This is a genomic window from Leisingera methylohalidivorans DSM 14336 (assembly GCF_000511355.1).
GTDB classification, from domain to species: Bacteria; Pseudomonadota; Alphaproteobacteria; order Rhodobacterales; family Rhodobacteraceae; genus Leisingera; species Leisingera methylohalidivorans.
Genome location: NC_023135.1, coordinates 1 through 57200, shown reverse-complemented (window position 1 = coordinate 57200; position 57200 = coordinate 1). Strand labels below are relative to the sequence as shown.

The following is a 57200-nucleotide window of genomic DNA, read 5'->3' as shown; positions in this document are numbered from 1 at the left end:
TGAGGCTGGCGGAGCTTTTGCTAGACCCGTTCAAACCACCGGCCTATATGTTTCCGCATCTTGAATTTCAGGGGGGCGCATGCAGTCGAGAGCTTTCCGCGCTCCGGGGGAACAGAGCTTATGAACCGGTTGCCGGTAACAATTATCAGCGGCTATCTTGGCGCGGGCAAGACCACCTTGATCAACCGGCTTTTAGCCGAGGATCACGGGCTGAAGCTGACCGTGATCGTGAATGATTTCGGTGCAATCAACATTGATGACGCACTGATTCAGGAAACCGCTGGCAGCACGATTGCTCTCACCAATGGCTGCGCCTGCTGCACGATGGGTGATGACCTGTCCGCCGCGTTGCGCGAAGTCCTGAACCGGGCGGACCGGCCGGATCATCTGGTCATCGAGGCCAGCGGTATTTCCGACCCGGTCGCAATTGCCAATTCGGTACTGAATGAAAACGAGCTGAGCTATGGCGGCATCATCACTTTGGTGGATGCTGAAAATGCCGGAACCCTGCTGAGCGACCCACTGATTGCACCGCAGGCCGAGCAGCAAATCCGAGCCGCTGATCTGGTGATCGTCTCCAAATGCGATGACATGAACGAGGCGGTCTCCGCCCTGCTGACAAAGGCCGGCGCCCGCACGCCTACCGTGCTGAACGGATCGCCCGTGGCCGAGCTGCTGTTCGACGTGGTTCCGTTGCCCAAGGGCCGCGCCGTGACCGCACATCCTGCCTATACCACTTGGCAGCACCGCAGCAACGATGTACTGGACCGCCGCGCACTGGGGGACAAGCTGGCAGGCAGGCCCGCAGGGCTTTACCGGATGAAGGGTTTTGTGCTGACAACCGGCGGCGCCTATGAGCTGCATGTGGTGGGCCGCCAAGTCGAAGCCAAGCGCTGCGAAGCTGAGGAAACCCTGCTGGTGGGCCTGGGTCCGGCAGACCGGATATCCCGCGAGGAGGTCGAGGCCTGGTGGGTGGCCTAAGCGCTCCGGACCACAAAAACTCAATTTTTTGTTGCGGCTAGCGCTGCCGCCCCACCTGGCGGCAGATCAGAATCACCGGCAGCAGCCCGACCGCCATGATTACCAGCGAGGGCACCGCGGCGCCCTCCAGCCGCTCATCCGCCGCCAGCCGGTGCGCCTGCACTGCCAAAGTGTCAAAGTTGAACGGCCGCATGATCAGCGTAGCCGGCAGTTCCTTCATCACGTCGACAAAGACAATCAGCAGTGCCGTCAGCAGGCTGGGTGTCAGGATTGGCAGATGCACCCGGCGCAGCATCCCCAAGGGTCCCTGCCCCAAGGAACGCGCTGCCGCATCCATGTTGGCATGCATGGTGGCTTGCCCGCCTTCATAAGCCCCCAATGCAGCGGCCATGAACCGCACACCGTAAGCTGCGACCAGCAACCAGATCGACCCGGTCACCAAAAGCCCCGTGCGGATGCCAAACATCTCCCGCATCCAGGCGTCCAGCGCATTGTCAAAGGCGGCGAAGGGCACGATCAGCCCCACCGCAATCACCCCGCCCGGCACCGCATAGCCCAACCGTGCCAAATAGGCCGCGACAGAAGAAACCCGGCCGGGCCGCAAGCGCTGATAGAACCCGAGGCACACCGCAGCGGCCACTGTCAGCACAGCCGCCGCTGCCGCCAAAGTGATTGAATTTGTGGTAAAATCGATATAGCGGCGGCTGAACAAGTTCTGCTCGGAATCAAAGCTCATCAGGAACAGCACTGCCACCGGCAGCAAGAATCCCAGAATCACCGGCACCGCGCAGAAGAAGACAGCCACTGCCGACTTGATGCCCCCCAGCTCGGCCGGCGGCATCTGATTGTGGTGCTTGCCCGCGTGGTGGTATTTTGCCCGTCCGCGTGTCGACCGCTCTACCACCGCCAGCGTCAGCGCAAACCCCAACAGGCACAGCGCCAGCTGCGCCGCGCCGCCGCGGTCGCCTAGCGAAAACCAGCTGGTGTAGATTCCAGTAGCAAAGGTCTGCACTCCGAAGTAGGACACGGTTCCGAAATCCGCGATGGTCTCCATCACTGCCAGCAGCACGCCTGAGGCTATTGCCGGCCGCGCCATGGGCAGACTGACCATCCAGAATGCCGCCCAGGCGTTTTTCCCTAGCGCCCGGGCCGCCAGGAAGGCACCGGAGCTTTGCTGCAGGAAAGCTGCCCGCGCCAGCAGGTAGACATACGGGTAGAGCACCAGAACAAGCATCGCCGCCGCACCAGCGGTAGAGCGGATCTCCGGAAACCAATAGTCGCGCGGCCCCCATCCGGTTACCTCGCGCAGGGCGGACTGCACGATGCCGGGATGGTCCAGAATATGAGTGTAGGCATAGGCCAGCACATAAGCCGGAAACGCCAGCGGCAGCACCAGCGCCACCTCCAGAAACCGCACACCTGGAAACCGGGTCATCGTCACCAGCCAGGCTGCCCCCGTACCGATTGCAAAGGTCCCCAGCGCCACCAGCGTCACCAATGCCAGCGTGGTCAGAGAGTACCCCGGCAGAACAGTGCTGGCGAGATGGCTGATGGTTTCGGTGCCGCCGAACGCCGCTGCCAGCGCCACCGCCAGCATCGGCAAGACACAGGACAGCGCCACCGCCCAGGCCAGAACAGCGAACAGCCCGCCGCCGGACTTACCGCCGCGGCGGCGTCCCTTGGGGGAGTAATCTATGGAGTCATTTGCGGCAGTCATGGATCCGGCAGAATGTTGCACCGCCCTATTACGACTATTCCAGTCAGAAATTCCAGCCGGAAAGCACCCTGCGGCTCTACGGTTCTCAGAACAACANGCNNNCNCCNNNCTTCGGCGCCCCGCCCCGCCGCGACGGCAGGTTCAGTCGTAGGTCCGCTGATCCTCGATCACCAGCCCGTCCTTGGGCAGCGTGCCTGGTGCCACCACCTCAACCTTGCCTTTGAGCTTCAGCACCTCGATCACCGAGCGGGAAAAGGCCGCCTCGTCGCCGTCCGCAGCCTCGATCTGCACGGTCATCGCGTCCATTTCACCATCGCGGCTGGCAATGACCCGGGCCTTGACGATCTCGTCATGCTTTTCGACCAGCGCCGCCACCTGCTCGGGGCGCACAAACATCCCCTTGATCTTGGTGGTCTGATCAGCCCGGCCCATCCAGCCCTTGATCCGCGTATTGGTGCGCCCGCAAGGCGAGACACCCGGCATCACTGCTGAAAGGTCGCCGGTGGCAAAGCGGATCAGCGGATAATCCGGGTTCAGCGTGGTCACCACCACCTCGCCCACCTCGCCCGGTGCCACCGGGTTGCCGGTGCCTGGGGTGACGATCTCAACGATCACATGCTCGTCGGTGATCAGACCCTCCATCGCGGGGCTTTCATAGGCGATGTTCCCCAGATCGGCGGTGGCGTAGCATTGCAGGCAGCTGATCCCGCGGTCGGCATATTCCTGGCGCAGGCTGGGAAACAGTGCACCGCCTCCCACCGCCGCTTTGGAAAACATCAGCTCCACCCCCATAGCATCGGCCTTGTCGAGGATCACCTTCAGGTAATCCGGCGTCCCGGCATAGGCCGTGGCGCCGACATCCCGCGCAGCGGTCACCTGCAGCTCGGTCTGGCCGGTACCGGCAGGCAGCACCGCCGCACCCACCGCCCGGGCACCGTTCTCGAAGATCATACCGGCAGGCGTCAGATGGTAGCCAAAACAGTTCTGCACCACATCGCCCTGGCCGATTCCAGCTGCATTCAGGAACCGCCCCATACGCCACCAGTCGCCATCCACCCCGCCCGGCTCATAAATCGGGCCGGGGCTTTGGAAAATATGACCGAACCCTGTGGCAGGCTTCACGGTGAAGCCGCCAAAAGGCGGGTTGGCCGCCTGCGCCCGGCTCAGCTCCGACTTGCGCAGCACCGGCAGCGCCGCCAGCGCCTCTGCCGAGTTCACCGCTGCCGGGTCCACCCCGTCCAGCAATTTAGCATATCCAGCGGTGGATTTGGCGCGGGCAATCTGCTCCGGCAGCGTCTTGGCTAGGTCTGCGGCGCGTTCGTCGGCACTGCGGGTTTCAAGCATGTCAAAAAAGCTCATCACGTCATCTCCCCGCATCAGCTCAGCCACCTTTTGCGGCGGCGGTAGGACCGCACGTCGCGGAAACTCTTGCGTCCCTCATCCGACATGCCGAGGTAAAATTCCTTCACATCCGGGTTCTCGCGCAGCTCAGCCGCGGGCCCGTCCATCACCACCCGGCCCGACTCAAGGATATAGCCGTAATGGGCATAGCGCAGGGCGACGTTGGTGTTCTGTTCCGCCAGAAGGAAGGTCACGCCTTCCTTCTCGTTGATCGACTTCACGATCTCAAATATCTGCTCCACCAGCTGCGGTGCCAGCCCCATCGAGGGTTCGTCCAGCAAAATGGTCTCCGGCCGGGACATCAGCGCCCGGCCCATCGCCACCATCTGCTGCTCGCCGCCCGAGGTATAGCCGGCTTGGCTCTTCCGCCGCTCCTTCAGGCGCGGGAAATAGTGATAGACCATCTCCAAATCGTCCTGAATCTTCGCCCCGCTGTCTGAACGGGTATAGGCGCCTGTCAGCAGGTTTTCCTCCACCGTCAGATGCTCAAAGCAATGACGGCCTTCCATCACCTGAATGACGCCCTTCTTCACCAGCTCCGCCGGGTCCTGCTCATGCACATGCGCGCCGCGGTACTTGATAGAGCCTTTGGTCACCTCGCCGCGCTCTGAATGCAGCAGGTTCGACACCGCTTTCAGCGTCGTGGTCTTGCCCGCCCCGTTGCCGCCCAGCAGCGCGGTGATGCCGCCCTTCGGTACATTCAGGCTCACGCCTTTCAGAACGAGGATCACGTGATTGTAGATCACCTCGATATTGTTGACCTCCAGCAGGGTCTCGGCCTGCACCTCGGCGGTGTTCGCTGCATCCAGCATCAAAGCGTGTCCTCATGCCTGTCCCGGACCTGAACCGGGACCCTGTTGAGTGGCGCGGCGGATCTCCGCCGCGCCGGTTGTTCCCAGCCCCTTTAAAGACAGGGCCGGCCAAAGCCCTTAGTTACAGCGGGGCTCGATCTTGTTTTCAGCCGCGTAGGCGCCTGAGTCCTCTTCAACCAGCTTGCCGATTACTTCGGTATCGGATGGTTTAAAGTCCGAGATCAGTGACCAGGTTTTGCTCTCCGCATCCCACTGGGTCACCCCCACCAGGCCGGGGCCGCCGTGGTTGTCGCAAGACACGCTGAAGGTCGGGCCAAAGTTCGGCATCCCCAGCGATTCCATCTTCGCTTCGTCGATCACCAGCGCTTCCATGCCGTCGCGCATCATTGCCGCGGTGATCTCCTTGGTGCCGTGGATCTCCTGCGCGGTTTTGGCAGCCTCGGCAGCCAGCATCGCCGCATACATGCCGCGGTTGTACAGCACGTTGCCCACCTGATCGCCTGCACCAGCGGCCTTGCCAGCGTCCACGACATATTTCTGGATGTCGTCAAACACCGGGAAGTCGCGGCCGACGTTGTGGAAGGTCACGGCCTTGTAGCCGTCGGCCTTGGCACCCGCGGGCATCACGTCATGTTCTGCACCGGACCACCACACTCCAATGAAGTTCTCCATCGGAAAGCGGATGTTGGCCGCTTCCTGGATCGCCACCTGGTTCATCACGCCCCAGCCCCACATCACGACAGTGTCGGGACGCTCACGGCGGATTTGCAGCCACTGCGACTTCTGCTCCTGACCCGGATGATCGACCGGCAGGGCAACCAGTTCGAACCCGTGTTTCTCCGACAGCTCCTCCAGGGTGCGGATCGGCTCCTTGCCATAGGCGGAGTTGTGATAGATCAGCGCAATCTTCTTGCCCTTCAGATCACCACCGTTCTCCTCCAGCAGATAGTTGATCACGCCGGAGGCACCGTTCCAGTAGTTGGCCGGATAGTTGAACACATGGCTGAACACTTCGCCATTTGCGGCAGAGGTCCGGCCATAGCCCATGGTGTGCAGCGGAATGTTGTCAGCCGTCACCTTGGGGATCAGCTGATAGGTAATGCCCGTGGACAGCGGTTGATAGACCAGCGCGCCTTGTCCCTTGGTGGATTCATAGCATTCCACACCTTTTTCGGTGTTATAGCCGGTCTCGCATTCGATCACCTTGGCCGTCACGCCACCGATACCGCCATCACGCTCGTTCAGCAGAGTGAAATAGTCGTTGTAGCCATCCGAAAACGGGATGCCGCCAGCGGCATAGGGGCCCGTGCGGTAGCTGAGATCGGGGAATACCAGATCCGCCATTGCCGGACCGGCGGCCATCGCGGTGCCCAGCACCAGTGTTGTCAGTGTCTTCTTCATCGGCTTGTCTCCTCCCATGGTTTTATCCGATGTACGCATGCTGCGGGGGTGGTCTTGCTTTTCTCCCCGCAGCGCATTGGCCACTGCCCGCATCAATGCGGGAAGGGCCACAGTCTCAGTTTCTCCTTGGCGACACGCCACAGCTGCGCCATCCCGTGCGGCTCTGCAATCAGGAACACGATGATCAGCGCCCCCACGATCACCAGCTGGAAATGCGCGACAATGTCAGTGGGCCAATTCAGCAGATCCACGCCCACCACCTTCAGGATCACCGGCAACAGCACCAGGAAGGCCGCGCCTGCAAAAGAGCCGAAGATCGAGCCCAGCCCCCCAATGATCACCATGAACAGCACCAAAAATGACTTGCTGATGCCGAACGCCTCGCCGACCTCGACCGCGCCCAGGTACACTGCAAAGAACAAGGCGCCAGAGATGCCGATGAAGAAGCCGGAGACGGCAAAGGCGGTCAGCTTGGCTTTCAGCGGATTCACCCCGATGATCTCCGCCGCGATATCCATGTCCCGGATTGCCATCCAGCTTCGGCCGACGGTGCCGCGGGTCAGGTTGCGGGCAACCAGCGCGCAGAACGCCAGGAAGATCAGGCAGAAAAGATATGTGGCCCAGGCCGGTGCGTTGGGGCCGGTGATCAAAATGCCAAAGGTATCCCGCTCCGGCGCGTTAATCTGCCCCGAGGCCGAATAGTTGTAGAACCAAGGCACCCGGTTGAACAGCCAGACCAGAAAGAACTGCGCCGCCAGCGTCGCCACCGCCAGATAGAAGCCTTTGATGCGCAATGACGGCAGGCCGAAGGCAACACAGACCACTGCAGTAATGCCGCCCGCCAGCAGCACATGGATGAACATGCTGACCTCGGGAAAGGCGGTCATCAGCTTGTAGCAGGCGTAAGCCCCCACTGCCATGAAACCGCCGGTGCCCAAGGAGACCTGCCCGCAGTAGCCCACCAGGATGTTCAGCCCGATCGCTGCGATCGAATAGATCAGGAATGGCAGCAGGATCGCATTGGCCCAGTAATCGTTGATCAGGAAGGGGATGATGCCAAAGGCCACCGCCAGCACCGCGTAATAACGGACACGGTCGAATTTGATCGGGAAGGTCTGGCTGTCATCGGCATAGGAGGTTTTGAAATCTCCGGCTTCACGGTAGAACATGTCTCAGATGCTCCCTTTCTGTTGCAAACGGGGCCCGGTCCGGGTGTTTGTCTTGAATGTTTCAGCAGGGGCAGTCATTCGATCTGCCCCCATTGTGCCTGCGCCGCATCGCGCTGCGCGCGGCTCATCCGGTTCGACGGTTTGGCATAACCGCTCTGCTCGCTGCCGCGCACCAGCCGCAAGTAGGCGATGATCCCGGTGATCAGCCCCGCCGAAGCCAGCAGCGCAGCGGTCACGATCTGGGTTTCTGTGAACCCCTCCGCAGTCAGCGCCAGATAACCAAAAGCCCAAAATCCCGCCCAGGCTATCACGTTGATTATGGCAACCGCCTTGCTCATGCCGCACCGCCGGCGTTAACCAGTTTGTCAGAAATCCGTGCTTGGCCACATTTTGCCCATGTCTTTCTGCCACCCTTTGCTTGGGTAAAGTGAGTGGGATCAATGACCGCGATTTTCGAGGAAATCCGGCGGCTGGAGGCCGCGCGGAAGAAGGGTGATATAACTGCTGCCGCATTTGCAGAGGCCAAGGGCCGGCTGCTGGCAACAGTGGAAGACGCAACCGTGCTGCCGCCGTTCGAGCCGGCACCGCAACCGCGGCGGACCGACAGTGCCGCTCCGGGTCCTTGGGGGCTGATGCTGATGGGCCTTTGCGGCGCGGGGCTGCTGACATTTCTGGCCGGGCGATTGATCGGCGACCTGACAATTGCCTTCACGCTGGTTGCCACAGTATTCGCCGCCATCGTCATCGCCGCCTTCCGCAAGCTGGAAGGCTGAGCAGGCTGGCAGCAGGTCATATGAGCGTCAAACCCGTTCAATGATCTTCTCCCCGAACAGGCCCTGCGGGCGGAACACCAGGAAGATCAGAGCCAGCACATAGGCGAACCAGTTCTCGGTGGCACCGCCGACCATCGGACCGATGGCGAATTCGAACAGCTTCTCGCCTACACCGATGATCAACCCGCCAACAATGGCGCCCGGGATCGAGGTGAAGCCGCCCAGCATCAGAACCGGCAGCGCCTTCAGTGCGATCAGCGACAGTGAGAACTGAACGCCGGACTTGGTGCCCCAGACGATGCCTGCTACCAGTGCCACGAAACCGGCGATCGACCAAACCAGCACCCAGATGAAGTTCAGTGAAATGCCGACCGACAGCGCCGCTTGGTGGTCATCCGCCACCGCGCGCATCGCCCGGCCCTGCTTGGTGTATTGGGCAAAGCAGACCAGCCCGGCCACCAGCAGCGCAGCAATCACCGTCGCAACAATGTCCAGATTGTCGATAAAGAAGCCGTAGCCGAAGATGTTGAAGGTGATCTCGTCGAGCCACAGGTTGATCCCCTGCGGCAGGCCCACGTCCAGCGCCTTGATCTCGGAGCCCCACATCAGGTCGGCAACTCCTTCGAGGAAATAGGCAAGCCCAATAGTGGCCATGAACAGGATGATCGGTTCCTGCCCGACCAGATGCTTCATCACCAACACCTGCACCAGCCAGGCCAGCAGCACCATCACCCCGACAGTCAGCGCAATCGCCAGCACGCCTGGCACATTCCAACCAAAATGGGTGATATGGCCGCCAAAGACCGCATTGATGACATGCGAAAAGGGCACCTGCCCCTGCATGATCCCAACCAGCGTCATCGCTGCAAACAGCGCCATGACCCCTTGCGCATAGTTAAAAATGCCTGAGGCCTTGTAGATCAGCACAAAGCCCAGCGCGACCAGCGCATAAAGCACGCCCGCCATCAGGCCGTTGAGCGTGACCTCCATCGCAAAGATGAGTTGTTCAGGCATTGCGCTCTCCTCCCGCAAGTTCCTTCGAAAGAATTTGCCAAAAATTTTCGAAAATTTTTGACCGCACCGTCAGCTCAGTCATGGCTGACCCCCAGATAGGCGTCGATCACATCCTGATTGTTGCGCACCTCATCCGGGGTGCCGTCTCCGATCTTCTTGCCGTAGTCCATCACCACGACCCGATCGCTGAGATCCATCACCACGCCCATGTCATGTTCGATCAGGGCGATGGTGGTGCCGAATTCGTCGTTCACGTCCAGGATGAAGCGGGACATGTCCTCCTTCTCCTCGACGTTCATGCCGGCCATCGGTTCATCCAGCAGCAACAGCTTCGGCTCTGCCGCCAGCGCACGGGCCAGCTCGACCCGCTTCTTCAGACCATAGGGCAACCGCGCGACCGGCGTCTTGCGGATATGCTGGATCTCCAGGAAGTCGATCACCCGCTCCACAACTTCGCGGTTTTCGGTCTCTTCCCGCTCGGCCTTCCCCTTCCACAGCGCCTGTGAAAAAAGCCCTGTTTTCATATAGTTAAGCCGACCCGTCATAACGTTATCCAAAACACTCATGCCTTCAAACAGCGCGATGTTCTGAAAGGTGCGGGCGATGCCCTGACGGGCCACCTCATAAGGGCGCATCGGCGGGCGCTTCTTGCCATGAAACAGCACCTCGCCTTCCTGCGGCACGTAAAAGCCCGAAATCACGTTCAGCATAGAGGACTTGCCAGCGCCATTTGGGCCGATAATTGCGCGGATTTCGCCCTCGCGGATGTCAAAGGAGATATCCTTGATCGCCACCACGCCGCCAAAGCGCAGGGTGATGTTTTTCATTTCCATCACCACACCGCCGATGGTGCGGCCGTCTTCGGTGACATAGCTTGAGGAATTGTCAAGCATAACAACGGCCTCCCTTTTTTTGCCACATAGAACTTTTAAGATAACCGTGCGATACTTGAAGAAAACGAGCAGCAAGGAGATCGAAGTTATGTTTGGCGAACTTGAGCATTCCTGCCTTTTGACCATGGCCATTGAATGCAAGCAGATGGGCCTGTCGCAATCCGAAAGCCTGGCCTCCATTCTCAAGCAGACCCACGGGTTCAGCTCCACTTTCAAAATTCAGCAGGTGGTCCACACGGCCTTCAACCCTGGGCTCAATCCTGACCTGATCTGAGACCACCCGGTCCTGCTGGGCACCGGGCGGGGAACTTCTATGGCGCATGTGCATCATTCCGCGGCCACCTGGTGAAATGCCGCCGGCTTTACATCCGCATCGACTATTTTCAGTGTCGCGCTGATGGAACCCTTGCGGCCATCCTCATAGGTCACTTCTGTAACTGTTGAGACCTGTTCCGAGCCGTCGTACAGCGCGGTAATTATATCTTCGAACTTCTCCTCAACGATGCGGCGGCGCACTTTGCGGGTGCGGGTCATTTCGCCGTCATCCGCATCCAGTTCCTTGTGCAGAACCACAAAGCGGTGGATCTGACAGCCGGACAGCATCGGGTCCTCAGCCACCGACTGGTTCACCGCCCCCACATGTCCGCGGATGCTTTCCAGAACCTTCGGATGACCAGCCAGTTCCTGATAGGAAGCATAGGCGATATTGTTGCGTTCCGCCCAGTTGCCCACTGCCGTCAGGTCGATATTGATAAAGGCAACGCAGCGGTCTCTGCCGTTGCCGAACAGCACGGCTTCCAAAATGTCCGGATAGAATTTCAGCTTGTTTTCCACATACTTCGGCGCAAACATCGCGCCGTCGGCCATTTTGCCAACGTCCTTGGCACGGTCGATGATTCGCAGATGCCCTGACCCTTCCTCGAAGAAACCGGCATCACCCGTGGCCACCCAGCCTTCGGCATCCTTGGTCGAGGCGGTGGACTCCGGGTTATTGAAATACTCCACAAAGGTGCCCGGCGAACGGTAGTAGATCTCGCCGTTGTCGCCGATCTTGATCTCGACTTCCGGGGCCGGCACACCCACGGTATCGGCCCGCACCTCACCATCCGGCTGCACGGTGATGAACACGGTGGCTTCGGTCTGGCCGTAAAGCTGTTTCAGATTGATACCCAGCGAGCGGTAGAAATCAAAGATCTCCGGCCCGATCGCCTCCCCCGCCGTGTACCCCACGCGGATACGGCCATAGCCCAGTGTATCCTTCAGCGGCCCGTAAACCAGCAGATCGCCCAGCGCGTATTTCAGCCGGTCCATCAGACCCACCGGTTTGCCGTCTAGAATGTCGCCGCCGACCTTCTTCGCGTGGGCCAGGAAATGGTGGAACATCTTGCGCTTCAGAGCGCTTGCATCCTCCATCCGGATCATCACATTGGTCAGCTGGCCCTCAAAAACCCGCGGCGGGGCAAAGAAATAGGTAGGACCGATCTCGCGCAGGTCGGTCATCATGGTGTCGGCGCTTTCCGGGCAATTAACGCAGAAGCCGCACCAATAGGCCTGGCCGATCGAAAAGATAAAATCGCCAACCCAGGCCATCGGCAGGTAGGACAGGATGTTCTCACCCTGGGTCAGACCGTCGAACTCGGCGGAGTTCTTGGCGCTTTGGATCACGTTGCGGTTCGACAGGACCACGCCTTTGGGCTTGCCGGTGGTGCCGGAGGTGTACAGCATCACACAAGTGCTGTCGTACGTCAGCTTGGCCTGGCGAGCCTGCAGTTCGCTGGCCAGTTCGTCGCGCGCCGCACGGCCCTGATCCTGAATATGGCTGAACTGATGCAACTGCGTGTGGTCGTATTTCCGCATCCCGCGCGGATCGAGATAGATCATATGCTCAAACTGTTGCAGCTGATCCTGGATCTCGATCACCTTGTCTGCCTGCTCCTGGTCACCCACAATCACAAAGCGCGCACCGCAGTGACCCAGCACATAGGCCATCTCCTCGGCCACCGCATCCTGATAGAGCGGCACCGGAACAGCTCCGACCGCTTGCGCGGCGACCATCGACCAGTAGAGATAGGGGCGGTTTCGACCGATGATGGCAACGAAATCGCCCTCGTTCACGCCAAGGTTGATGAAGCCCAGCGCCAGTGCCTCGATTTCCTTTGCCGCCTCGGCCCAGGTCCAGCACTGCCAAATGCCGAATTCCTTTTCCCGATAGGCCGGTGCATTTGCGAATTGCGCCGCATTGCGTTGAAGCAGCGCCGGCAGGGATAGTTTCCCTTCGGCGCCCATCTGCATCTGAGCCAACTTTCTTTCCTCCCTTTCCGGCTTTGCTGCCGGACCGACCGCTGCCCGCGGTTCTAGCCCCGATTAGGGTCGACGGCATGCTAGCCAGTCAACTTTTTCCTGAAGTTTTCCCAAATCTTACGAATTGTAACAGCCATCTTTCCCGTATTTCACGAACCGTTGCACAAGGTGCCGTGGATCCGGGCACAGAAAATCCTGCAGCATTTGCAGCGACGCCAGTGCAATGCCCGCCGGATGCGCACGAATTGGCCGGAATCCGCATCAAACGCAGCGGCCAGCCTTGCCAGTTTCCGCATCCGATGCGCCATCTGCGGCATGCTGCGTCCGGCAATCAAAAGACACTTGGCGGTATTACACGGCGATACGGTCTCCTCCCGCGGCCGAATGGCAATTTGCTCCGCTACCGCCGTGGTGCTAGCCATGAAGCGGGGAGAACCATGAACCGAACAAGCAAGCCGCACGCCGCCATGACAACCGCCGGCCTGAACCTGATCGCCCAGGCTCTGTCGATCTATGACAACGATTTGCGGCTCGCCGTCTGCAATCGCCGTTTCCAGGAAATGTTCAACCTCCCGGAGCACTTGGCGCAACCCGGCGCCGCCTTCGCCGAGACAATCCGCTTTCTGGCCGAAAACGGGGAATACGCGCCGGAAACGGATGTCGAAGCGATCGTGCAAAGCCGGGTCGAGCAGGCTCTGGACTTCGTGCCCCACTACTTGGAACGCGAACGCCCCAACGGGCAGATGATCTCCATCGAAGGCTCGCCGCTGCCGCAGGGCGGTTGGGTCACGGTTTATACGGATATCACCCGCGCCAAACAGGCCGAGCAGCTGCTGCGCTCCCGGTCGGAGGAACTGTCCGAGAAGCTGATCACCCATACCGAGGAACTGTCTGCCGCCAACCGCCAGCTGGAGGCCACGAATACTGCGCTGGAAGAAGCCAAGCGCCAGCTGACAGAGATCGAAGGCCGCACCCGGCTCACGACCGAAATGATGCCCGCCCATATCGCCCACGTCGATGCGGACGGCTTTTACACCTATACCAACCGCCGTCTAAGCTCGGTGTTTCCCAGCCGCCCCTCTGACATCCTCGGTATGCATATTGCAGACGCACTGGGGGAGACTGCCTTTGAGCGGATCGAGCCGCATTTGCTGGCCGCCTACAAAGGTGGCAGCCCAGTTTTCGAATTTACTGAAAGCCACGGCAGCCGCCGCATCCGGGTGGCCTTCACCCCGGACCAGTGCGGCGGTGTCTATATCCTGTCGATGGATGTGACTGAAGAAACCCAGGCCCGGGTTGCCCTGCAGCAAGCCCGCCGCCGCGAGATGGCGGCGCAGATGACCAGCGGCCTAGCACATGACTTCTCCAACCTTTTGACTATAATTCTCGGAATGCAGAGCAAGCTGCAGAAAATGGAGCTGAGCAGTGAGGCAACCGAACTGATCCAAGGCACGATTTCCGCCGCAAAGCGCGGCGGTCGGCTGCTGCACCGGATTGCCGAAATGACCAGCCAGCGCACCTTGCGCCCTCAAGCCGCCGACATGCACACGCTGCTGGGTGAATTGAAGGTCCTCGCCTCTCCCTCACTGCCCCAAGGTATCGGGCTAAGCATCCTTGACAACATGCCGGACGAGGTGCTGCTTCTGGATAGCGGCAAACTGCAGGACGCGCTTTTGAACCTGATCCTGAACGCTCGCGACGCCTGTGGAACCTCGGGCCAGATAACAGTCAGCGCGCATACTGTCGGGCGGACCTGGGTGGAAATCACGGTGACCGACACCGGGCCCGGCTTTTCTCCCGAAGCGCTGGACCACGCGTTGAATCCTTTCTTCACCACCAAAGGCAGCGAAGGCTCCGGCCTTGGCCTGCCAATGGTTTACGACATGGCCAAACTGGCGGGCGGCGACATGCGGATCGGCAACACGCAAACTGGCGCTTCGGTTACTCTTCGCCTGCCCTACCGGTTGGCACCGGATGCCAAGGGCGGCCTGGCCCTGCTGGTCGAGGATAGCGAAGAGCTGCGCACCGCATTCCGCGATATGCTGATCGATCTTGGCTACACTGTCATCGAAGCAGCCAGCGTAGATGAGGCCAGTGCGCTCACCGCCGATTTGCCGGACATCGCGCTGGTGCTGACAGATATCAAGCTGGAGGGCACTGCCACCGGTATCGACCTGGCCACCCGGCTGGACGGCTCAAACCTGCCTTGCATTCTGATGACCTCCCTTCCTGTCAGCGACCCGTTATTCCGCAAGGCCTTGAAATGCGGCCCGGTTTTGCGCAAACCATTCACCACGCACCAGTTGTCCGCGCTGATCAAACCGGAGCCCGCCGCATGACATCGCCCTTGGTCACCATCCTGGATGACGAGCCGGAGATCCGCCGGATCCTGACCAGCACGCTGGAGGACGCAGGCTTCCGCACCCAAAGCTTTGCCCGCGCGCGCGAATTCGAGGCGGCCCTGAACCGGATGACACCGGACGTTTGCCTGGTTGATCTGTCGCTGCCTGACACCGATGGGCTGGCGCTGGTGCACCGGCTGGCACTGGAACAGGGCGCGGCAGTCATTATCATCTCCGGCCGCGCCCAGGTGCAGGACAGGGTCACTGGACTGGAGCTGGGCGCTGATGATTACATCACGAAACCATTTGATCCGGCCGAAGTGGTTGCCCGTGTTCGCGCCCGGCTGCGCAGCGGCCCCCGCCTTGCAGCTCCCGCCAGCGACACTGCGCGATTCTCCGGCTGGACTGCGCATTTCGACCGCTACGTGCTCGAGGATGACGCTGGCAGTGAAACGCCATTCTCCCATGCCGAGGGCGAAGTGCTGCGGTTGTTCCTCGACAGTCCCAAGCGGCTGATCTCCCGCGCTCAGATGCAGGAGGCGCTTGGCGGCGCGGCCGGCGAAAGCTTTGACCGGGCCATGGATGTGCGCGTCTCCCGTCTGCGCACCAAGCTGCGCGAAGACCCTAAAAACCCGCGGCTGATCAAGACGATTTATGGCGCGGGTTACATCTTTCTCGGCGATGTCGACTGGGGCTGACCCTGCTCCGCCAGAAAACCGAACTGTCCGCGCTACGCTCATGCTTTCATGTAAGTCTAGGAAAAGATGACGCAGCTGAAGCATTCTGCCGCCCTTTCCGGACTGTGGGTGGCGCCGGCTTGGCTGTTCACTGCGTCGTCTACCCGATTGGCATTCCGGTTTTGCACATGGTGGTGTTCGCCCTGGCGGCGCAGTCTTCCGCACTCTTGGGCGTCGCGCCCCGCGGCCCGGCACAGAGATTCTTGCCGAGGCGAATCGCATGGCGTAGAATCAGGAGATGGCCACCTGTCTGCTCTACCGCCTAGCTCCTTCGTGCCCGCCCCGGTTCTACCGCATTGAGCTGGCGATGAACCTGTTTTCCGAGGTTTCGGTGCTGCGCGAATGGGGCGTAGCAGGCGGCAACGGGCAAAGTGTCATCAACCTCTACGGCAATCTGCGCGAGGCTTCCCTGGCTGCCGACAAGCACCGCAACCGGATGCTCAAACGCGGATACGGACGGGACTGACCGCGCCGCGCCAGCGGCGCCCGGCCCAACGTGAAGAGCATCCGGCCGGATGATCGGGAACAGGCGGGAGCATCTGCCTGCAGATCACACCGCCAACCCCCGGGCTGCGCGGTCCAGGACTTGCAGTCCCAGCACCAGATCCGCCTCCGGCGTGTCCTCGTCAAAGGCATGGCTGATACCGCCGGTCGAGGGCACAAACAGCATCCCCGCAGGCATCACCGTCGCAAGGTTGGCGGCATCATGCAGTGCACCCGAAGGCATTTTCCGCCACTTGCCCGGCGCGGACACCTCTGCAGCGGCCTCCAATTCCGCCTGAAACCGCGTATCCATCGCCGCCGGTTCTATGCCCATCACAGGGCCAAGCTCCGCTGTCACACCGTGATCAGCCGCAATCTCCCGCGCTGTCTCCTTGACAAGTGTCTCCATCCACGCCAGCCGCTCTGCATCGGCATCGCGCCATTGCATCGAAAACTCGACGCACCCGGGCACGACAGAGGACGCATTGGGATGCAGCGCCACATGGCCGATGGTCCAGACCGTGGCAGGTGTCACCACATTTGCAAACCGGCTGTTTAGCGCCGCGTTGAATGCTGACAGCGCCTGAAACGCGTCCCGGCGCAGGTGCATCGGCGTGGTGCCTGCGTGGTTCTGCCGCCCCGAAAACGTGATCCGCATGTCCCGGATGCCAACGATATCGGTCACCACCCCAATCCCCAGCCCGGTTTCCTCCAGATAGGGGCCTTGCTCGATATGCATTTCCAAAAAGCCGCTGAACCGCTCATGCGGCAGGAAACTTCCCGTCAGCTCCGCCATCTGCGCCCGCATCCCGGCAAGGGTATTGCCAGCGCTGTCAGTGAACCCATCCGCTGCATCCAGCGCCAGTTTGCCGGTCCAGACATCGGACCCGGTCAGCACCCCGAACCGTCCCTCCTCATCCTGAAAGCTGACGCAGGAAATGAGCGGGCCGCCAGCCTCCCTGGACGCGCGGGCGATCTCCAGCCCGGCCACCACCCCCAGCGCGCCGTCCAGCCAGCCGCCCTCGGGCTGGCTGTCGCTGTGCGACCCCACCAGAAGGCTCCGCCCTGCGGCCAGACCGAACAAATTTCCAAGCGGGTCGAAATGCGGTTCCAGCCCGGCCTCTGTCATCCGTCCGGCCAGCCATTTCCGCGCTGCGATGTCTGCCTCGGAATAGGCCTGCCGCACCACTCCTTTGCCAACGCCGGATGCGCCAAAGCTGCGCAACATATGCAAATCATCAAGAAAACGCTGAGGATCTAGGGGCATGCGGGTCTCCAAAATGACCACTGCACAATGCGCCAAGTTCATTCAGCCCTCAATGAATTTGATAAGGCCAATTCCCAACCCGGTCTTCCCTCTCCCCTGAACCTCCCCTAAGACTTCACCGGAAACAACGGAGCCGCCTGCCCATGTCCCACATCACGCTGATCCGCCACGGCCAGGCCAATACCAGCGCCCGGGACGAAGCCAGCTATGACCGGCTCAGCGATCTGGGCCACCAGCAGGCGGCCTGGCTGGGGAACCATCTGCGGGCCACTGACAGTCATCACCCCCGCGTCTATTGCGGTACCCTCACCCGCCATATCGAAACCGCCTCCTCGATGGGCTGCACCGATGTGGTGCAGGACCCGCGCCTGAACGAGATGGAGTATTTCACCCTCGCCGAGGCGATGCGTGACCAGATCGGCTTGGCCATTCCGGAAGAGCGCGAGGGCTTTGTCGATCATTTGCCCAAGGTTTTTGCCGCTTGGGCTAAAGACGAAATCGCCGAACCCTACGAAAGCTGGGCCAGTTTCGAGACCCGAACCCAAGCAGCGCTGAAAGAAATCGCTGCAGGCGACGGCCCCGCACTTGTGGTCACCTCCGGCGGGCTGATCTCGATGGCACTGCGGCAGGCGATGGGGCTGGACACCGCGGGCATGGCCCGGCTTGCGCTGGCGATCATGAACACCTCGATGCACCGTCTGTTCCCGATCGGCGGCCACCTCAGCCCGGTTCTGTTCAACGCGGTGCCGCATCTGGAAGCCCCGGACCGGCATTTTGCCCAAACACATCTTTGAACGACCGAAAGGGAGGAAAAGACATGCAGCTTTATTACGCCCCCACCACAATTTCCGTGGCCGTGGCCATCGCACTGGAAGAAGCCGGGATGGAATACGAGGCGGTAAAGATCGACTTTGCCGCCAAGGAACAGACCGGTCCGGCCTATGCCCAGATCAACCCCAAGGGCCGGGTGCCCGCCCTGGCGGTTGAGGGCGGCATCCTGACCGAAACTGGCGCGCTGCTGGAGTATATCGCCGATATGGCGCCGGAAGCCGGCTTGCGCCCGCAGGACCCGGTGCTGCAGGCGCGGATGCGCGAGGTGATGTTCTACCTCGCCTCGACCATGCATGTGAACCACGCCCATATGCGGCGCGGCGCCCGCTGGGCCAGCAAGACCTCCAGCTACAAGGACATGCAGGCCAAGGTGCCGCAGACCATGACGGCCTCCTGCGAGTACATCAGCCAAGCCGGCCTGCGCGGACCCTTTGTGCTGGGCGATACGGTCAGCCTCGCCGATTGCTACCTCTATGTGATCTGCACTTGGCTGGCGGGTGACGGGGTGAAAGTGGACAGCTTCCCCAAAATCCAGAACTTCATGACGGCAATGGAGCAGCGCGAGTCGATCCGCGCAGTCTATGCCAAGGAAATGCTTTGAAGGACACGACGATGACGCATCTGTGGGTACGGGCCGAACAGCGCCCGAATGAGGAGCGGGTGGGCCTGACCCCCGAAGGCGCCAGGGCACTGCTGTCAGGCGGCATCAAGGTCACGGTAGAAGAGAGCTCAGTGCGGGCGGTCCCGCTGCAGGGCTACATTGATGCAGGCTGCGAAATTGCGCCGGAAAATTCCTGGCCTCAGGCGCCAGCGGATGCGATCATCTTCGGCCTCAAGGAGCTGCCCGAGGACGGCACCCCGCTGCCGCACCGCCACATTATGTTCGGCCATGCCTTCAAGGGTCAGCATTCCGGCAAGGCGCTGCTGGAACGGTTCAAGGCTGGCGGCGGCACGCTCTATGATCTGGAGTATCTGGTCGATGAGACCGGCCGCCGGGTTGCTGCCTTTGGCTATTGGGCGGGCTATGCCGGCGCGGCAGTCACACTGAAAGCCTGGGCTGCCCAGCAGCGCGGAGAACTCTGCGGCCCGGTTGGCGTCTACGGCGGCAAGGATGCCTTGCTGGCAGATCTCGGGTTGGAACTCGATGCGCTGAACAACGGCCGTCCTACCGCCATCGTCATCGGCGCGCTTGGCCGGGTTGGAACCGGTGCCGCTGACCTCTGCGAGGAGATGGATGTGAAGGTCACAAAGTGGGACATGGCCGAAACCGCAAACGGCGGCCCCTTCCCGGAAATCCTGGCCCATGACCTGTTCCTGAACTGCATCTTCGCTCGCCCCGGCACACCTGTCTTTGTCCCGCGCGAAGCGCTGAGCGCAGACCGCAAGCTGACCGCCATCGGTGATGTCGCTTGCGATCCGGACAGTGACTACAACCCGGTGCCGGTCTATGACCGCGCGACCTCCTGGGAACAGCCTGCCTTGCGCGTAGCCGGCAACCCGGTGCTGGACGTGACGGCAATCGACAACCTGCCATCGATGCTGCCGCTGGAAAGCTCGGAAGATTACGCCGCCCAGCTGCTGCCCTCGCTGCAGACCCTGACCGATCTAAACAGCGGCGTCTGGGGCCGGGCCAAGGCTGTTTTCGAACAGCATTTGCCGTAACACTGCCAGGGCAGCACCCGGCTGCGGGCGGAAACGAAGTGCCCGCCCTTGGGGGCGGTCGGGCAAAACACTTGATTTTCCAGCGCTCCCCCAAGCGCGACGACCTAGGGAGACATCTGATGACAATTCACTGGTGCGGCACCGGCCTCTCTGCCATTCCCGGCCTGCGCCGCCTATTGGAGGCGGGCCATGACGTGGCGGTCTGGAACCGGACCACTGACAAGGCACGCGAAGCCGTCGGCGACCTGACCACCAACATTCACGCTTTCAGCCTCGCCAACCTGGGCCAGATGCTGAGCCCGAAAGACGTGATCGTCTCCATGCTGCCGGGCGACTGGCATGTGCCGCTGGCGGAGCTGGCGATTGAGCATGGTGCGCATTTCGTTTCCTCCTCCTACATCGCGCCGGAAATGCGCGCGCTGGACCAAAGGGCCAAAGATGCCGGCGTCTGCCTGATTAATGAGGTCGGCCTGGATCCCGGCATCGACCACCTTATGGCGCATGCGCTGGTGGCGGATTACAAAGCATCGCAAGCCTTTGACGCGGAAAACGAGATCAGCTTCATCTCCTATTGCGGCGGCATCCCCAAAACCCCGAACCCGTTCCGCTACAAATTCAGCTGGTCGCCGCTGGGCGTTCTGAAGGCGCTGCGGTCACCGTCAAAATCGATCCGCGACTTCAAAGAACTGGACGTCGCCCGCCCCTGGGACGCAATCTCCTCCTACAACGCGCCGCTGCCCACCCCCGAAAGCTTCGAAGTCTACCCGAACCGCGACTCGATCCCCTTCATGGGCCAGTACGAGTTCGGCGAGGACTGGAAGGTAAAAGAATTCGTTCGCGGCACCCTGCGCCTGAACGGCTGGGCCGATGCCTGGGCGGATGTGTTCAAGGAGGTCGAAACCCTCACCGGCCCCGAAGGCGACGCCCGCCTCAAGGAGATGTCGGATCAGTTCTGGACCGAAAACGCCTATGACGAGGGCGAGCCGGACCGGGTGGTGCTCTGCGTCGGCCTGAAGGCCGAGAAAGACGGCGCCGAGGTCTGGCACAAGACTTATGTGATGGACGCCTGGGGTGACGCGCGCGGCACCGCAATGGCGCGTCTGGTTTCCTATCCGGTGTCCTTTGCCATCGAGGCTGCCATGAACGGCAAGATCGCTGCCGGCGTTCACGCCGCACCCAGCGACCAGGGCCTGGTCGAAAAATGGATGGGCGAGATCGGCAAACTGGCTCAGCACCTTGAGGTCGTCGACAGCAAGGCCTGATGGATGCGTGAAACAACGAAGGGCGCCGGATCGCGGCGCCCTTTTGCAGTGCAGACCAGCGCGGCCCCTAGCGGCCGATCACATCGTCCTCAACATCGTTCACATCTATTCCCAGCGCCTCCAGGCCGGCTTCCAGATTGTCAGCCAGATGCGGCGTCCCGAGCAGGTAATCGACGGTCGGCGTTGTCGCTTCCTGCCGGGCGGTGTAAATTGCCTCGCCCAGCTCTTCCGGCTCGAAACTGCCGCGGCCGACCCACATGATACCTACTAATTCCGACTGCTGATCTTCTCCCATGCGGTTTATGAAGGCGCGCAGTTCCCCCTCAGCCCGGCCCAGTTCACGGGCCATCATCGCCACCTGTGCCACCTTTCGGGCTGAGATCTCCAGCATTGCTCCATTCCTTCTATTCGCTGCCTCAGCATAGCAAACAGCAGGCCAAACGCCTAAGTCTTTGATCTGGGGCAAATGGAGCTCTGCTTAGTCCAGCGTCTTTCCGAACAGCGCAAGCCCGCTGCGGCGCCCGCGCAAATGCTCCGCCGGCAGCGTAACCCAGCCTCGGCGCGCGGGCTCTATCCCGGCTTCCTTCAACAAGGCTGAAGACGCGATCAGCGCCATGCCGTTCGTCTTTGTCAGCTGCTCCAGCCGCGCAGCAGTGTTCACCGTGTCTCCGAACACGGAATACTCCAGCCGGGCCTGTGTGCCGGTGACACCTGAAAACACCTCGCCCCAATGCACTCCGATCCCTGCGGCCAGGCCGGTCTCTCCAGCAGCCTCCCGTTTCTGGCGCCAATCCTCCATCTCTGCCAGCAGCCCTTCGGCGCAGTCCAGCGCCCGCGCCGCAGCCCGTTCCCCCTCAAACAGGATCATCGCTGCGTCGCCGATGTGTTTGTCGATCAGCCCGCCAGTCTGGCCCGCCACCATTTCGACACGGGTGCGGAACTCGGTGATCAGGCCGCTGACCTCCTGCGGTTCGCGGCCTTCGCACCAGCTGGTGAAACCGCGGATATCTATGAACAGGATCGCCATTTTCTGCTGGCGGCCTTCCCGCAGCGCCTCCAGCCCGCCGCCTGCCAGACGGCCTGCCAACTGGGCCGGAAGGTAGCGGGTCAGATTGGCCTTCTGCCGCGCCTCCTCGATCGACCGGCGCAGCAGCCCGCGCATCCGAAGCGCCGCCACGATCAGCACCGCCCCAGCCAGCGTTATCATCAGAACCCGCATCAGATTGGGTGGCGTGGCCATCGACAGGTGAACACGCTGAACCGCATCTGCAGAGATGTAAGCAGGTTCCCATAGGACCAGCCACACGAACCCCGCTGAAACCAGCAGCACCTGGTATCCCAGCAGCAGCGGGTTGAAGCGCAGCACCCCAAAGGCCAGGATCAGCGGTGCCATCCATGTGGCCGGCATGGAAAAGACAACCTCGCCCGAAAGCCCGGAATTCAGCAGCGACAGCCAGGAGTTCAAAAACAGGAACACCCCGTCTGCCGTGACCGCGGCCCAGATCATCCAGCGCCGGAAAACGCCCTGACGGATGGCGGCGAAACTTAAAACCCCTACCGCCATATAGGCCAGCATAGTTGCCGCCGCGAGACCGATCTGGTGCCACAGATAATCCTGCTCCACCGTCTGCACTGCATCAACCGCCAGCACCAATGCCGCCAGCAGCCCGGCCGAGACCGCTATCCGCAACAGCGCCACAATACGCTCGGCCTCGACCTCCGCCGCCCGCAGCAGCGACGCCTCTCCCGAGGCGCCAGCGCGCCAGATCAGCGGCAGCTGCATCTATTCGTCCGCCAGCAGGGCCACCTGGCGCGGTTCGGTTTCCACCTGTCCGGGGTCCTCTAACTCCGCGTCTTGCGCAACAACTCCCATGGCCTCGAACTTCCGGGCCGAGGGCAGCACCCGCGCTTCCAGCGAACCCACTGCCTTGTTGTAATTATTCACCGAGGACGACAGCGACCGGCCGACTGACGCCAGGTTCCTGGAAAATGTCGACAGCCGGTCGTACAGCTCTTTCGCGGTCTTTTGCACCTCAACTGCGTTTTCCGCCATCTTTTCCTGCTGCCAGCCATAGGCAATCGATTTGACCAGCGCCATCAGGGTGGTTGGCGTGGCGATCAGGACCTTGTTTTCAAACGCATATTCAATCAACCCCGGATCCGCCTCCACCGCCGCGGACACAAACGTCTCACCGGGGATAAACATCACCACAAAGTCCGGCGTCTCGCCCAGTGCGCTTTGATAGGATTTCGACGCAAGCTGACGCACATGGGTTTTGACATGGCCCGAATGACGCAGCAGGGCCTCCTGCTGCTGATCGGGCGTCTCCGCTTCCAGCGCATCCAGATACCCCTCCAGCGGGGTCTTGGCGTCCACAACAATGCTCTTGCCGCCGGGAATGCGCACCACAGCATCGGGGCGGCGCAGCCCGTCATCCGTGCCGACGCTTTTCTCCAGCTCATAGTCTACATGCTCGGCCATGCCGGCCATCTCGAACACTTGGCGCAGCTGCATCTCGCCCCAACGGCCGCGGGTCTTGGGCGCCCGCAGAGCCTGCACCAGCTTGCGGGTCTCGCCGCCCAGCGCCGCCTGGCCCTCGGCCAGATGCTTCACCTGTGTCTGGATCGCGCCGTAGGCCTCGTTGCGGGCCTTCTCAATTTCCTTGATCCGCTCACCGAACTGACCCAGCTTCTGATCCAGCGGCTTTACCAGCCCCTCAATTGCAGCGTGGCGCTTGGCCAGATCCGCATCCGCGGATTTGCTGTGCGCCTGAAACCGCTCGCTGACCAGGCTCAGGAAGTTTTCCGAGTTCTGCTTCAGAACACCTGAGGCCAAGGAGGCAAACTTGTGCTCCATCTGGGTATTCATCTGTTTCAGCTCTTCCAGCCGCGCCGAATGCTCCGCCTTCAGCGCCTGCACCTGGGCCTCTGCCTGGTAACGGGCGGTACGCTCATTCTCGCTGGTACGGCGCAAAGTGGCCAGCTCATCCGCCAGCTCCGGAAGCCGCGCAACCTCGGCTTTCAGCCCTGCATTGTGGCTGCGCAGATCACCGTTGGCCTGTTCCAGCCGCCGGGCCGCGCCTCGCAGCCGCAGCCCCGCCAAGGCCAGAACCGCGGCCAGCCCGGCCAGCACGTAAATGGCCCATTGGGCCTGTTCCAGAGTCACTGCTCGTCCTCCCTTTACCGGGGGTTCTTGTTCAACTGCGCCCGAACAGGCGCTCGATATCTGCCAGTTTCAGTTCCACATAAGTGGGGCGGCCATGGTTGCACTGGCCGGAATGCGGCGTTGCCTCCATCTCGCGCAGCAATGCATTCATCTCCTCGCCCCGCATCCGCCTGCCTGAACGGATCGAACCATGGCAAGCCACCCGGCTCAGGATTGCTTCGATCTTGGCCTGCACCAGCTGGCTTTCACCCTGGTCGGACAGTTCGTCCAGAATGTCCTTGATCATTGCTTCGGCGTTTACCTCGCCCAGGATCGCCGGGGTTTCCCGCACGGCAACAGCGTTACCGCCAAAGGCCTCGATGCCAAGGCCGAATTTCGCCAGTTCCTCTGCCACGCTTAAAAGGCACGCGCAGTCATTGTCGCTCAGCTCGACAATTTCCGGAATCAACAGCGCCTGGGCAGCAACGCCATTCTCTGCCATCTGCTGTTTCAGTTTCTCATAGACCAGCCGCTCATGTGCGGCGTGCTGGTCGACGATCACCATGCCGTCGGCAGTCTGGGCGATAATGTAGTTTTCATGCACCTGGCCGCGCGCCGCACCCAGCGGCAGCTGCTCGGCCCCGGGCGCGGCGGCTTCGGACGCAGCTGGCGGCTGACTTGGGGCCGTTGAACCCGTCAGAGGCTCTGTGACCCGCCCGCTGTAGGCCGTCTGCAATTCGGCAAAGCCTGGCGATGGCGGCGCATCAAAGGAAGACGTTTGCGGCAAACCGGGGGATTGCGCCGCGTAAGCACTGCTGCGTGCGCCCAGCGACGGCCGGTCCATCTGATAGATCCGCGGCGCGCCGGTGGCGGTAGGCTGTTCCGGCTTCATTGCCCCCAGCGTGGCGCCGGCCACAGTGGTTGAGGCGCGGTGCCCGGCCTCTGCCAACGCATGACGCAGGGCTGAGACAATCAGCCCGCGCGCCAGCCCCGGATCACGGAAGCGCACTTCGGATTTGGCGGGGTGCACGTTCACATCGACCAGTTGCGGGTCGCAATCGATGAACAGCGCCGCCGCAGGGTGCCGGTCGCGGCTGAGGAAATCAAAATAGGCAGCCCGAAGCGCGCCGGTCAGCGTCTTATCCTTCACCGGCCGGGTATTGACAAACAGGAACTGCGCCACCGCCGCCCCGCGCGAATAGGTCGGCAGTGCCGCATAGCCAAAAAGCCGGATCCCTTCGCGGGTGGCATCAATCTTCAACGCGTTCTCGGCAAATTCGCGCCCCAGAACCGAGGCCAGCCGCCCGTGCAGCGCATCAAACAAATCTCCCGGCAAAGGATCGGCGCGGAAGGTCACCCGGCCCTCGCCGCCTCCGGACACGTCGCGCAAGGTAAAGCCAACCGAAGGCTCCGCCATTGCCAGCCGTTTCACCGTATCCGAAATCGCCTGGCTCTCAGCCCGGTCAGTGCGCATGAACTTGAGCCGCGCCGGGGTGGCAAAAAACAAATCGCTTAGCTCGACGATGGTGCCCATCCGCAAGGCGGCCGGCTTCACCGATTCCAGCCTGCCGCCGGAGACGCGGATCTGCGCCGCTTCATGCCCTGCTGCCCGGCTGGTGATCGTCAACCGCCCTACAGCCCCCAGCGAAGGCAGCGCCTCACCGCGGAATCCGAAGGTATGGATGTTCAACAAGTCCGAGCCGTCAATTTTGGAGGTCGCATGGCGCGAGAGTGCCAGCGGCAGGTCCTCCGGCGTCATGCCGCAGCCGTCATCCGTAACCCGGATCAGCGTCTTACCGCCATCTGCAATTTCCACGGTGACGCGGGTGGCGCCGGCGTCAATGGCGTTTTCCACCAGCTCCTTGACCGCCGAAGCGGGCCGTTCCACCACCTCGCCAGCGGCAATCCGGTTGATGGCGCTGTCATCCAGCTGGCGGATGATTGGACGGGTATTTTCGCTGATATGGGGTTCTGCACTGCTCATACCGCTAAATTTAGCATGCGGAGCTGATTCTGCCACAGGAATGCGCGCGGCTTCGGCAGGTGAAGCGTGAAAAAAATCTGTACCGCACCACCTGCTCCACCCGGTTTTCAGGGCGCCACCAAAGCCCGCGCACCCATAATTTGTCCAATCAGTCAAAAAAACCGGCGGCGCTGGTTGGCTTCGCTTGCCAATATGCCGCACCCGTGCGAATTTCGCACGGAACTCTGCTGAGGACTACCCGAATGGAAAGCCAAACCGCTGAACAAAGCGCGCAGCTGCCGCAACTGGCCGAACCGCGCAATCCGGGCATGGCGCTGGACCTGGACTGGGTCGCTACCGTACAGGCCAATACGTCGGCCATCGAACGCCGCTGTGCCACACTGCCGGGCCGCCGCAGCGTGAAGAAAGACCACCAGGCGGCTTGGCTGCTGAAAGCCATCAGCCTCATTGACCTCACCACGCTCTCTGGCGACGACACCGAGGGCCGTGTCCGCCGCCTGTGCGCCAAGGCCCGTCAGCCGGTCACCGCCGATGTACTGCGCACACTGGGGATGGAAGGTCTCACCACCGGGGCGGTCTGCGTCTACCACGACATGATCCCCACCGCGGTTGCCGCATTGCAAGGCACTTGCATTCCGGTGGCCGCGGTCTCCACCGGTTTCCCGGCAGGCCTGTCCCCCTTCCACCTGCGGCTGGCGGAGATTGAGGAAAGCGTCAAAGCAGGCGCTGCGGAGATCGACATCGTAATCTCCCGCCGCCATGTGCTGACCGGCAATTGGCAGGCGCTGTATGACGAGATGAAAGCCTTCCGCCAGGCCTGCGGCGACGCCCATGTTAAGGCGATTTTGGCGACCGGCGAACTGGGCTCCTTGCGCAACGTGGCGCGCGCCTCGCTGGTCTGCATGATGGCAGGCGCCGATTTCATCAAAACGTCAACCGGCAAGGAAAGCGTCAACGCAACTTTGCCTGTCAGTCTGGTGATGATCCGTGCGATCCGCGATTTTTACAGCCGCACCGGCTGCCGCGTCGGCTACAAACCCGCGGGCGGCATTTCCAAAGCCAAGGACGCGCTGGTGTACCTTGCACTGATGAAGGATGAGCTGGGCGACCGCTGGCTTCAGCCAGACCTGTTCCGCTTTGGCGCCTCCTCGCTGCTGGGCGATATCGAGCGCCAGCTGGAACATCATGTCACCGGGGCATACTCCGCCGGCTACCGCCACTCCATGGGCTGAGGGCTGAACACATGACCATCAAAGAGATTTTTGACACCATGGACTACGGCCCCGCCCCCGAAAGCGCCGCCGAGGCACTGGCCTGGCTGGTCGATCAGGGCAGCCGGTTCGGCCATTTCATCAACGGCGAATTCACCGCTCCCGGCGACGGATTTGACAGCCGGAATCCTGCCACCGGAGAGGTGCTGGCCACCCTGACCCAGGCCACCCAAGAGGACGTGGACGCCGCAGTTGATGCTGCCCGCAATGCGCAAGGCAAATGGCAGGAGCTTGGCGGGCCGGGCCGGGCCAGATACCTCTATGCCATTGCCCGGCTGCTGCAGAAGCATTCCCGCCTGTTTGCAGTGCTGGAAACGCTCGATAACGGCAAGCCGATCCGCGAATCCCGCGACATCGATATCCCGCTGGCCCAACGGCATTTCTACTACCACGCAGGCATGGCCCAGCTGATGGAAAGCGAACTGCCGGACGCCGAGGCCTTGGGCGTCTGTGGTCAGATCATCCCTTGGAATTTCCCGCTCCTGATGCTGGCCTGGAAGATCGCGCCTGCAATTGCCATGGGCAATACGGTGGTGCTGAAACCGGCGGAGTACACTTCGCTCACAGCGCTTTTGTTTGCCGACATCTGCCGTCAGGCCGGCCTGCCCGAGGGGGTTGTCAATATCGTCACCGGCGACGGCGCGGCGGGAGAAATGATCACCGCGGCAGACGTGGACAAGATCGCCTTCACCGGCTCCACCTCCGTCGGCCGCCGGATCCGCGAGGCCACCGCAGGCAGCGGCAAGGAACTGACGCTCGAACTCGGCGGCAAGTCCCCCTACATTGTTTTTGACGATGCCGATATCGACAGCGCCATCGAAGGTCTGGTTGATGCGATCTGGTTCAACCAGGGTCAGGTCTGCTGCGCCGGCTCGCGCCTGCTGGTTCAGGAAGGCATTGCCGGGCGGTTCCACACCAAACTGAAGGCCAGGATGGACGGGTTGCGCATTGGCAACCCGCTGGACAAATGCATCGATGTGGGCGCCGTGGTCGACCCCGTGCAGCTGGACACCATTTCCAGCATGGTCGCGGCCAATCAGGCGGGCACCATGCATCAGGCCCAGGTGGAAATGCCTGAAAGCGGCTGTTTCTACCCGCCGACGCTGATTGAAGGCCTGTCGCCTGCCGACCTGCTGATGCAGGAAGAGATTTTTGGCCCGGTGCTGGTTTCCTGCACTTTCCGCACCCCTGCCGAGGCAGTGGAGCTGGCCAACAACACCCGTTACGGGCTGGCGGCAACCGTCTGGACCGAGAACCTGAACCTGGCGCTCGACATGGCGCCGAAACTGGCAGCCGGCGTCGTCTGGATCAACGGCACCAACATGTTCGACGCTGCGGCCGGATTCGGCGGCGTGCGCGAAAGCGGCTTTGGCCGCGAGGGCGGCTGGGAAGGCTTGACCGCATACACCCGCGCCAAAGCCAAGATAAAACCGCTGGCCAAAGCAGAACCGTTCGACGGCAACGGCGCCCCGGCAGATCCGCTGGACCGCACCGCCAAAATGTATATCGGCGGTAAGCAGGCCCGCCCGGACAGCGGTTATTCCCAGGCGGTATACAGCAAGACCGGAACGCTTTTGGGCCATGCCGGCCTTGCCAGCCGCAAGGACATCCGCAACGCGGTCGAAGCTGCTGCGGGCGCAAAAGGCTGGTCCAGGACCACAGGGCATTTGCGGGCGCAGATCCTCTATTACATCGGCGAAAACCTTTCAGCCCGCGCCGCGGAATTTGCCGCCCGCATCGACGCGATGACGGGCAGGAAGACCGGAACGGCTGAGGTTGAAACCTCAATCCAGCGCTTGTTCACCGCGGCTGCCTGGGCCGACAAATACGACGGCCAGATCCACGGCGTGCCGATCCGCGGCGTGGCACTGGCAATGAAGGAACCTGCCGGTGTGATTGGCGCGCTTTGCGCCGATGAGACGCCGCTGCTGGGTCTGGTCTCAGCAATGGCCCCTGCAATGGCCATGGGCAACCGGGTGGTGCTGGCGGCCTCCGAGCCCTTTCCGCTGGCGGCCACCGACTTCTACCAGGTTCTGGAAACATCAGACGTGCCTGCAGGCGTGGTCAATATCCTGACCGGCAGACACGCCGAGCTGGCCAAACCGCTGGCTTCGCATCTGAACGTGGATGCGGTCTGGAGCTTCTCTTCCACCGATCTGTCAGCGGCGATCGAGGCCGCTTCGGCAGGCAATCTGAAACGGACCTGGGTCAACAACGGCGCTGCCACCGACTGGACGCAGGACCACACCAAACGGTTCTTGCAGGAAGCCACTGAGATAAAGAACATCTGGGTGCCTTACGGCGAGTGAAGCACAGGTCCCCAGCGCCTGCCTGTTTTTGGTCAAAACTTACAGCGCCGCTCCTTCCGGGGCGGCGTTTTCCATGCGGCCCTGCCCGCATGCCAGGCCCAAACCCAGGCCCAAGACGGGACTTGCGGACAAAAAAAACGCCCGCTCCTTACGGAACGGGCGCAAAATCCGGGATAAGCGCGGATTAGCGGCGGATGCCGAGGCGCTTGATCAGGTCCTGGTAACGGGCCTCATCCTTGCCTTTGGTGTAGTCCAGCAGCTTACGGCGCTGAGCAACCATCTTCAGAAGGCCACGGCGGCCGTGGTTGTCCTTCTTGTGGGTTTTGAAGTGCTCAGTCAGGGTGTTGATGCGCGATGTCAGGATTGCAACCTGGACTTCCGGCGAACCGGTGTCGCCGTCCTTGGTCGCGAATTCTTTCATCAGGCGTGTTTTTTCTTCTGCAGTGATCGACATCGGGGTCTCCTTAAAAGGTTAGAGTGGATGGCACAGGCCGGGATGTCGTCCAGCGCAGGCCCATGGAGCAACCTGCCGCAGAATCGCAGCAGATGCGGGCGTATATGATGTTTCGGAATTAAAGGCAAAGATTAACTGCCAGAAGGTGGATCCGTGCGGCCTACTGAGGCAGCAACCCGGTTGCAACGGCAGAGGCTGGGTCGATCAGAACCAGATCCGCTGCTGTCATCCCCTTGGCTCCGGTGACCCGCAAGGCCGGCTCGCCGTCGACAAGGATAAGCTGCTCGTCTTCTGCCCCGGGGCTTTGACGCAGCTCCACCGAAGGTTCGTCGCCTTCGAAGTCCCAGACCAGCACCAGCTTATCTTCATTTGAATCGAAATCCATCAGGTGCACGGCATCTTCGGTCCCGGTCCAGTGGCCCGCCATGAACTGATCATCGCCATCACCGCCGGTCAGCACATCCCCCGCCCCGGCAATCAGTGTGTCATCACCGGTTCCGCCATTGACATAGTCCTGGTCCGCGCCGTCCCCGGCACCGGAAACCACATCATTTCCATAACCGCCATACAGCACATCCCTGCCGCCGCCGCCCGCAAGGCTGTCATCGCTGTCATTGCCATGCAGCGTGTCCTGACCCTGACCGCCTTCAAGCCAATCTTCGCCCTGACCGCCGTGCAGCAGATCCGCTCCGCCGCCGCCCTGCAGCGTGTCATCTCCGAAGTGCCCGAAGAGACTGTCCTCTCCGGCGCCGCCCTGCAGCACGTCCGCACCGTCTTCGCCATGCAGCAGGTCCTGGCCTGCGCCGCCGGACAGGCTGTCATCTCCGCTATCGCCATGCAGAACGTCGTTGCCCTGGCCTCCGCCGATCCAGTCATGACCGCTGTAGCCGCCAAGCTGGTCATCGCCATCACCGCCGTCAAGGCTGTCGGCCGCCCCGGTTCCCGCAATGATGTCATTGTCATCGGTACCGGTTACGGTGCTGCCATCCGGTTCGATATATCCGGCATCCAGCCCATCCCCGCCGGTATCCGCCTCCGGACCGGGGCCAGAGGACGTCTCGTCGCCATCCGGGGTTTCATTATCAACCAGGACCGCGCTGCCTACTGCAACAAGGCCAAGAACACTCGCCAGCCACAACATTGCCCGTTCTACCTCAACAACCACTCATACCCGCCCTCACAATCACACGCGATGATTGCAAATGCAAAACAAATGGAGAACATCAGTTAACAGGCCTTGAAGAGACCGCTATCGCTGCAGCCAAAGCTCCGGTTGCTGGATGTAGGCGATATAAAGCGGGTGCTTCGGGTGGCCTGCCTTGCTGAGACCGAGGTGGTGCAGCGGCTTTCCGGTGGCGCGCAGCGCCGCTGTAACCCGCGCCCCTTGCCCCCGATGCTCGCCATGGGTGCCCCAAGCGCAGATCACCATATCGGCCCACTCCATTCCTTCCAGTATGGCCTGCATGTTGTCCGGGCCCTCTGGTTCTTCCAGCTGCCGCATCCCGCGCGGATCTGTGACCCGGCAGGCAAAGATGTTTGTGGCTCTGAAACCGCCGAACCCCAATGCCCGTGCACGGCGTTCGCAGCGTTCGATGGTGGGATCGTTCTGCATCTCGGTTGCAGTAGAAGGATTGAGCATCACGAACATCACCCGCGGCCCGGCAGGGTCCCAGACCCGGGTCAGACTGTAGCGGTAGATTTCGCAATCCGAATAAACGGCGGTCGAGGGCGCATCGCCCTTGGTATGGCTGCGGGTGATCATCATCCGCCTCTAACAAAACTGTTCCGCCTGTCCAAGTTTCCAGACCGGCGGACTACGTCCTTGAAGTGCATTTCCCGGTATCATGGCACACTATAGATGTCAGCGAACGCACTTGCTTTTCCGGCTTTGAACGATGTGCCACTGGGCGACGGCGAAACCCTTAAGGCCGAGCTCTATGGCGCACATCTGAAAGACAGTCCTGATAGCCGCCGTTTCCAGCCCCCTTCGAGTGCAGCCCCCGCACATACCGACGCGATCCGCAGCCAGATAATACCGCCATTGCTGCGCTGCCTAGCGGCCAGTCGGCATTGTCTTTCATGACGAATACTCCACTGATCAAAACCGGTGGCTGGATGGAGCAGGAAACCCGATCACACCGGAACAAGGCACGGCAGCCAGCGTGATTTTGACGGCGCAGCAACATCAGTCAGTCCTGGGAACTAATTACGATGCCGACCCGGCCTGACGCCACACGCAGGCGGGCGGGTGAAGCCAATCAACCTTAGGAAGAATGGGTCAGCAATTCTGGCCCAATGTTTCGCGCGCGAAACATTTAGTCAAAGCTACTGACCTATTGGAAACAGCTCCGGCACGCCTCAGCCCGGCGGATTACCCGGCCGCTACGCGGCTCGTTCCGGCTGCACAAAAACCCGGCTCGGGTGCAATTCACCGGCTTTGTAGATCCCCACAGCCACTGCCTGTCCATCCAGCGAAGCCCAGGCTTCATCGCCGTACTCCACATCCGCGGCCATCACCATGCCCGGATTGCCATTGCGCAAGCGCACCGCACCCTGCGGCGTGCATTTCAGCTCGGGCAGGTCGGCGAGTCCTTCCTCCAGCGGCCGCAGATACTGGTCCAGGTCAGTGGATTTCGCCAGCTCGTCCACCAGCTCCAGCGAGATACCATCCTCGGCATCAAACGGGCCGGACCAGATCCGCCGCAGTTGCTTCACATGGCCATAGCAGCCCAGCGCCGCCCCCAGATCGCGGGCGATCGAGCGCACGTAGCCGCCCTTGCCGCAGGTCATTTCCAGCACCACGTGGTCCTCATCAGGACGGTCCAGCAGGATCAGTTCTTCGACCCACAGCGGACGGGCAGCAAGCTCTACCTCCTCGCCGTCACGCGCCAGCTTATAGGCACGCTGGCCGTCGATCTTCACCGCTGAAAACTTGGGCGGCACCTGCATGATCTCGCCCAGGAAGGGTTGCAGCGCTTCTTTGATCTGCGCGTCAGCGGGACGTTCATCGCTGGTCGCAATCACCTCGCCCTCGGCGTCGTCGGTATTGGTCGCCGCACCCAGCCGCACAGTGAAGGTATAGGCCTTCAGCGCATCGGTGATATAAGGCACGGTCTTGGTTGCTTCTCCAAGTGCCACAGCCAGAACGCCGGTTGCCTCGGGGTCCAGGGTTCCCGCATGGCCTGCCTTTTTGGCATCCAGCGCCCAGCGCACCTTGTTCACAACCGCTGTGCTGGTCAGCCCCGCGGGCTTGTCCACCACCAGCCAGCCGGAAATATCGCGCCCTTTGCGTTTGCGTGCCATGCCTAGTCCCCATGTGTACGTGAGGCGCGCCGGTTACCGGATCGCCGGGACAGTGTCAATTTAGCAAATGACGGGTCCCAATGGGAAGCCTGGAAAGAAAACCCATGCGGGCCCGGCACCGGCCTGTGCTTGCCCCTGCCTGCCTGTAACGCTAGGCAGGCGGTCATGACCGTTTCAAGCGAATACACTCCACCGCAAGACCCGCTGTCAATTCTGCACCGCGACGCCGAGCTGCTGGCGGTGAACAAGCCTGCCGGACTGTTGTCGGTGCCCGGACGCGGCCCGCATCTGGCCGATTGCCTGATTACCCGCATCCAGGCGATGTTCCCCGAGGCGCTGCTGGTGCACCGGCTGGACCGCGATACCTCTGGCGTGATAGTATTCGGCCTCACCCCGCATGCGCAACGGCACCTGTCGATGCAGTTTGAAAAACGCACCGCAAAGAAGGCTTATGTGGCACGGGTGTCCGGCCGGCTGGAGCCGCGGAGCGGCACGGTGGATTTGCCGCTGATCGTCGATTGGCCGAACCGGCCGAAACAGATGGTCTGCCATGAGACCGGAAAACCCGCCGTCACCGGCTGGAGGGTAATGAAATATGAGGACGGTTCCACGCGGGTGCGGCTGACACCGAAAACCGGTCGTTCGCACCAGCTGCGTGTGCATATGCTGTCGCTGGGCCATCCGATTCTGGGCGATCCGCTTTATGCCAGCGGTGCAGCGCTGGAGCATCCCCGGCTGATGCTGCATTCAGAAGAGCTGCGGATCAAACACCCGGACAGCGGCGAGTCGCTGAAATTCCGGGTGAAACCGGAGTTCTGACGCCCCCGCTCAGGGCGCCTCCATCACCATCATGAACATCGTGTCCGGCTGCGGCGCCTGGTAGCTGTGCGGATGGTCGCCGGGATAGGTGTAGTAGTCCCCGGCGACCAGAAGTTCCTCCTGCCCATCCGGGCCGGCACGCATTTCCCCCGCACAGACCACCATATGCTCTATCGTGCCCCGCGGATGCGGCTGGGCGCGGCGGATCTCGCCCGGCGGCATCACTACCCGGTAAACATCCCGGCGCATCTTCAGCGGACAACGCGACAGAAGCACCGCGGAGAAATCCGTCTGCTCCGTTTCCATCGGCTCCCCTTCACCCGCCCGGATCAGCTTGGTCGCGGGCGCCTCAGCTTCAAACAGCAGGCTCAGCGGAACGTCCAGCGCTGCGGCCAGTGCCCAAAGCGTCTCTACATTGGGGTTTCCGTTGCTGGCTTCGAACTTCGACAGGGTCGATTTAGCAATTCCAGCCTGGGCAGCAAGCGCCGGCAGCGACTTTCCTGCGCGGCTGCGTTTCGCGCTGAATGGCTGCAGCAATCATTTGATGGGGCTGGCATGTTCCTTATTTCATCCCTTCGTTCGACCTGATGAACGAGCCTGCCGATCGGTATAGAAGCCTCACGTTCGGTATAGACGGGCGCACGCCCTGGTTCCAGAGGAGCTGTCCCAATGGCAATCCAGACCAACCCCGCGCAGCCTCCCGCCCGCAGCCAAGTGGCGGCTGGATTGCGGGATATCCTGCCACTGGCAGCTGGTGTTGCCGTCTATGGGCTGGCATTCGGACTGCTCGCAGCCCAGGCAAATAGGGACGGGCTGCAAACCGGTGTGATGGGCACGATTGTCCTTGCCGGGTCTTAACAGGTCATCGCCGTGGAACGGCTGGTTGCCGGTGCAAGTGCCGCCATTCTGGCCGGGCTGGCCCTGAATCTGCGGCTGATTCTGATCACCGCGTCGCTGCGGGATGAATTCTCCGGACGGCCCTGGTGGCAGGTACTGCCAGGAGTGCATCTGGCCACAGATGTGAATTGGGCGCTGATGCACGCGATGCGCGCCCGCGGGCATCACGCAGGATACGGCTATCTGATTGGCGGCGGCATCGGGCTGATTGCAGTCTGGGTGCTGTCCACGGTGGCAGGCGCGAGTTTTGCAAACACCGTGCCTGAACCCAGGGCCCTGGGCATGGACTTTGCCTTCACCGCAGCTTTCATTGCCATCCTCCGGTCGCTGTGGAGCGGCCTGGACAGACTTCTGCCCTGGGCAGGTTCAGTCGCCGTCGTATTGCTGACCGGCCTGTTTACTCCGCTGGATCCCACTTGGACATTGATCCTGGGCGGCCTGGGCGGGGCGGTTCTTGCCGGAGTACTGGGCGATGACTGAAACCTGGACCCTGATTCTCAGTCTGGCAGCGGCCACTTTTACGGTGCGGCTGTCCGGTTATCTGCTGGGCCGACGGCTGCCGGATCACGGTCCTTGGGCGCGCGGTCTGCAGGCACTGCCGGGCTGCCTGATCCTGTCGCTGGTCACCTGCCTCTTGATGCAGGGCGGCCCGCTGGAATGGGTATCCGGGGCGGTAGCCTTCGCAGTGGCTCTTGCCACCCGCAGCCTGCCCCTGACCATGGCTGCCGGAATAGCTGCAATCTGCCTGCTTAGAGCCTATTTCTGACCAATCCCGCGAGGCCCCCCCTGCCTGTGCGCAGCGCGGGCCGCGCCCAAGGCTGAGGGCCGCCCGGCGCAGCCAGGGGGGTGAAGACGCGGGAGCGCTGCCAGCGCCCCAAATACAACGCCGTAAAAAAGAAAGCCGCCCGGTCAGGCGGCTCTCCATGACGTCGAAGGCTTCGGTTCTACTCAGCCGCCCAGCCGCCGACGGCTTTCACTTCCAGAAAGTCCTCGATACCCCATTTACCGCCCTCGCGGCCCTTACCGGACTGTTTCATACCGCCAAAGGGGGAACCCGCAGAGCGGGATTTGCCGTTCATCTCGACCATGCCGGAGCGCAGCGCGCGGGCCATACGGTTAGCGCGGGCGCCGTCCTGGGTCTGCACATAGTTGGTCAGGCCGTAAGGCGTGTCATTGGCGATCTCGACCGCTTCTTGCTCGTTCTCAAACGGCAGGATTGCCAGCACCGGGCCAAAGATCTCTTCACGTGCGATGGTCATCTGGTTGTTCACATCGGCAAAGACGGTGGGCTTTACATAATAGCCCTTGTTCAGCCCGTCCGGGCGCCCGGTGCCGCCGGCGATCAGCCGGGCGCCTTCGTCGATGCCCTTCTGGATCAGATCCTGGATCTTGTTCCACTGCATCTCGTTCACCACCGGACCGATGTGGCGGCCTTCCTTGTCGGCCGGGCCGACCTCGACTTTGGCGGCGATCTCTGCGGCTTCGGCCACCACGCGGTCGTAGATGCTGTTCTGCACCAGCATCCGGCTGGGCGCGTTGCAGCTTTGACCGGTATTCTGCATCATGTGCAGCACGCCGCGTTTCACGGCCTTTTCATCGGCATCCTCAAAGATCACGTTGGCGCCTTTGCCGCCCAGCTCCAGATCCACTTTCTTCAGGGTCGGCGCCGCAGCCTGGGTGATAGCAATGCCCGCCCGGGTCGAGCCGGTGAAGGAGATCATGTCCACATCCGGATGTGTGGTCAACTTCGAGCCAACGCCCATACCGTCGCCGTTCACCAGATTGAAGACCCCCGCAGGGAAGCCTGCTTCGTGCATCAGCTCGGCAAAGATCATTGCATTCAGCGGGCTTTGCTCGGACGGCTTCAGCACCATGGTGCAGCCGGCCACCGCCGCTGCGCCGACCTTGAGCGTCACCTGGTTCATCGGCCAGTTCCACGGCGTGATCAGCGCGCAGACGCCCACCGCTTCGTGAATGATGCGGTCGTTGGGGCTGCGCTCGTTCAACGGAGCGTCAAAGTCGAATTCCTTGGCTGCGGCGATGAAGTTGCGCAGGTGCCAGCTGCCGGCACCGACTTGCGACGTGCGCGACAAGTCGATCGGTGCGCCCATTTCCAGCGACATTGCCTGGGCCAGGTCCTCGGCGCGGGCCTCATAGACATCGACCAGCTTTTCCACCAGCGCGATGCGGTCTGCCACCGGGGTGTTCATCCAGCCTGGCAGCGCCGCCTTGGCGGCAGCCACAGCGGCGTTGGTGTCCGCTTCGGAGCCCAGCGAAATGACAGCACAGGGTTCTTCGGTCGAGGGGTTGATCACCTCAAAGTCGTTGGAGGCCGCAGGGGCGACCCACTGGCCGTTGATATAAAATTCGCGTTTCTCGAGCATGTCGGGATCTCCCAAATCAGAGGTAGTCTGGTTGCCGCCTTACCGGTTTCGCGGCCACTGTGTCACTGCTCCGGCACGGGAGCAAGGGCGGGGCAAGGGTGTTGCTGCATAATTTGATCAAATTATTGCAGGCGTTGTCAATCGCCGCTTGGTCAATGGCCGCTTGGGCCGGCTGCAATCTTTCGCCACGGCTGCTGGCGGCGATTTTTCGTGGTTTCCCGGTTTGGGGGCTGTATCGTTGCGTTAGACTACCTAAGTTGCAGTCGAGACGACTCAAAACACATCTGAAAAGGAGATACTGCCATGGGTTTGCGCATTAACGACACGGTCCCCGATTTTACTGCGGAAACGGATCAGGGCACCATCACCTTTCATGATTGGATCGGCGACAGCTGGGCGATTCTGTTCTCGCACCCTAAGGATTTCACCCCGGTCTGCACCACTGAGTTTTCCGCAGTGGCGCAGCTGAGCGATGAGTGGAGCAAGCGCAACACCAAGGTCCTTGGCGTTTCGGTTGATGGGGTCGAGGACCACAAGAAGTGGAAAAAGGACATCGAGGAATACGGCAATGCTGCGCCGGGTTTCCCGATCATCGCAGATGACGGTCTGGCGGTTTCCAAAGCCTTCGACATGCTGCCCGCCGAGGCCTATCTCCCCGATGGCCGCACGCCTGCAGACAGCGCCACCGTGCGGTCGGTGTTCATCATCGGCCCGGACAAGCAGCTGAAACTGTCGATGACCTATCCGATGACCGTGGGCCGCAACTTTGCCGAGATCCTGCGGGCGCTGGATGGCTTGCAAATGTCGCTGGGCAAGGGCGTTGCCACGCCGGCGAACTGGGTGCCCGGCGAGGATGTGATCATTCCGCCCACCGTGTCGAACGAGGACGCAAAGGCGAAGTTCGGCGAGTTCGAGACCATCTTCCCCTACCTGCGCAAGACCAAAGCACCGGAGTAACCGGCGTTCTCAACTGCAATGCTTGCAAGCCGCCTTCGGGCGGCTTGTTTTTTGTATATTACTGAGTTCAGTCCAATGCCGGTGGAAAATCCGCTGCCCGGCTTTGACGCAATTGGCGGGCCTCTGCGGCGAAGACCTGACCAGCCTCGCCCTTCAGTCCGGCTGCAAAACGCAGAGTGATGTCCGACCCGTCCTGGGTCAGCCAGCAGGGCGATTTCTTGAGGAAGGCGAACCCTTCCTCCGCATGCAGATAGGCAGGCAGCGTGTAGCTGACGCCTTGGGTGGCAACGGCGGTCAGGATGAATGACAGGTAATCTTCCGCGGGGGCGCCGTTTGACAGCAGCCTGGCCTTCAGCGCCGCCAGGCTGGGGCGGCCGAAGATGACCGTTTCTTCGGCGACCTGCCGGATTTCGTCCGGTGGCAGCTGCGCCAGCCGCTGATCCAAATCTGCGGTCTTCAGCACGGCACGATGCGAAAACCCATGTGCCATCACCCACTGGGTAAGGCCGGTTTCCCCCCGCCGCACGATGAATTTCTTGTTGTTGGTCAGCGGGAAACGTTTCCAGAACTTAATGAACTCCGGGTCAGCCATCAGCCCGCCTGACAGCATCAGCGCAAAGGAGCAGTACTGAAAGTTCCGGTTGGCAGTAGAATAGGCCCAGTTGATGCTGCGGAAGTGCTCAGCCTCCACCCGCGGATGGCCGTAGTTGCAGGCGGCAGCCGCGAAATCCGCATTCAGTGCCTCGGCCGCAGCCAGCCAGTCGCCTGCCCCTGGCAGCGGAAACCAGGAGGAATCATTCAGCAACACCAGCCGGTCAATGCGCTTCAGCCGCGTACGGGCCGTCAGCAGCCCGTCGCGATAGCCGCCGAAGTCATATCCGAAATTCGGGCGTTCAATGCACAGCCAGCAGACTTCGATCAGCCGCTGCCGGTCGGCATCGCCAAGCGGGATGTTGGACACCACAACCGGGGCAAAACCGCTGTCGATCAGATAGCGCAGAGCGATGAAGTGGGACTCTTGCAGGCCCTGACTGGGGAAAATCAGGTAGACCGCAGGCTGCGGTCCGGCCGGTATGGCGCCCTCGGCGCAGCGGATCTTGCGGGCCAGGATTGTATCATAATACCAGCGCCCCAGCAGCAGCGAACCGAGGCGGCTTGGCAACTGGGTGATCTGCTGCAACGGGCGTTTCAGCTCGCGGGTGATTTTCCAAAGTGGGGGCCGTTTCATGCGGGACGCCTGTAAATTGCAACCATTGTATGCCAGCCGGGTCAGTCTTGCTGCCAAGGCGGCGGGCGGTCCGCAGTCTTCTGGCCTGCGCTGCTGAGGATAGCGCGGAAATAGTACCAATTCTTGGACCGTTTGCGCGCTGACACCAAATTCAGCGGTGAGATCAACTGCAGCGACGCCTCCCCCAAGGCACGCAGGAAGCCAAAAGGCAAGCCGTGCTTGCGGGCGCCATAGACACGCGACTGGCCCATGTACCAAGCTTTCAAGGCCGCGGTTTTGGCTGAGCGTTCGGTGGAATGGCCCAGCAGATGCCGGACCTGCGCCCCGTAAACATAGCGCAGCGGCCCGCATTCCGCCTTCAAGCGCAGGCTGAGGTCGTCGTCCTCGTGGAACAGGAAGATTTTCGGGTCAAAGCCACCGACGTGCTCAAAGGCCGATTTACGTACCAGCAGAGCACCGCCCGACAGCACCGGAACCTCGCCGTCCTGCTTCGCGGCGTCGCGATCCAGCCACAGCGATTTCGGGATCAGCTTACTGCGGCGTTTGAAGAACAGCGACCCGTCGCCTTTGACAATGCGGGTGTTGAAAGCGGACGCCTTCGGGTGGGCATCGGCAGCGGCCAACAGATGTACCAGCGTGTCCTCGAACAGTTCGGCATCGGGGTTCACGAAAAACAGAAACTCAGTATCTGCTTGTGCCGCCCCCTGATTGCAGGCAGGGCCAAAACCGGTGTTTTTCGGGTTCTCGATGAATAAGGCGCCATATGCTGCAGCCAGCGCACGGGTATCCTCCGCATCCTGGGAGGCGTTATCGACCAGAATGCACGGCACCGGCGATGGAATGGAGCGTAATAAGCTCTCAACAACGGCGGAAGAATTATAGGTGACCGTTATGATGGTCACACGGGGCGGCAAAGACTGTTCCATGTGCGTCCCGGCGGAAATGGAAAACCCGGGGCGCGGATCGCGCGCCCCGGGCTGTTTATGTGCAGTCAGACAGGGATCAGTCCTGCTCTGCTTTTTCTTTCTTTTCCGGCGCGATTTCTTCGCCGGTTTCCTGATCGACAATTTTCATCGACAGGCGGACCTTGCCGCGGTCATCAAAGCCCAGCAGCTTGACCTTCACTTCCTGGCCTTCCTTCAGAACGTCCGAAGGATGGTTCAGGCGGCGGTTCTCGATCTGCGAGACGTGCACCAGGCCGTCGCGCTTGCCGAAGAAGTTCACAAAGGCGCCGAAGTCGACGATCTTCACAACCTTGCCGGTGTAGACTTGGCCTTCTTCCGGCTCTGCCACGATCGAATGGATCATGTCATAGGCCTTTTTGATGGCCTCGCCGTTCGGGCTGGCGATCTTGATCACGCCATCGTCGTTGATGTCGACCTTGGCGCCGGACACTTCGACGATCTCGCGGATCACCTTGCCGCCGGAGCCGATCACTTCACGGATCTTGTCGGTCGGAATCTGCATGGTTTCGATACGCGGAGCGTGGACCGAGAACTCGGACGCTTCGGTCAGGGCTTTCGCCATCTCGCCGAGGATGTGGATCCGGCCGTCTTTGGCTTGCGCCAGGGCTTTCTCCATGATCTCGGGCGTGATGCCTGCAACCTTGATGTCCATCTGCAGCGAGGTGATGCCGTTTTCGGTGCCTGCCACTTTGAAGTCCATGTCGCCCAGGTGGTCTTCGTCACCCAGGATGTCGGACAGGATCGCGTAGGAGCCGTCGTCTTCCAGGATCAGGCCCATCGCAACCCCGGCAACCGGTGCTTTCAGCGGCACACCCGCATCCATCATCGACAGCGAGCCGCCGCAGACCGAAGCCATCGAGGACGAACCGTTCGATTCGGTGATCTCGGAGACCAGGCGGATGGTGTAGGGGAAGTCGGTTGCCGCGGGCAGAACCGCCTGCAGCGCACGCCAGGCCAGCTTGCCGTGGCCGATTTCGCGGCGGCCGGGGCCGCCGACACGGCCGACTTCACCCACCGAGTAGGGCGGGAAGTTGTAGTGCAGCAGGAAATTGGATTTGAAGTTGCCGTGCAGCGCGTCGATGAACTGCTCATCGTCGCCGGTGCCCAGCGTGGTCACAACCAGGCCCTGGGTTTCGCCACGGGTGAACAGCGCCGAACCATGGGTCCGCGGCAGCAGGCCGGTTTCGGACACGATCGCACGGATCTCGTCAGTCGCACGGCCGTCGATACGCTTGCCGGTTTTGACAACATCGCCACGCAGAATGCCGGCTTCCAGCTTTTTCAGCGCGGAACCCAGGTTTGCGTCGCCGAGTTGCTCTTCAGTCAGAGCGGCTTTGATGGTTTCGCGTGCCGCGGCAACAGCGGCGGTGCGCTCTTGCTTGTCGCTGATAGCAAATGCGGCGCGCATCTCGGTTTCGCCGGCCGCTTTGACCGCTTCATACAGCTCGGAGTAATCCGGCGCCTGGAAGTCGAACGGCTCTTTCGCTGCTTCTTCAGCCAGCGAGATGATCAGGTCGATTACCGGCTGGATCTGTTCGTGAGCAAATTTCACCGCACCCAGCATTTCAGCTTCGGACAGTTCGTAGGCTTCCGATTCCACCATCATCACGGCGTCTTTGGTACCTGCAACAACCAGGTCCAGACGCTGCTCGGGGTTCAGGCGCAGGTCCTGCATGTCGTCGACGGTCGGGTTCAGAACGTACTCGCCGGCCTCGAAGCCAACACGGCAGCCTGCGATCGGGCCCATGAACGGTGCGCCCGACAGGGTCAGCGCAGCGGAGGCGGCGATCATTGCAACCATGTCCGGGTCGTTGACCAGGTCGTGGCTAAGCACGGTGCACATCACCAGAACTTCGTTCTTGAAGCCGGGAACAAACAGCGGACGGATCGGACGGTCGATCAGGCGCGCGGTCAGGGTTTCTTTTTCGGTCGGGCGGGCTTCGCGCTTGAAGAAGCCGCCGGGCACTTTGCCCGCAGCGTAGTATTTTTCCTGGTAATGCACGGTCAGCGGGAAGAAGTCCTGGCCGGGCTTCTGCTGACGGGCAAAGGTCACGTTGGCCATGACCGAGGTTTCGCCCAGCGTGGCAATCACAGAGCCATCAGCCTGGCGGGCAACCTTGCCGGTTTCCAGTGTGAGCGTCTCTTCGCCCCAGTGCATCGATTTTTTCGAAACGTTAAACATCTAGCGTATCCTAAATGGGAGCACTCCCGGCCCTCCGGGTCTCCCGTTTGCGTGGCGGCCCCATTGCCGCCGGCCCCATCTATCTTGCTTTCGCGTGCCGGGGCCTGGCACATCGTCTCAGACAAGCCCGCCCATACATGAGTTTGGGCTAAATTGAAAGGGAAAGCGGCAAGCGTCCGCTGCTGTGCGCGGCAGTGTGCTGTGCAGGATGCAAGGCGGGGCATCGCGGCCCCGTCCGAAGGTTGTCAGTTGGTGGAGTCCAGCCCCTCGGGGCGTCCCGCAATGGCGAAATGCAAGCCGTCAGGATCCAAGAATTCCGCGGCAAAGCGGTTGACGTCTTCCAGCGTAACCGCGTTGATACGGTCATTGCGGGTTTCCACATAGCTGATCGGCAAGTGGTCCATCTGCATACCCGCGAGGATCGCGGCAATACGGCCATTGCCGTCAAAGCGCAGCGGATAGGCGCCGGTCAGATAGGTCTGTGCATCCCTCAGCTCTTTCTCTGTCACGCCCTTTTCGGCCATGCGGCGCCATTCATTGCGGATCACCTCGACCGCTTCGGCCATTTTGCTGTTGGCCGACGCCACCGACCCCATGTAGACCGCCGCCAGATCACGCGGCACCAGATAGGAATAGACCCCGTAAGTTAGCCCGCGCTTTTCCCGCACCTCGGTCATCAGCCGGGTTTCAAAAGACCCGCCGCCCAGGATCTGGTTCATCACATAAGCAGTGAAGAAATCCGGATCTTCGCGTTTGATCCCCTTTTGGCCGAACAGAGCCACAGATTGCGGGGTGTCGAAATCCACAACAGTGATGCCGCCCGTGATGGAGACCTCAGCGGGCCCCGGGATTGGTCCGCCCTCGGCAGGCAAGGCACCCAGAAGCTCATCCAGCAGCACGCCAAGCTCCTCGGCGGTGATATCTCCCACCGCGCTGACGTACAGCCTGTCACGGGCAAAAACCGCCTCATAGGCATCGAAAATATCCTGCCGGCTGAGCGCGGAAACGGACTCCAGCGTCCCCTTGCCGTCACTGGCATAAGGGTGATCCCCATAGGCCATCCGCGAGAAGGCCTCGCCCGCGATCGTGTTCGGGTTCTTGGCATCAGAACGCAGCCCCGCCAGAACCTGGGCCCGGACCCGGTCCAGCGCATCCTGGTCAAACCGCGGCTCAAACAGTGTCTGGCGCAACAGGGCGACTGCATCCTCGCGGTTTTCAGTCAGAAAACGGGCGGAAACGGACACTGAATCCTTGTCGGCATCATAAGAAAACTCCGCCGCCAGAGTTTCCAGTGCGCGGGCGTAATCCTGCGCGCGCAGATCGCCGGAGCCTTCCTCCAGCAATCCGGCCATCAGGTGCACCGCCCCGCGTTTCCCGGGAGCATCCAATGAGGTGCCGCCGCGAAAGCGCAGCTCAAGAGCCGAGAAGGGAATCGCATGGTCCTCGACCAGCCAGGCAGTTATGCCGCCAGGAGACGTGACTTCCTCGATCTTAACTCCGGCCCAGGCGGGCAGCGCCAAGACACAAGCCACCAAAGATGCCACAATGATTTTCAGCAACGTCATTGGGTTACCTCCTGGCCGCGCGACATCCAGCCTGTGACTGACGTTTCAGGCCGCAGAACCTCATTTGCGGCGGCGATGATCTCATCCGCAGTGACCGATTGCAGGATCTTGGGCCAGTCCTGCACGTCCTGCACAGTCAGCCCGATGCTGAGTGCCTGGCCATAGCGGTTGGCAATTCCGTTCACATTGTCACGGTTGTAGATCTCGGCGGCGCGCAGCTGCAGCTTGATGCGCTCCAGCTGAGCCTCGTCCACGCCCGCCTCCAGGAAGCGGGCAATAGTGGCGTCCAGCGCCTCCTCCGCTTGTTGCATGCTGACGCCTTCGGCCGGAACCACAAGAAAAGTGAAAGACGTATCATCCAGCGAACTGCCCGAATAGAAGGCACCGGAGTAGACGGCGACCTGCTGGTCGAATTGCAGCGCATTGGCTAGGTAGGAAGTATTGCCGCCGCCCAGAAGCTCCGCCAGCAGGTACAGGGCTGCGGCTTTCTGCTGGGCGCCGCTGTCGCGTTCTGGCGCCAGATAGGAACGTTGCACATAAGGCTGGGCAACCCGCGGATCCTCGAAAGTCAGGCGGCGGGCTGCAGTCTGCGGCGGCTCCTGGCTGCGGAAGCGCTCCGGCAGTTCCGGGTTTGCCGGGATCACGCCGTAATACTCCTCGGCAAGCGCCTTCACATCGTCCGGTCCGACATCACCGGAGACCACCAGGATGGCGTTATTGGGCGCATAGTAAGTCTGGTAGAAGGACAGCGCGTCCGCCATGTCCAGGCTCTCCATCTCGTGGCGCCAGCCGATCACCGGCTGGCCGTAACGGTGATTCAGATATTGCACCGCCTGCAGCTGTTCGCGGAACAAGGCCACCGGGTCGTTGTCGGTGCGCTGGTTGCGCTCCTCCAGGATAACCTCCCTTTCGGTGGCGATATCTTCTTCGCCGAGCCGCAGATTGGTCATCCGGTCGCTTTCCATCTGCATCATCAGTTCCAGCCTGTCGGAGGCGACGCGCTGAAAATAGGCAGTGTAGTCATAGCTGGTAAAGGCATTGTCCTGCCCGCCATTGGCCCGCACAGTAGCCGACAGCTCACCTGGCGCCAGTTTATCGGTGCCCTTGAACAGCAAATGCTCCAGGAAGTGGGCAACCCCGGACTGGCCCGGCGGCTCGTCAGCAGAGCCGGCCCGGTACCAGACCATCTGCTGCACCACCGGCGCGCGATGGTCCTCAATCACAACCACTTCCATGCCGTTGTCGAGGGTGAACGCTGTCACCGCCTCATTTTCGGCCCGCAGCGGGCCAGTCAGGGCAGCAGTCAGCGCTGCGGCGGCCAATGTGATCCTCTGGATCATCTGGCATCCTCCCAATTCTGCACTTCTGCCCTTGCCTGGCACAGTGCGGTTACTGCTCGTAGGTTTAATGCAGCCACAATTCGCCACCCATTGCCATCAGAAAGAGTGCCGTCAACTTACGCTGCTGCTGGCGTCTTACAAGACTGGCTGGCAGAAACGTGAGGATCAGAGACCGTCAACCGGCGGAGCAGACGGGGTAGCGGCTCCTGCACGGCGGAATTGTTCGTTCGCCGCGTGCGGGTCCAGCGTCTGTTTTTTGTAAAGCTGCTCGTAGCGATCGACCGGCAACAGTTTGATCCGGCCCACACGACGGTTGCGGTGGCGGAATTTGGCATCCTCTTCGGCAACTGTTTCGCGCACGCCCGGTTCCACACCATACCGGCTGGAAGCTGTCACCAGGGCCGCGTCGCTGGCGGGAATACCATTGCCCGGAACCAGCGCACCGGGCTTGCCGCCCAAGGCAGCAACCGCTTCGGCTTGCGGATTGGGATCCGTCAGGTTGGCGCCGCCCGGCGTCGGGGCCGGCAGGCTGCTGTAGCTTTCCGGGGTGCTCAGCGGTTTGGAGGGCAGGACCAGGAATTCATCCGGGCCGGTACCCGGCTTCTGAATCAGGCGCAGCCCTTTTTGCCCGCAGCCGGCCACGGCCAGTGCGCCTGCCAGAACAATCACTCCGAACGGGATCCGCATTGCCCCAAACTCCTGCCTGTTTCTCAGCGCTTTTAGCGCAATTGCCCAGCGAGGTCTACGCAGGCTTTTTGCGCCGCCCGTCAAAGAAGATCAGCCCGGCTGCGCCTGCAAAGATGAAGATATCGGCAACATTGAACACAAACGGGTTCTGGATGCCGCAACATGATGTGTTCAGGAAATCCAGCACGTATCCGTACAGAAGCCGGTCCGCGACATTGCCGAGCGCACCGCCGATCACCAGCCCGGCTGACAGCTGCATGCCCCGCGACGCCTTCTGCGCGCGGGCGATCCAGACGACAAGGGCCAGGCAAATCGCCAGTGACATCCCGATCAGAATCCAGCGGGATGCTTCGTCGCCGCCGCCGAACAGGCCGAAGTTGATGCCGCTGTTCTCGCCGTAACGGAAGTTCAGAAACGGCGGCAGCACGTCGACCCGGTGGCGCTGGTCCAGCCCCATCCAGTGGATCACCAGGTATTTGCTGGCCTGATCCGCCAGAAACGAAAGACCTGCGCCCCAGATCATCCAACGTGCTGCCATGTCGCGAAAGCCCCGGCTTAGTGGCGGAAGTGGCGCATGCCGGTGAAGACCATAGCAAGGCCGGCGTCATTCGCCGCCTTGATCACCTCGTCGTCACGCATCGAGCCGCCCGGCTGGATCACGCAAGCCCCGCCTGCGGCAGCTGCTTCCAGCAGACCGTCCGCGAAGGGAAAGAACGCATCCGAAGCCACAGCGCAGCCCTTGGCCAGGCTTTCTTCCAGGCCCAGCTCCGCCGCCATGCGGCCGGCCTTGGCGGCAGCCACATTGGCGCTGTCCAAGCGGCTCATCTGGCCGGCGCCGACGCCAACAGTGGCGCTGTCCTTTACATAGACAATGGCGTTGGATTTCACATGTTTGGCAACCTTCCAGGCAAACAGCATGTCCTGCATCTGCGCTTCAGACGGGGCCGTCTCGGTCACCACCTTCAGATCGCCCATATCGACGTAGCCCACGTCCTTGTCCTGCACCAGCATACCGCCAGCCACCTGTTTGTAGGCGGTGATGGCCTTGCGCGGATCCGGCAAACCATCGGACAGCAGCAAACGCAGGTTCTTCTTGGCGGCAAAGATCTCTTTTGCTTCCTCCGACGCGCCCGGCGCAATGACCACTTCGGTAAAGATCTCCACGATCTTGGCCGCGGTGTCCGCGTCAAGCGGCTGGTTCAGTGCCACGATACCGCCAAAGGCCGAGGTGCGGTCGCAGTCGAATGCCTTTTGGTACGCCTCGGCCAAGGTCGCACCCTTGGCCACACCGCAGGGGTTGGCGTGTTTGATGATGGCAACGGCGGCGCTGTCGGCAGGATCAAACTCCGCCACCAGCTCATAGGCCGCGTCGGTGTCGTTAATATTGTTGTAGCTCAGTTCCTTGCCCTGCAGCTGCACCGCGGTGGCCACACCGGGGCGGTTGCTGCCGTCGGTATAGAAGGCCGCTTCCTGATGGCTGTTCTCACCGTAACGCAAAGTCTGCTTCAGCTCTCCGGCAAAGGCACGGCGGCGCGGGGTTTTCTCGTCAATCGCCGAGGCCATCCAGTTCGACACAGCAGCATCATAGGCTGCGGTGCGGGCGTAGGCTGTCTGCGACAGGCGCTGGCGGAATGCATAGGAGGTCTGACCGTCGTTCCGGTCAAGCTCTGCCAGCAGCCCCTCATAGTCCTGCACGTCGGTCACCACATTCACGAACAGGTGGTTCTTGGAGGCCGCACGGATCATTGCCGGCCCGCCGATGTCGATGTTTTCGATCATCTCGTCATAACCGGCACCGCGCGCCAGGGCGGCTTCGAACGGGTAGAGGTTCACCACCAGCAGGTCGATGGCGCCGATGCCATGTTCGTTCATCGCAGCGACATGGGTGTCATTGTCGCGCAGCGCCAACAAGCCGCCATGCACCATCGGGTGCAGGGTCTTCACGCGTCCGTCCATCATTTCCGGAAAACCGGTCACTTCCGAGACATCCTTGACGGTCAGACCCGCGTCGCGCAGCGCCTTGGCAGACCCGCCGGTCGACAGCAGTTCAACACCGCGTGCGGACAGCGCCTTGCCCAGCTCAATCAGGCCGGTCTTATCGGATACGGAAAGCAGCGCACGGCGTACGGGGTGTAGGTCGGTCATGGCAGGGCGGTCCTTCTCAAAGGCTCAGTCAAACGTCTCGGGTTCGTCCCGGTTCAGGTCTCGCACGGCAACCGCAGTCTCCTGCGCTTTGCTCAGCGTCCACCGGATGCGTGTCGCATACTCTATCGCGCGCCCGGATAAAACGATCTGCTTTGCCGCACGCGGCTTCAAGCGGGTCTTTTCCAGGAAAACGCTCGGTTCCAGCCGCAACTGGCAGGTTCCGTCATGGCGGAACACCCAGATTTCCCCGCTCTTGAGCGCCATGGATACCGCGGCGCCGCCCAAGTCAAGGGCCGCATCCACCTCAGGGTGCAGATGCAGGCGGAGGGCAAAGCCGATGCCGCCCTCAGCACTGGCATCCCGCACCTTGGTGAACCGGCGCTTGGCGGCATCGTCCAGCGACACCAGCATGTCCTCGCCGCTGAGCGCCCGCCCGTCAAACGACAAATCCAGGGTGCGGGCATGGGTCAGCCCGAAATGGGCCGCATAGCCATTGTGCCCGCCCTGGAACCGGCAGCCATCAGTCAGGTCGCTGACCTCCAGCGGCACCTCATCAGGGGCTTCGATCAATTCCTCGTGGCCGGTGGTCTTGTGCGGAGCGGCCAGCCGGGCGCTGGAGTGCCCCTCAATGCACAGCGTGGAATGCGAGGGGGTGGCGCGCCCGGCCCGGCGCCATTCGACACCAAAGGTTTCACCCGATCCGCAATTCACAATCAGAGGCCGCCGCCCTGACGTCAGCTCAAATGCCAGGGTCGAGGCATGGCCGTAGTTGGACGCCTTGCCCTTGGGAGGGGCCGAGGCATCGACAATGACTGAGGTCCGCCGCGCCGACAGCCGGGCAAACCCCATCGCCAGTCCGTCCGCGTGGCGCACTGCCACATGACTGGCCGCGAGGGCATGGTCCAGCCGCCCTTCCAATCCGCGGCCGCCGCCGTGGAACCGTGCCAGTCCGCCGTCGCTGTGGCGCAGGGTACGCAAGGTAGGGGCGATCCGCTCGATAGCATTGATATGCGCGGGCGGAACTGCGCGCCCGGCTTCATGCAGGGCAGCCGCGGCCCACGTCAGCAGGGTGAATACTTCCAGCAGTTCCTCGGGGTTGCGGGTCGGCAGCCCGCCCTGATCATCAATCTGCACGTCGCATTCTGCCGCCATCGCACGGACCGCCGGGTCGGCCAGTTCTTCGCGTCCCTGCAGGGCAAGACCGGCATAGATCAGCCCGCAAAGGGCCTCGAAACGCGGCAGGCCGGGAGCCGCACCCTGCCAGCGCTGCGCCAGATACCAGGTCTGCCGCGACAGGGAGCCATAAAAGGCCTCGGTCTCGGCCCGGTCCTTACCGCTCAGCAAGAACAGCGCGTGATTGATCCAGCGGATAACCCGGCGCCCGGTCAGGTCGGGCAGCCAGGCCAGCCCGCCGCTGCGCCCGTGCTGCTGGATCCAGCCCCAGACCCATTTCTGTGCTTTGGCGCGGGCCTTGAAATCCCCGACGGCTGCCAGGTCATCGAGCCAGGAGAACCCCTGCCGCTCCGCATCAAAAGCCGCATCCGGGGCGGCAACCTCCCACAATCCGGTGTCAGGCGATTCGACCAGATAACCGGCAAACAGCAGGTTGCCGGCCACCAGCTGGCGGCCGCGGGCAAAGCTGCCGATGGTGCGCGGCTCGGGTTGCGAGACAAACCCGGTAGCAGCCGGCTGGCTGCGCGCCCGCCAGGCGTAATAGCTGTTCAGCAGCCGGGTGCCGCGGCCGGCCATTCGGTCAAAGGTAGACATGCTCTTTTTGCCTCACGCCGGATTTTGCCAGGGCGTTTTGGCGCGAGCATAACGCGGGGGGCGGATCAAGTCACCGGCGAATACCGGAGACGCTCCGGGGTCACGCGGATTTGCGCAAGAGGGCCATATAGAACCCATCCATGCCGCCGCGCTCAGGCCAGAAATCAGGACGCAACCGCAAGCCGCCCTCTTCGCTGATCCAGTCCGGCTCCACACCTGGCACCCGCAATCCTTCGCGATCGATTGACATCTCCGGGAACATGTCCAGTGCGTCTTCGACCTGGCATTCGCCCTCATCCGGCAGCAGGGAGCAAGTGCAGAACATCAGCCGCCCGCCGGGTTTCACCAGGGTCCAGGCGTGGGCCAGCATTTGCGCCTGCAGTTCGATCAGGGCGCCAAAGTCACTGCCATCTTTGGCCAGCGGCAAATCCGGATGGCGGCGGATTGTGCCGGTGGCAGAACAAGGGGCGTCCAGCAGCACGGCATCGAACTGGCCCTCTTGTTTCAGTGCATCACCCACAATCAGCTCCGCTTGCAATCCGGTGCGGGTCAGGTTGTCCTGGAGCCTCGACATGCGGTTTTCGGAAACATCCACTGCGGTCACCTTGGCACCCGCGGCCGCCATCTGCATGGTTTTGCCGCCCGGCGCCGCGCACAGTTCCAGCACATGCTCGCCCGGCTGGACATTCAGAATGCGGGCGGGCAACGCGGCAGCAGCATCCTGGATCCACCAGTTGCCGGCCTCATATCCCGGAAGCGCCGATACCTGCCGTGCATTGACGACACGTACAGAGCCGGTGGGCAATGTTTCGCCGTTCAAAGCGCTTAGATCCGCATCGGGCTTCGCAGTAACATCCAGCGGGGCACCAGCGAAATGCGCAGCCTCCATCCCCAGCATCGCCTCAGCGCCCCAGGCCTGCACAAGGGGTTTGCGTAACCAGTTCGGCAGACGCGGCACACGCAGCTTGGCCCATTCCGCCGGGCCGTCCTTTGCCACCTTGCGCAAAACCGCATTGACCAGCCCCTTGAGCTGCCCATGACGCCGGTGCTTGGAGACAATGGCCACCATCGCGTTCACCACGCCGTGCGCCGCGCCGCCCGAACACAGCTCCACCGTTCCCAACCGCAGCGCATTCAGCACAGTTATTGGCGGTGTTTTTTTCAGATGCTTTTTCAGCACCCGGTCGGCGCGTTCTAGGTTGCGCAATGTTTCCGCTGCCAGCCGCTGTGCCCGCGCCCGGTCTTCCGGAGCCAGCTTTTCCAGCACACCTCCGGCATAGCATTCCGCCAGCAGACGCCCCTCTCCCATGACCTGATCCAACAGGTAAACCGCAGTACGGCGGGCGTGATTGCTATCGGACATCTGGCAACTCCTACGGGCGCTGGGTTGTTTGCGCGGGACAGGGGCGTATATCATGGCCCGAGCATAAAGGAACCCGCGATGAGCGAAGAGACAGCGCCCGAAAAGAAAGATCTGCCACCTGCCGCCCGGCGCGCCTTGGCCGAGGCCAAGGAACGCCGCAAGGCCGCCGAAGCGCAGAGCCCGCCCCCCAAGGAACTGGGCGGCCGCGAGGGCCCCGACCCTGCCCGTTACGGCGACTGGGAAAAGAAAGGCATCGCCGTCGATTTCTGAGCGGCGTTGAGGGGGCTTTGGCTTCTCTTTTGCAAACTGCTCCTGCCGGAGGCAGCGGCCCGCGAAGTCCGCTTTTTCTCGTCAGAGTCCCAGCACATCCACCATGTCATACTGGCCGGGCTCTTTGCCTTGTCCCCACAGCGCGGCTTTCAGCGCGCCGCGGGCAAAAATCGCGCGGTCGCTGGCCAGATGGCGCAGCACAATGCGCTCACCAGCTGCTGCAAACAGCACGTCATGCTCGCCCACAATGTCGCCGCCGCGGATTGCGGTGAAGCCGATATCGCCGCGTTTACGGGCGCCGGTGATGCCGTCACGGCCGGAATCACGCACATCCTCCAGTTTCACGCCGCGCCCTTCCGCGGCGGCTTCCCCGAGCATCAGCGCGGTGCCCGAGGGCGCATCCACCTTGTGGTGGTGATGCGCTTCGATCACCTCGATATCGAAATCTTCGTCCAGTGCCGCGGCGACCTTTTTGGTCAGCTGCACCAGAAGGTTCACACCAAGGCTCATGTTGCCAGCGCGCACAATCACCGCGTGACGGGAGGCCGGTTCCAGCTGGGAAATCTGCTCATCGCTCATACCTGTCGTGCCGATCACATGCACCGCGCGGGCTTGGGCAGCCAGTTTGGAAAAATTCAGTGTTGCTTCCGGCGACGTGAAATCAATCACTGCTTGCGCTTTGGAAAACGCCTCCAGCGCATCCGTCGTTACGGTGACGCCAACAGGCGCCCCACCCATTGCTTCACCCACATCCCGGCCTGCCCAAGCGTGGCCCTCACGCTCAACCGCGCCTGCCAGTGTGGCCTGGTCGCTTTCCAGCACCGTCTTGATCAGCATTTGCCCCATGCGGCCCGATGCGCCGGTAATCACGATCCCTGGTTTGTGAGTCATTGGCCAATTCCCCTATTCAAGCTGGATTTGTCCTACATCGCCGGGCAGCGCTTGGCAAAGCCCGCAATCCGGCATAGATCGGAAATATGGCAAAGAACAAATTCCACGACGGCCCCGGGCCCTCCCAGCGCCAGCTTCGCGTCGGCGAACTGATCCGCCGCTCCCTCTCCGAGGTGCTGGCGCGCGGCGATGTGCATGACCCGGATCTGAACCGCATGTCGATCACCGTGGGCGAGGTGCGCACCTCGCCGGATCTGAAAATCGCTACTGCCTTTGTGCTGCCTTTGGGCGGCAAGGGACAGGAGGATGTGCTGAAGCTCCTCGCCCGGAACAAGGGGGAGCTGCGCCGCGCGGTCGGCAAAAAGCTGGGACTGAAGTTCGCCCCGGATCTGCGCTTCCGGCTGGATGAAACGTTTGATCAGATGGACGAGACCCGCCGGATGCTGTCCCAGGACGCGGTGCGCCGCGACACGGAAGAGTGATCCGCAAGACCGCCTTTCTGCTGGCCGCACTCTGGGCCGCCCCGGCCGTCAGCGCGGTGGAATGCAGCGATGCGGCCTATGAAGGCAACCGGTATTCGATCTGCGAAGTGGATGCGTCACAGGAGCAGCTGCGGCTGTTCCTGCGTGACGGCGACGGGCAGGCCTACGGGCATTTCTCCACTCTGGGCACAGCACTGGCAGAGGAGGGCAAGGCGCTGGCCTTTGCCACCAATGCCGGGATGTATCACAGCGACCGGTCTCCCGTCGGCCTCTATGTCGAGGACGGCGCCGAGGAAATGCGGCTGGTAACCAATGCGGGCCCGGGCAACTTCGGCCTGCTGCCCAATGGCGTCTTCTGTATCCGCGAGGCCCGGGCAGATGTATTCGAAACATTGGCTTTTGCCGAAGCCGCCCCCGCCTGCGCCTATGCCACCCAATCCGGGCCGATGCTGGTGATTGATGGAGAGCTGCACCCGCGCTTCCTGCCCGATTCGGACAGCTATTATGTAAGGAACGGGGTCGGAACCTCAGCCGATGGCCGCCGCGCGGTCTTTGCCATCTCGCGCAATGCGGTGACGTTTCACCAGTTCGCCAGCCTTTTCCGGGATTACCTGAAGCTGCCCAATGCGCTGTATTTCGACGGCAATATCTCTCGCCTGCACGCGCCTGAGCTGGGCCGCAGCGATGCGGGCTTCATGATGGGGCCTATTGCCGGCGTGGTCGAGGACGCTCCTGCCCGCGAATAGCCCCCTAACCCGCACGTTTGCGCATCTGCCGCACCATCGGGACCGAGTAGATAACCAAAGCGGCCCAGATCATCGGAAAGGCGATCATCCTGGAGCGGCCGAACTCCTCTCCAAATAGAAGTACCGCGGCCAGCATGATCATCGTCGGCGCGATGTATTGCAGGATGCCAATGGTCGAAAGCCGCACCAGCTTGGCCCCATTGGCATAAACGATCAGCGGCACCGCAGTGACAACACCGCAACCCAGAAGCAGCGCGGTGTCGTTTAGAGAGACACCAAAGCTGCTGGTTCCGGTTGCGGTGATATAGGCGAGATAGCCCAAGGCCGGCAGCAGCAGTATCAACGCCTCCAGCAGGAAGCCCTGATTTGGACCGATCGGCAGGGACTTTTTGAAAAACGCATAAAACCCCCAAGACAGCGTCAGCCCGACCGAGGCCCACGGCACGCTGCCGGCCTCGACTGTCAGAACCACCACAGAAGCAGCGGCCAAGGCGACGGCGGCCATTTGCGCCTTGGTCAGAGGCTCACGCAGCAGGAAAGCGCCCAGCGCAATGCTGAACAACGGATTGATGTAGTACCCCAATGCTGCGTCCAATGCCCGGCCAGAGGCAATCGACCAGACATAGATTCCCCAGTTCACTGAAATCAGCACCGCAGTGATACAGGCCATGCCCAGCATCCTGGGGTTCTTCAACGCCGCCTGCAGATCCTTTGTCCGCCGCAGGAAAAGCAGAAGCGCCCCTGCGACGGGCACCGACCAGATCACCCGGTGGGAAACGACCTCAGCTGCGGGAATATGCGCCAGTGCTTTCATGTAAAGCGGCAGAAACCCCCACATCAGATAGGCGGCAGTGGCAAAGGCCAGCCCGCGGGGAGTGTCCAAGTTTTCGGGGGGCAGCTGTTTCATGCGGGGCTCCTGTACAGGGCGCCGTTATCGCCGGTTTTGACCGGATTGAAACTTTGTTTTCTGTGATAGCGGGTATTCACAGGCTTTATGGGTGTGACGGCCTGCCATTTCCGATGCCACAAAAAAAACGGCCCCGGAAACCGGGGCCGCAGTGTCATTTGGGGTCTGCATTTTGGGCTGGAACTGCGCGTCAGGCCTCCAGCGATCGGCGCAGCATTTCGACATCTTCGGCAATCTGGCCGTCAGTGGTCTTCAGCTCCTCGATACGCTTTACACCATGCATGACGGTGGTGTGGTCGCGCCCGCCAAAGCGGCGGCCGATCTCTGGCAGCGACCGGCTGGTCAGCTGCTTGCACAGGTACATCGCCACCTGGCGCGGGCGTGCATAGGAGCGCAGGCGTTTGGGGCCGATGATGTCCGACATGCGGATATTGTAATACTCGGACACTTTGCGCTGAATCTCTTCAACGGTGATTTTGCGCTCGGAAGCACGCAGCACATCGGCCAGGCAGTCCTGCGTCAGATCCATGTCAATCTCGCGGCCCACCAGCGATGCAAAGGCAAACAAGCGGGTAAGAGCGCCTTCGAGCACGCGAACATTGGTCGAGATACGGTGTGCCAGAAATTCCAGCACGCCATCAGCGATGCGCAGATCCGGATACGTTTGGCGCTGCAGCTCTACTTTGGTCTGCAAGATGCCCAAGCGCAGTTCATAGTCGGTCGGGTGCAGATCCACAACCAAGCCGCACTGCAGACGGGATTTCACCCGGTCTTCCAGATCCTTGATCTCGCCCGGGGCACGGTCGGCAGAGATGATGATCTGTTTATTCTGATCCACCAGCGCGTTGAAGGTGTGGAAGAATTCCTCCTGGGTCGAATCCTTGCCGGCGATGAACTGCACGTCATCCACCATCAGTACGTCAACCGAACGGAACAGGTGCTTGAAGTCCATCATTTTGCGCTCACGCAGGGCCTGCACAAAGCGGTACATGAATTGCTCTGCCGACAGGTACAACACGTTGAGTGACGGATTCTTTTCCTTCAGCTCCCAGGCGATGGCGTGCATCAGGTGGGTCTTACCCAGGCCGACGCCGCCATAGAGCACCAGCGGGTTGAAGGTGACCGGACCGCCTTCGCCAACGCGGCGCGCGGCGGCATGGGCCAGCTCGTTCGGCTTGCCCACAACAAAGCTGCTGAAGGTGAAGCGCGGATCCAGCGGGGCCGCCTGCAACGCTTCCAGCGTGTCCTTGCCGCCCGCCGATACCGGAGCAGCAGCAGGTGCTGTCATGACCGCCACGTCGTTGCGGTCACCGCCATAGGTGTCAGCCGTCCCGGCCGTTTCTGCGGAACGGGCCGGGCTGTTGGCCGCGACCCGGAAGGCCAGCCGCTGGACCGGCTCGCCGGACATAGTCAGCTCATGCAGAATAAGATCCGCAAAATTCTGGCTGACGTAATTTCCCATGAAATTCGTCGGCACCTTGAAGACGGCAACGCCGCCCTCCACGGTGTCAAATTCCAGAGGCTCAATCCAGGTCGTGAAGTTGTTCTGGCCTACTGTCTTCAACAGCCGGTTTCTGAGCTGTCCCCATTTTTCTTCTGTCATGCTGCGCCTCACGCGTCCCCAAAAAAGCAGCGGCCCATTGGCCGGGCCAATTCTATCTTTACCCCCAACGAGCTGGGGGGCATTCACCCACAGAGTTATTGTGTGCGGACCAGCAGCGGCCGCATTACCCGAAGGCTAAACGTTCGTGCAAAACAGCAAAAGCAGCCGCAGGACGCGGCAGAGCTGCCATCACGAACAGTATCGCACACAATTGAGACAAGGCTGCTGTCCATAACCGATACAGCAGTAGTTCCCGGCCAGAACAAAGCACAAAAGTACCGTCTGTACCGAGCAACCTGGCAACCTTGATGCCCGTCAAGATTGCCGCAAGCAGCCTGTCCCCCCAGCGAGTGAATCGCTGTCCCATTGGTAGCAATTTGAGGGGGGCGGCAGCAACGAAACTATGATGTTGACTCTGTCTTTGCCGGCAAAGAATCCCTCGCGTCTGCAGCACGCCGCCGAGGGTTTACCCAAAAAACAAGGCGCTGCA

At 61.7% G+C, this 57200-nt stretch carries 53 protein-coding genes; 20 read left to right on the top strand and 33 right to left on the bottom strand.

All coding sequences use genetic code 11. The annotated features are described in order from the left end of the window. Positions 1 to 120: 120 nt before the first annotated feature. Positions 121 to 981, top strand: a complete 861-nt coding sequence (locus METH_RS00260; RefSeq protein ID WP_024088399.1) for a CobW family GTP-binding protein — start codon at positions 121 to 123, stop codon at positions 979 to 981. Between the two features lie 37 nt (positions 982 to 1018). Here the strand turns inward: METH_RS00260 and METH_RS00255 are convergent, their stop codons facing one another. From METH_RS00255 to METH_RS00230, 6 genes are all read right to left on the bottom strand, one after another. Further along, complete coding sequence (locus METH_RS00255) at positions 1019 to 2698, bottom strand: ABC transporter permease (protein WP_024088398.1); 1680 nt, start codon at positions 2696 to 2698, stop codon at positions 1019 to 1021. Positions 2699 to 2839: 141 nt separating this feature from the next. Further along, positions 2840 to 4057: a phenylacetate--CoA ligase family protein gene (locus METH_RS00250; RefSeq protein WP_024088397.1), complete on the bottom strand. Its 1218-nt coding sequence runs from the start codon at positions 4055 to 4057 to the stop codon at positions 2840 to 2842. A 17-nt stretch (positions 4058 to 4074) separates the two neighbouring features. Further along, entirely contained in the window at positions 4075 to 4911 is an 837-nt protein-coding gene (locus METH_RS00245) for an ABC transporter ATP-binding protein (protein WP_024088396.1), read from the bottom strand. 117 nt (positions 4912 to 5028) lie between these two features. Next, complete coding sequence (locus METH_RS00240; protein WP_024088395.1) at positions 5029 to 6312, bottom strand: ABC transporter substrate-binding protein; 1284 nt, start codon at positions 6310 to 6312, stop codon at positions 5029 to 5031. A gap of 92 nt (positions 6313 to 6404) precedes the next feature. Continuing rightward, positions 6405 to 7481, bottom strand: coding sequence for a branched-chain amino acid ABC transporter permease (locus tag METH_RS00235; protein WP_024088394.1), 1077 nt, complete (start codon positions 7479 to 7481; stop codon positions 6405 to 6407). A gap of 74 nt (positions 7482 to 7555) precedes the next feature. Beyond that, positions 7556 to 7819 (bottom strand): hypothetical protein, encoded by a 264-nt coding sequence (locus METH_RS00230; protein ID WP_024088393.1) that lies wholly within the window; start codon positions 7817 to 7819, stop codon positions 7556 to 7558. Between the two features lie 102 nt (positions 7820 to 7921). Between METH_RS00230 and METH_RS00225 the strand changes: the two genes are divergently transcribed. Next, the gene (locus tag METH_RS00225; RefSeq protein WP_024088392.1) at positions 7922 to 8254 is read left to right on the top strand and encodes a hypothetical protein; all 333 of its coding nucleotides are present in this window, start codon (positions 7922 to 7924) and stop codon (positions 8252 to 8254) included. Positions 8255 to 8281: 27 nt separating this feature from the next. On the opposite strand, the gene METH_RS00220 is transcribed toward METH_RS00225, so the two are convergent. Next, positions 8282 to 9268: a branched-chain amino acid ABC transporter permease gene (locus METH_RS00220; RefSeq protein WP_024088391.1), complete on the bottom strand. Its 987-nt coding sequence runs from the start codon at positions 9266 to 9268 to the stop codon at positions 8282 to 8284. A gap of 74 nt (positions 9269 to 9342) precedes the next feature. After that, a complete protein-coding gene (locus METH_RS00215) occupies positions 9343 to 10161 on the bottom strand; it encodes an ABC transporter ATP-binding protein (RefSeq protein WP_024088390.1) in 819 nt (272 codons plus the stop codon). A gap of 88 nt (positions 10162 to 10249) precedes the next feature. Here METH_RS00215 and METH_RS00210 point away from each other — a divergent pair, with 88 nt between their 5' ends. Further along, entirely contained in the window at positions 10250 to 10435 is a 186-nt protein-coding gene (locus METH_RS00210; protein ID WP_024088389.1) for a hypothetical protein, read from the top strand. Positions 10436 to 10488: 53 nt separating this feature from the next. Here METH_RS00210 and METH_RS00205 read toward each other — a convergent pair whose 3' ends face one another. Then, positions 10489 to 12453: an AMP-binding protein gene (locus METH_RS00205; protein WP_044008287.1), complete on the bottom strand. Its 1965-nt coding sequence runs from the start codon at positions 12451 to 12453 to the stop codon at positions 10489 to 10491. Between the two features lie 446 nt (positions 12454 to 12899). Between METH_RS00205 and METH_RS00200 the strand changes: the two genes are divergently transcribed. The 3 genes from METH_RS00200 to METH_RS00190 all read left to right on the top strand — a co-directional run bounded on the left by METH_RS00200 (position 12900) and on the right by METH_RS00190 (position 16007). Then, positions 12900 to 14801 (top strand): hybrid sensor histidine kinase/response regulator, encoded by a 1902-nt coding sequence (locus METH_RS00200; RefSeq protein ID WP_024088386.1) that lies wholly within the window; start codon positions 12900 to 12902, stop codon positions 14799 to 14801. Then, entirely contained in the window at positions 14798 to 15502 is a 705-nt protein-coding gene (locus tag METH_RS00195; protein WP_024088385.1) for a response regulator transcription factor, read from the top strand. The genes METH_RS00200 and METH_RS00195 overlap by 4 nt, the downstream gene beginning before the upstream one ends. 277 nt (positions 15503 to 15779) lie before the next feature. Beyond that, the gene (locus tag METH_RS00190; RefSeq protein ID WP_024088384.1) at positions 15780 to 16007 is read left to right on the top strand and encodes a WGR domain-containing protein; all 228 of its coding nucleotides are present in this window, start codon (positions 15780 to 15782) and stop codon (positions 16005 to 16007) included. Positions 16008 to 16091: 84 nt separating this feature from the next. Here METH_RS00190 and METH_RS00185 read toward each other — a convergent pair whose 3' ends face one another. Next, entirely contained in the window at positions 16092 to 17291 is a 1200-nt protein-coding gene (locus METH_RS00185) for a hydantoinase/carbamoylase family amidase (protein WP_024088383.1), read from the bottom strand. Positions 17292 to 17434: 143 nt separating this feature from the next. On the opposite strand from METH_RS00185, the gene METH_RS00180 reads away from it, so the two are divergent. From METH_RS00180 to METH_RS00165, 4 genes are all read left to right on the top strand, one after another. Then, positions 17435 to 18085 carry a histidine phosphatase family protein gene (locus tag METH_RS00180; RefSeq protein WP_024088382.1) on the top strand — a complete coding sequence of 217 codons (651 nt, stop codon included), beginning with the start codon at positions 17435 to 17437 and terminating at the stop codon, positions 18083 to 18085. Between the two features lie 23 nt (positions 18086 to 18108). Next, entirely contained in the window at positions 18109 to 18723 is a 615-nt protein-coding gene (locus METH_RS00175) for a glutathione S-transferase family protein (protein WP_024088381.1), read from the top strand. A gap of 11 nt (positions 18724 to 18734) precedes the next feature. Next, positions 18735 to 19784 (top strand): saccharopine dehydrogenase, encoded by a 1050-nt coding sequence (locus METH_RS00170; RefSeq protein WP_024088380.1) that lies wholly within the window; start codon positions 18735 to 18737, stop codon positions 19782 to 19784. A 119-nt stretch (positions 19785 to 19903) separates the two neighbouring features. Further along, a complete protein-coding gene (locus METH_RS00165; RefSeq protein WP_024088379.1) occupies positions 19904 to 21046 on the top strand; it encodes a saccharopine dehydrogenase family protein in 1143 nt (380 codons plus the stop codon). Positions 21047 to 21113: 67 nt separating this feature from the next. Here METH_RS00165 and METH_RS00160 read toward each other — a convergent pair whose 3' ends face one another. From METH_RS00160 to mutL, 4 genes are all read right to left on the bottom strand, one after another. Continuing rightward, on the bottom strand, positions 21114 to 21437 hold the full coding sequence (locus METH_RS00160; RefSeq protein ID WP_024092335.1) for a DUF3775 domain-containing protein: 324 nt from the start codon (positions 21435 to 21437) through the stop codon (positions 21114 to 21116). A gap of 87 nt (positions 21438 to 21524) precedes the next feature. Continuing rightward, the gene (locus METH_RS00155; protein ID WP_052348642.1) at positions 21525 to 22829 is read right to left on the bottom strand and encodes an adenylate/guanylate cyclase domain-containing protein; all 1305 of its coding nucleotides are present in this window, start codon (positions 22827 to 22829) and stop codon (positions 21525 to 21527) included. Further along, positions 22830 to 24212 carry a DNA recombination protein RmuC gene (locus METH_RS00150; protein ID WP_044008286.1) on the bottom strand — a complete coding sequence of 461 codons (1383 nt, stop codon included), beginning with the start codon at positions 24210 to 24212 and terminating at the stop codon, positions 22830 to 22832. Positions 24213 to 24243: 31 nt separating this feature from the next. Further along, positions 24244 to 26175 carry a DNA mismatch repair endonuclease MutL gene (mutL, locus tag METH_RS00145; protein ID WP_024088377.1) on the bottom strand — a complete coding sequence of 644 codons (1932 nt, stop codon included), beginning with the start codon at positions 26173 to 26175 and terminating at the stop codon, positions 24244 to 24246. A gap of 242 nt (positions 26176 to 26417) precedes the next feature. Here mutL and deoC point away from each other — a divergent pair, with 242 nt between their 5' ends. Together deoC and METH_RS00135 are read left to right on the top strand one after the other, a co-directional pair. Beyond that, complete coding sequence (gene deoC, locus METH_RS00140; protein ID WP_024088376.1) at positions 26418 to 27407, top strand: deoxyribose-phosphate aldolase; 990 nt, start codon at positions 26418 to 26420, stop codon at positions 27405 to 27407. Positions 27408 to 27418: 11 nt separating this feature from the next. Next, positions 27419 to 29755, top strand: coding sequence for an aldehyde dehydrogenase family protein (locus METH_RS00135; protein ID WP_024088375.1), 2337 nt, complete (start codon positions 27419 to 27421; stop codon positions 29753 to 29755). Positions 29756 to 29939: 184 nt separating this feature from the next. On the opposite strand, the gene rpsO is transcribed toward METH_RS00135, so the two are convergent. The 4 genes from rpsO to truB all read right to left on the bottom strand — a co-directional run bounded on the left by rpsO (position 29940) and on the right by truB (position 33512). Beyond that, positions 29940 to 30209 (bottom strand): 30S ribosomal protein S15, encoded by a 270-nt coding sequence (gene rpsO / locus METH_RS00130; RefSeq protein WP_024088374.1) that lies wholly within the window; start codon positions 30207 to 30209, stop codon positions 29940 to 29942. 160 nt (positions 30210 to 30369) lie between these two features. After that, positions 30370 to 31374, bottom strand: coding sequence for a calcium-binding protein (locus tag METH_RS00125; protein WP_245602936.1), 1005 nt, complete (start codon positions 31372 to 31374; stop codon positions 30370 to 30372). Between the two features lie 84 nt (positions 31375 to 31458). Then, positions 31459 to 31971 (bottom strand): DUF1643 domain-containing protein, encoded by a 513-nt coding sequence (locus tag METH_RS00120; protein WP_024088372.1) that lies wholly within the window; start codon positions 31969 to 31971, stop codon positions 31459 to 31461. Between the two features lie 620 nt (positions 31972 to 32591). Then, positions 32592 to 33512: a tRNA pseudouridine(55) synthase TruB gene (truB, locus tag METH_RS00115; protein ID WP_024088370.1), complete on the bottom strand. Its 921-nt coding sequence runs from the start codon at positions 33510 to 33512 to the stop codon at positions 32592 to 32594. A 165-nt stretch (positions 33513 to 33677) separates the two neighbouring features. Here truB and METH_RS00110 point away from each other — a divergent pair, with 165 nt between their 5' ends. Beyond that, entirely contained in the window at positions 33678 to 34331 is a 654-nt protein-coding gene (locus METH_RS00110; protein ID WP_024088369.1) for an RluA family pseudouridine synthase, read from the top strand. A gap of 9 nt (positions 34332 to 34340) precedes the next feature. On the opposite strand, the gene METH_RS00105 is transcribed toward METH_RS00110, so the two are convergent. Next, positions 34341 to 34868: a helix-turn-helix domain-containing protein gene (locus METH_RS00105; RefSeq protein ID WP_024088368.1), complete on the bottom strand. Its 528-nt coding sequence runs from the start codon at positions 34866 to 34868 to the stop codon at positions 34341 to 34343. Between the two features lie 132 nt (positions 34869 to 35000). Between METH_RS00105 and METH_RS24610 the strand changes: the two genes are divergently transcribed. From METH_RS24610 to METH_RS00095, 3 genes are read left to right on the top strand one after another with little or no spacing between them, the layout of a single operon-like run. Then, the gene (locus tag METH_RS24610; RefSeq protein WP_245602935.1) at positions 35001 to 35189 is read left to right on the top strand and encodes a hypothetical protein; all 189 of its coding nucleotides are present in this window, start codon (positions 35001 to 35003) and stop codon (positions 35187 to 35189) included. Positions 35190 to 35201: 12 nt separating this feature from the next. Further along, positions 35202 to 35708 carry an AzlC family ABC transporter permease gene (locus METH_RS00100; protein WP_245602934.1) on the top strand — a complete coding sequence of 169 codons (507 nt, stop codon included), beginning with the start codon at positions 35202 to 35204 and terminating at the stop codon, positions 35706 to 35708. Then, positions 35701 to 35994 carry an AzlD family protein gene (locus METH_RS00095; RefSeq protein ID WP_044008285.1) on the top strand — a complete coding sequence of 98 codons (294 nt, stop codon included), beginning with the start codon at positions 35701 to 35703 and terminating at the stop codon, positions 35992 to 35994. The genes METH_RS00100 and METH_RS00095 overlap by 8 nt, the downstream gene beginning before the upstream one ends. Positions 35995 to 36172: 178 nt before the next feature. Here METH_RS00095 and METH_RS00090 read toward each other — a convergent pair whose 3' ends face one another. Continuing rightward, on the bottom strand, positions 36173 to 37612 hold the full coding sequence (locus METH_RS00090; protein WP_024088366.1) for an aldehyde dehydrogenase family protein: 1440 nt from the start codon (positions 37610 to 37612) through the stop codon (positions 36173 to 36175). A 303-nt stretch (positions 37613 to 37915) separates the two neighbouring features. Between METH_RS00090 and METH_RS00085 the strand changes: the two genes are divergently transcribed. Continuing rightward, complete coding sequence (locus METH_RS00085) at positions 37916 to 38569, top strand: peroxiredoxin (RefSeq protein ID WP_024088365.1); 654 nt, start codon at positions 37916 to 37918, stop codon at positions 38567 to 38569. A gap of 67 nt (positions 38570 to 38636) precedes the next feature. Here the strand turns inward: METH_RS00085 and METH_RS22485 are convergent, their stop codons facing one another. The 10 genes from METH_RS22485 to METH_RS00035 form a co-directional block, all read right to left on the bottom strand. After that, on the bottom strand, positions 38637 to 39797 hold the full coding sequence (locus METH_RS22485; RefSeq protein WP_024088364.1) for a rhamnan synthesis F family protein: 1161 nt from the start codon (positions 39795 to 39797) through the stop codon (positions 38637 to 38639). Positions 39798 to 39838: 41 nt separating this feature from the next. After that, the gene (locus METH_RS00075; RefSeq protein WP_245602933.1) at positions 39839 to 40699 is read right to left on the bottom strand and encodes a glycosyltransferase family 2 protein; all 861 of its coding nucleotides are present in this window, start codon (positions 40697 to 40699) and stop codon (positions 39839 to 39841) included. 100 nt (positions 40700 to 40799) lie between these two features. Next, positions 40800 to 42944, bottom strand: coding sequence for a polyribonucleotide nucleotidyltransferase (pnp, locus tag METH_RS00070; protein WP_024088362.1), 2145 nt, complete (start codon positions 42942 to 42944; stop codon positions 40800 to 40802). A gap of 245 nt (positions 42945 to 43189) precedes the next feature. Continuing rightward, on the bottom strand, positions 43190 to 44509 hold the full coding sequence (locus tag METH_RS00065) for a M16 family metallopeptidase (protein ID WP_024088361.1): 1320 nt from the start codon (positions 44507 to 44509) through the stop codon (positions 43190 to 43192). After that, the gene (locus tag METH_RS00060) at positions 44506 to 45849 is read right to left on the bottom strand and encodes a M16 family metallopeptidase (RefSeq protein WP_024088360.1); all 1344 of its coding nucleotides are present in this window, start codon (positions 45847 to 45849) and stop codon (positions 44506 to 44508) included. The genes METH_RS00065 and METH_RS00060 overlap by 4 nt, the downstream gene beginning before the upstream one ends. A 165-nt stretch (positions 45850 to 46014) precedes the next feature. Further along, positions 46015 to 46536: a DUF3035 domain-containing protein gene (locus METH_RS00055; RefSeq protein ID WP_024088359.1), complete on the bottom strand. Its 522-nt coding sequence runs from the start codon at positions 46534 to 46536 to the stop codon at positions 46015 to 46017. A gap of 55 nt (positions 46537 to 46591) precedes the next feature. Continuing rightward, complete coding sequence (gene lspA, locus METH_RS00050) at positions 46592 to 47074, bottom strand: signal peptidase II (protein ID WP_024088358.1); 483 nt, start codon at positions 47072 to 47074, stop codon at positions 46592 to 46594. A 17-nt stretch (positions 47075 to 47091) separates the two neighbouring features. Beyond that, entirely contained in the window at positions 47092 to 48681 is a 1590-nt protein-coding gene (purH, locus tag METH_RS00045) for a bifunctional phosphoribosylaminoimidazolecarboxamide formyltransferase/IMP cyclohydrolase (protein WP_024088357.1), read from the bottom strand. 24 nt (positions 48682 to 48705) lie between these two features. After that, positions 48706 to 50448 carry a heparinase II/III family protein gene (locus METH_RS00040; protein ID WP_024088356.1) on the bottom strand — a complete coding sequence of 581 codons (1743 nt, stop codon included), beginning with the start codon at positions 50446 to 50448 and terminating at the stop codon, positions 48706 to 48708. A gap of 100 nt (positions 50449 to 50548) precedes the next feature. After that, entirely contained in the window at positions 50549 to 51811 is a 1263-nt protein-coding gene (locus METH_RS00035) for an RsmB/NOP family class I SAM-dependent RNA methyltransferase (RefSeq protein WP_024088355.1), read from the bottom strand. Between the two features lie 78 nt (positions 51812 to 51889). Between METH_RS00035 and METH_RS00030 the strand changes: the two genes are divergently transcribed. Continuing rightward, positions 51890 to 52081 carry a DUF1674 domain-containing protein gene (locus tag METH_RS00030; RefSeq protein ID WP_024088354.1) on the top strand — a complete coding sequence of 64 codons (192 nt, stop codon included), beginning with the start codon at positions 51890 to 51892 and terminating at the stop codon, positions 52079 to 52081. A gap of 81 nt (positions 52082 to 52162) precedes the next feature. On the opposite strand, the gene dapB is transcribed toward METH_RS00030, so the two are convergent. After that, entirely contained in the window at positions 52163 to 52972 is an 810-nt protein-coding gene (dapB, locus tag METH_RS00025) for a 4-hydroxy-tetrahydrodipicolinate reductase (protein ID WP_024088353.1), read from the bottom strand. Positions 52973 to 53058: 86 nt separating this feature from the next. Here dapB and rbfA point away from each other — a divergent pair, with 86 nt between their 5' ends. Together rbfA and METH_RS00015 are read left to right on the top strand one after the other, a co-directional pair. Then, entirely contained in the window at positions 53059 to 53454 is a 396-nt protein-coding gene (gene rbfA, locus METH_RS00020) for a 30S ribosome-binding factor RbfA (protein ID WP_024088352.1), read from the top strand. Continuing rightward, entirely contained in the window at positions 53451 to 54200 is a 750-nt protein-coding gene (locus METH_RS00015; RefSeq protein ID WP_024088351.1) for a phosphodiester glycosidase family protein, read from the top strand. Before rbfA ends, METH_RS00015 begins: the two co-directional genes overlap by 4 nt. A gap of 4 nt (positions 54201 to 54204) precedes the next feature. On the opposite strand, the gene rarD is transcribed toward METH_RS00015, so the two are convergent. Beyond that, a complete protein-coding gene (gene rarD / locus METH_RS00010) occupies positions 54205 to 55107 on the bottom strand; it encodes an EamA family transporter RarD (RefSeq protein WP_024088350.1) in 903 nt (300 codons plus the stop codon). A gap of 190 nt (positions 55108 to 55297) precedes the next feature. Further along, positions 55298 to 56710: a chromosomal replication initiator protein DnaA gene (dnaA, locus tag METH_RS00005; RefSeq protein WP_024088349.1), complete on the bottom strand. Its 1413-nt coding sequence runs from the start codon at positions 56708 to 56710 to the stop codon at positions 55298 to 55300. Positions 56711 to 57200: the final 490 nt, after the last annotated feature.

Bases quoted from the DNA above. Each gene is read 5' to 3' on its own strand.
- METH_RS00260 (WP_024088399.1), top strand. From the start codon at position 121: ATGAACCGGTTGCCGGTAACAATTATCAGCGGCTATCTTGGCGCGGGC.
- METH_RS00255 (WP_024088398.1), bottom strand. From the start codon at position 2,698: ATGACTGCCGCAAATGACTCCATAGATTACTCCCCCAAGGGACGCCGC.
- METH_RS00250 (WP_024088397.1), bottom strand. From the start codon at position 4,057: ATGAGCTTTTTTGACATGCTTGAAACCCGCAGTGCCGACGAACGCGCC.
- METH_RS00245 (WP_024088396.1), bottom strand. From the start codon at position 4,911: ATGCTGGATGCAGCGAACACCGCCGAGGTGCAGGCCGAGACCCTGCTG.
- METH_RS00240 (WP_024088395.1), bottom strand. From the start codon at position 6,312: ATGAAGAAGACACTGACAACACTGGTGCTGGGCACCGCGATGGCCGCC.
- METH_RS00235 (WP_024088394.1), bottom strand. From the start codon at position 7,481: ATGTTCTACCGTGAAGCCGGAGATTTCAAAACCTCCTATGCCGATGAC.
- METH_RS00230 (WP_024088393.1), bottom strand. From the start codon at position 7,819: ATGAGCAAGGCGGTTGCCATAATCAACGTGATAGCCTGGGCGGGATTT.
- METH_RS00225 (WP_024088392.1), top strand. From the start codon at position 7,922: ATGACCGCGATTTTCGAGGAAATCCGGCGGCTGGAGGCCGCGCGGAAG.
- METH_RS00220 (WP_024088391.1), bottom strand. From the start codon at position 9,268: ATGCCTGAACAACTCATCTTTGCGATGGAGGTCACGCTCAACGGCCTG.
- METH_RS00215 (WP_024088390.1), bottom strand. From the start codon at position 10,161: ATGCTTGACAATTCCTCAAGCTATGTCACCGAAGACGGCCGCACCATC.
- METH_RS00210 (WP_024088389.1), top strand. From the start codon at position 10,250: ATGTTTGGCGAACTTGAGCATTCCTGCCTTTTGACCATGGCCATTGAA.
- METH_RS00205 (WP_044008287.1), bottom strand. From the start codon at position 12,453: ATGCAGATGGGCGCCGAAGGGAAACTATCCCTGCCGGCGCTGCTTCAA.
- METH_RS00200 (WP_024088386.1), top strand. From the start codon at position 12,900: ATGAACCGAACAAGCAAGCCGCACGCCGCCATGACAACCGCCGGCCTG.
- METH_RS00195 (WP_024088385.1), top strand. From the start codon at position 14,798: ATGACATCGCCCTTGGTCACCATCCTGGATGACGAGCCGGAGATCCGC.
- METH_RS00190 (WP_024088384.1), top strand. From the start codon at position 15,780: ATGGCCACCTGTCTGCTCTACCGCCTAGCTCCTTCGTGCCCGCCCCGG.
- METH_RS00185 (WP_024088383.1), bottom strand. From the start codon at position 17,291: ATGCCCCTAGATCCTCAGCGTTTTCTTGATGATTTGCATATGTTGCGC.
- METH_RS00180 (WP_024088382.1), top strand. From the start codon at position 17,435: ATGTCCCACATCACGCTGATCCGCCACGGCCAGGCCAATACCAGCGCC.
- METH_RS00175 (WP_024088381.1), top strand. From the start codon at position 18,109: ATGCAGCTTTATTACGCCCCCACCACAATTTCCGTGGCCGTGGCCATC.
- METH_RS00170 (WP_024088380.1), top strand. From the start codon at position 18,735: ATGACGCATCTGTGGGTACGGGCCGAACAGCGCCCGAATGAGGAGCGG.
- METH_RS00165 (WP_024088379.1), top strand. From the start codon at position 19,904: ATGACAATTCACTGGTGCGGCACCGGCCTCTCTGCCATTCCCGGCCTG.
- METH_RS00160 (WP_024092335.1), bottom strand. From the start codon at position 21,437: ATGCTGGAGATCTCAGCCCGAAAGGTGGCACAGGTGGCGATGATGGCC.
- METH_RS00155 (WP_052348642.1), bottom strand. From the start codon at position 22,829: ATGCAGCTGCCGCTGATCTGGCGCGCTGGCGCCTCGGGAGAGGCGTCG.
- mutL (WP_024088377.1), bottom strand. From the start codon at position 26,175: ATGAGCAGTGCAGAACCCCATATCAGCGAAAATACCCGTCCAATCATC.
- deoC (WP_024088376.1), top strand. From the start codon at position 26,418: ATGGAAAGCCAAACCGCTGAACAAAGCGCGCAGCTGCCGCAACTGGCC.
- METH_RS00135 (WP_024088375.1), top strand. From the start codon at position 27,419: ATGACCATCAAAGAGATTTTTGACACCATGGACTACGGCCCCGCCCCC.
- rpsO (WP_024088374.1), bottom strand. From the start codon at position 30,209: ATGTCGATCACTGCAGAAGAAAAAACACGCCTGATGAAAGAATTCGCG.
- METH_RS00120 (WP_024088372.1), bottom strand. From the start codon at position 31,971: ATGATCACCCGCAGCCATACCAAGGGCGATGCGCCCTCGACCGCCGTT.
- truB (WP_024088370.1), bottom strand. From the start codon at position 33,512: ATGGCACGCAAACGCAAAGGGCGCGATATTTCCGGCTGGCTGGTGGTG.
- METH_RS00110 (WP_024088369.1), top strand. From the start codon at position 33,678: ATGACCGTTTCAAGCGAATACACTCCACCGCAAGACCCGCTGTCAATT.
- METH_RS24610 (WP_245602935.1), top strand. From the start codon at position 35,001: ATGGCAATCCAGACCAACCCCGCGCAGCCTCCCGCCCGCAGCCAAGTG.
- METH_RS00095 (WP_044008285.1), top strand. From the start codon at position 35,701: ATGACTGAAACCTGGACCCTGATTCTCAGTCTGGCAGCGGCCACTTTT.
- METH_RS00090 (WP_024088366.1), bottom strand. From the start codon at position 37,612: ATGCTCGAGAAACGCGAATTTTATATCAACGGCCAGTGGGTCGCCCCT.
- METH_RS00085 (WP_024088365.1), top strand. From the start codon at position 37,916: ATGGGTTTGCGCATTAACGACACGGTCCCCGATTTTACTGCGGAAACG.
- METH_RS22485 (WP_024088364.1), bottom strand. From the start codon at position 39,797: ATGAAACGGCCCCCACTTTGGAAAATCACCCGCGAGCTGAAACGCCCG.
- pnp (WP_024088362.1), bottom strand. From the start codon at position 42,944: ATGTTTAACGTTTCGAAAAAATCGATGCACTGGGGCGAAGAGACGCTC.
- METH_RS00065 (WP_024088361.1), bottom strand. From the start codon at position 44,509: ATGACGTTGCTGAAAATCATTGTGGCATCTTTGGTGGCTTGTGTCTTG.
- METH_RS00060 (WP_024088360.1), bottom strand. From the start codon at position 45,849: ATGATCCAGAGGATCACATTGGCCGCCGCAGCGCTGACTGCTGCCCTG.
- METH_RS00055 (WP_024088359.1), bottom strand. From the start codon at position 46,536: ATGCGGATCCCGTTCGGAGTGATTGTTCTGGCAGGCGCACTGGCCGTG.
- lspA (WP_024088358.1), bottom strand. From the start codon at position 47,074: ATGGCAGCACGTTGGATGATCTGGGGCGCAGGTCTTTCGTTTCTGGCG.
- purH (WP_024088357.1), bottom strand. From the start codon at position 48,681: ATGACCGACCTACACCCCGTACGCCGTGCGCTGCTTTCCGTATCCGAT.
- METH_RS00040 (WP_024088356.1), bottom strand. From the start codon at position 50,448: ATGTCTACCTTTGACCGAATGGCCGGCCGCGGCACCCGGCTGCTGAAC.
- METH_RS00035 (WP_024088355.1), bottom strand. From the start codon at position 51,811: ATGTCCGATAGCAATCACGCCCGCCGTACTGCGGTTTACCTGTTGGAT.
- METH_RS00030 (WP_024088354.1), top strand. From the start codon at position 51,890: ATGAGCGAAGAGACAGCGCCCGAAAAGAAAGATCTGCCACCTGCCGCC.
- dapB (WP_024088353.1), bottom strand. From the start codon at position 52,972: ATGACTCACAAACCAGGGATCGTGATTACCGGCGCATCGGGCCGCATG.
- rbfA (WP_024088352.1), top strand. From the start codon at position 53,059: ATGGCAAAGAACAAATTCCACGACGGCCCCGGGCCCTCCCAGCGCCAG.
- rarD (WP_024088350.1), bottom strand. From the start codon at position 55,107: ATGAAACAGCTGCCCCCCGAAAACTTGGACACTCCCCGCGGGCTGGCC.
- dnaA (WP_024088349.1), bottom strand. From the start codon at position 56,710: ATGACAGAAGAAAAATGGGGACAGCTCAGAAACCGGCTGTTGAAGACA.